Annotated in this window: 49 protein-coding genes and 3 tRNA genes (1 of these 52 only partly in view); 34 read left to right on the top strand and 18 right to left on the bottom strand. The window is 65.2% G+C overall.

What is annotated here, in order from left to right; translation table 11 throughout:
- Window positions 1-343, top strand: the final stretch of a protein-coding gene (gene proB, locus ACYVD0_RS01330; protein WP_460425182.1) for a glutamate 5-kinase. 776 nt of this gene lie to the left of the window's left edge; 343 of the gene's 1,119 nt are visible here — the last part of the coding sequence; its start codon lies beyond the left edge, outside the window; the stop codon is at window positions 341-343.
- A gap of 9 nt (window positions 344-352) precedes the next feature.
- Window positions 353-808 (top strand): CreA family protein, encoded by a 456-nt coding sequence (locus ACYVD0_RS01325; RefSeq protein ID WP_460425109.1) that lies wholly within the window; start codon window positions 353-355, stop codon window positions 806-808.
- Between the two features lie 98 nt (window positions 809-906).
- On the opposite strand, the gene rpsT is transcribed toward ACYVD0_RS01325, so the two are convergent.
- Window positions 907-1,185 carry a 30S ribosomal protein S20 gene (rpsT, locus tag ACYVD0_RS01320; RefSeq protein ID WP_460425108.1) on the bottom strand — a complete coding sequence of 93 codons (279 nt, stop codon included), beginning with the start codon at window positions 1,183-1,185 and terminating at the stop codon, window positions 907-909.
- 234 nt (window positions 1,186-1,419) lie between these two features.
- Here rpsT and murJ point away from each other — a divergent pair, with 234 nt between their 5' ends.
- From murJ to ACYVD0_RS01260, 12 genes are all read left to right on the top strand, one after another.
- Window positions 1,420-2,958, top strand: coding sequence for a murein biosynthesis integral membrane protein MurJ (gene murJ, locus ACYVD0_RS01315; protein ID WP_460425107.1), 1,539 nt, complete (start codon window positions 1,420-1,422; stop codon window positions 2,956-2,958).
- A gap of 123 nt (window positions 2,959-3,081) precedes the next feature.
- A complete protein-coding gene (ribF, locus tag ACYVD0_RS01310) occupies window positions 3,082-4,032 on the top strand; it encodes a bifunctional riboflavin kinase/FAD synthetase (protein WP_460425106.1) in 951 nt (316 codons plus the stop codon).
- Between the two features lie 2 nt (window positions 4,033-4,034).
- Complete coding sequence (gene ileS, locus ACYVD0_RS01305) at window positions 4,035-6,866, top strand: isoleucine--tRNA ligase (protein WP_460425105.1); 2,832 nt, start codon at window positions 4,035-4,037, stop codon at window positions 6,864-6,866.
- A 66-nt stretch (window positions 6,867-6,932) separates the two neighbouring features.
- The gene (gene lspA / locus ACYVD0_RS01300; protein ID WP_460425104.1) at window positions 6,933-7,436 is read left to right on the top strand and encodes a signal peptidase II; all 504 of its coding nucleotides are present in this window, start codon (window positions 6,933-6,935) and stop codon (window positions 7,434-7,436) included.
- Entirely contained in the window at window positions 7,429-7,866 is a 438-nt protein-coding gene (locus ACYVD0_RS01295; protein WP_460425103.1) for an FKBP-type peptidyl-prolyl cis-trans isomerase, read from the top strand. The genes lspA and ACYVD0_RS01295 overlap by 8 nt, the downstream gene beginning before the upstream one ends.
- Window positions 7,867-7,931: 65 nt before the next feature.
- A complete protein-coding gene (gene ispH, locus ACYVD0_RS01290) occupies window positions 7,932-8,879 on the top strand; it encodes a 4-hydroxy-3-methylbut-2-enyl diphosphate reductase (protein ID WP_460425102.1) in 948 nt (315 codons plus the stop codon).
- A 319-nt stretch (window positions 8,880-9,198) separates the two neighbouring features.
- Complete coding sequence (locus ACYVD0_RS01285; protein ID WP_460425101.1) at window positions 9,199-9,615, top strand: type IV pilin protein; 417 nt, start codon at window positions 9,199-9,201, stop codon at window positions 9,613-9,615.
- Between the two features lie 10 nt (window positions 9,616-9,625).
- Complete coding sequence (locus ACYVD0_RS01280; RefSeq protein ID WP_460425100.1) at window positions 9,626-10,096, top strand: GspH/FimT family pseudopilin; 471 nt, start codon at window positions 9,626-9,628, stop codon at window positions 10,094-10,096.
- A complete protein-coding gene (gene pilV / locus ACYVD0_RS01275; RefSeq protein ID WP_460425099.1) occupies window positions 10,096-10,653 on the top strand; it encodes a type IV pilus modification PilV family protein in 558 nt (185 codons plus the stop codon). The genes ACYVD0_RS01280 and pilV overlap by 1 nt, the downstream gene beginning before the upstream one ends.
- On the top strand, window positions 10,650-11,750 hold the full coding sequence (locus tag ACYVD0_RS01270) for a PilW family protein (RefSeq protein WP_460425098.1): 1,101 nt from the start codon (window positions 10,650-10,652) through the stop codon (window positions 11,748-11,750). Before pilV ends, ACYVD0_RS01270 begins: the two co-directional genes overlap by 4 nt.
- Complete coding sequence (locus ACYVD0_RS01265; RefSeq protein ID WP_460425097.1) at window positions 11,747-12,307, top strand: hypothetical protein; 561 nt, start codon at window positions 11,747-11,749, stop codon at window positions 12,305-12,307. Before ACYVD0_RS01270 ends, ACYVD0_RS01265 begins: the two co-directional genes overlap by 4 nt.
- Window positions 12,308-12,345: 38 nt before the next feature.
- Window positions 12,346-16,089, top strand: coding sequence for a pilus assembly protein (locus tag ACYVD0_RS01260; protein ID WP_460425096.1), 3,744 nt, complete (start codon window positions 12,346-12,348; stop codon window positions 16,087-16,089).
- Between the two features lie 57 nt (window positions 16,090-16,146).
- Here the strand turns inward: ACYVD0_RS01260 and ACYVD0_RS01255 are convergent, their stop codons facing one another.
- Window positions 16,147-16,710, bottom strand: coding sequence for a GspH/FimT family pseudopilin (locus ACYVD0_RS01255; protein WP_460425095.1), 564 nt, complete (start codon window positions 16,708-16,710; stop codon window positions 16,147-16,149).
- 189 nt (window positions 16,711-16,899) lie between these two features.
- On the opposite strand from ACYVD0_RS01255, the gene thiO reads away from it, so the two are divergent.
- The gene (gene thiO / locus ACYVD0_RS01250) at window positions 16,900-17,997 is read left to right on the top strand and encodes an NAD(P)/FAD-dependent oxidoreductase (RefSeq protein WP_460425094.1); all 1,098 of its coding nucleotides are present in this window, start codon (window positions 16,900-16,902) and stop codon (window positions 17,995-17,997) included.
- Between the two features lie 129 nt (window positions 17,998-18,126).
- Here thiO and ACYVD0_RS01245 read toward each other — a convergent pair whose 3' ends face one another.
- From ACYVD0_RS01245 to ACYVD0_RS01235, 3 genes are all read right to left on the bottom strand, one after another.
- Window positions 18,127-19,467 carry a sigma-54-dependent transcriptional regulator gene (locus ACYVD0_RS01245; RefSeq protein WP_460425093.1) on the bottom strand — a complete coding sequence of 447 codons (1,341 nt, stop codon included), beginning with the start codon at window positions 19,465-19,467 and terminating at the stop codon, window positions 18,127-18,129.
- 64 nt (window positions 19,468-19,531) lie between these two features.
- Complete coding sequence (locus ACYVD0_RS01240; RefSeq protein ID WP_460425092.1) at window positions 19,532-21,115, bottom strand: sensor histidine kinase; 1,584 nt, start codon at window positions 21,113-21,115, stop codon at window positions 19,532-19,534.
- Window positions 21,105-21,347, bottom strand: a complete 243-nt coding sequence (locus ACYVD0_RS01235; RefSeq protein ID WP_460425091.1) for a PP0621 family protein — start codon at window positions 21,345-21,347, stop codon at window positions 21,105-21,107. The genes ACYVD0_RS01240 and ACYVD0_RS01235 overlap by 11 nt, the downstream gene beginning before the upstream one ends.
- A gap of 230 nt (window positions 21,348-21,577) precedes the next feature.
- Between ACYVD0_RS01235 and ACYVD0_RS01230 the strand changes: the two genes are divergently transcribed.
- Window positions 21,578-23,212 carry a glutamine-dependent NAD(+) synthetase gene (locus ACYVD0_RS01230; RefSeq protein ID WP_460425090.1) on the top strand — a complete coding sequence of 545 codons (1,635 nt, stop codon included), beginning with the start codon at window positions 21,578-21,580 and terminating at the stop codon, window positions 23,210-23,212.
- Between the two features lie 130 nt (window positions 23,213-23,342).
- On the opposite strand, the gene ACYVD0_RS01225 is transcribed toward ACYVD0_RS01230, so the two are convergent.
- Window positions 23,343-24,356 (bottom strand): outer membrane protein assembly factor BamD, encoded by a 1,014-nt coding sequence (locus tag ACYVD0_RS01225; RefSeq protein WP_460425089.1) that lies wholly within the window; start codon window positions 24,354-24,356, stop codon window positions 23,343-23,345.
- 146 nt (window positions 24,357-24,502) lie between these two features.
- Between ACYVD0_RS01225 and rluD the strand changes: the two genes are divergently transcribed.
- From rluD to ACYVD0_RS01195, 6 genes are all read left to right on the top strand, one after another.
- The gene (gene rluD / locus ACYVD0_RS01220; protein WP_460425181.1) at window positions 24,503-25,477 is read left to right on the top strand and encodes a 23S rRNA pseudouridine(1911/1915/1917) synthase RluD; all 975 of its coding nucleotides are present in this window, start codon (window positions 24,503-24,505) and stop codon (window positions 25,475-25,477) included.
- Window positions 25,474-26,202 carry a purine nucleoside phosphorylase YfiH/LACC1 family protein gene (gene pgeF / locus ACYVD0_RS01215; protein ID WP_460425088.1) on the top strand — a complete coding sequence of 243 codons (729 nt, stop codon included), beginning with the start codon at window positions 25,474-25,476 and terminating at the stop codon, window positions 26,200-26,202. The genes rluD and pgeF overlap by 4 nt, the downstream gene beginning before the upstream one ends.
- A gap of 193 nt (window positions 26,203-26,395) precedes the next feature.
- The gene (gene clpB, locus ACYVD0_RS01210; protein WP_460425087.1) at window positions 26,396-28,960 is read left to right on the top strand and encodes an ATP-dependent Clp protease ATP-binding subunit; all 2,565 of its coding nucleotides are present in this window, start codon (window positions 26,396-26,398) and stop codon (window positions 28,958-28,960) included.
- 164 nt (window positions 28,961-29,124) lie between these two features.
- Window positions 29,125-29,200, top strand: a tRNA-Asn gene (locus ACYVD0_RS01205).
- 9 nt (window positions 29,201-29,209) lie between these two features.
- Window positions 29,210-29,286 (top strand) — tRNA-Pro (locus ACYVD0_RS01200).
- 13 nt (window positions 29,287-29,299) lie between these two features.
- A tRNA-Lys gene (locus ACYVD0_RS01195) sits at window positions 29,300-29,375 on the top strand.
- A gap of 221 nt (window positions 29,376-29,596) precedes the next feature.
- Here the strand turns inward: ACYVD0_RS01195 and ACYVD0_RS01190 are convergent.
- Window positions 29,597-30,895: an NAD(P)/FAD-dependent oxidoreductase gene (locus ACYVD0_RS01190; RefSeq protein ID WP_460425086.1), complete on the bottom strand. Its 1,299-nt coding sequence runs from the start codon at window positions 30,893-30,895 to the stop codon at window positions 29,597-29,599.
- Between the two features lie 64 nt (window positions 30,896-30,959).
- Window positions 30,960-31,133, bottom strand: a complete 174-nt coding sequence (locus tag ACYVD0_RS01185; protein WP_460425085.1) for a DUF3094 domain-containing protein — start codon at window positions 31,131-31,133, stop codon at window positions 30,960-30,962.
- 329 nt (window positions 31,134-31,462) lie between these two features.
- Between ACYVD0_RS01185 and ACYVD0_RS01180 the strand changes: the two genes are divergently transcribed.
- The 3 genes from ACYVD0_RS01180 to ACYVD0_RS01170 are packed head-to-tail and all read left to right on the top strand — an operon-like array spanning window position 31,463 to window position 33,035.
- Window positions 31,463-31,888 carry a GNAT family N-acetyltransferase gene (locus tag ACYVD0_RS01180; RefSeq protein WP_460425084.1) on the top strand — a complete coding sequence of 142 codons (426 nt, stop codon included), beginning with the start codon at window positions 31,463-31,465 and terminating at the stop codon, window positions 31,886-31,888.
- Complete coding sequence (locus ACYVD0_RS01175; protein WP_460425083.1) at window positions 31,885-32,352, top strand: FAD/FMN-containing dehydrogenase; 468 nt, start codon at window positions 31,885-31,887, stop codon at window positions 32,350-32,352. The genes ACYVD0_RS01180 and ACYVD0_RS01175 overlap by 4 nt, the downstream gene beginning before the upstream one ends.
- Window positions 32,349-33,035: an energy-coupling factor ABC transporter permease gene (locus ACYVD0_RS01170; protein ID WP_460425082.1), complete on the top strand. Its 687-nt coding sequence runs from the start codon at window positions 32,349-32,351 to the stop codon at window positions 33,033-33,035. Before ACYVD0_RS01175 ends, ACYVD0_RS01170 begins: the two co-directional genes overlap by 4 nt.
- A gap of 27 nt (window positions 33,036-33,062) precedes the next feature.
- On the opposite strand, the gene yacG is transcribed toward ACYVD0_RS01170, so the two are convergent.
- The 5 genes from yacG to pilB all read right to left on the bottom strand — a co-directional run bounded on the left by yacG (window position 33,063) and on the right by pilB (window position 37,830).
- Entirely contained in the window at window positions 33,063-33,263 is a 201-nt protein-coding gene (gene yacG, locus ACYVD0_RS01165) for a DNA gyrase inhibitor YacG (RefSeq protein ID WP_460425081.1), read from the bottom strand.
- Window positions 33,260-33,868 (bottom strand): dephospho-CoA kinase, encoded by a 609-nt coding sequence (gene coaE, locus ACYVD0_RS01160; RefSeq protein WP_460425080.1) that lies wholly within the window; start codon window positions 33,866-33,868, stop codon window positions 33,260-33,262. The genes yacG and coaE overlap by 4 nt, the downstream gene beginning before the upstream one ends.
- A 156-nt stretch (window positions 33,869-34,024) precedes the next feature.
- A complete protein-coding gene (locus tag ACYVD0_RS01155) occupies window positions 34,025-34,894 on the bottom strand; it encodes a prepilin peptidase (RefSeq protein WP_460425079.1) in 870 nt (289 codons plus the stop codon).
- A 2-nt stretch (window positions 34,895-34,896) separates the two neighbouring features.
- Window positions 34,897-36,114, bottom strand: a complete 1,218-nt coding sequence (locus ACYVD0_RS01150) for a type II secretion system F family protein (protein WP_460425078.1) — start codon at window positions 36,112-36,114, stop codon at window positions 34,897-34,899.
- A gap of 15 nt (window positions 36,115-36,129) precedes the next feature.
- Complete coding sequence (gene pilB / locus ACYVD0_RS01145) at window positions 36,130-37,830, bottom strand: type IV-A pilus assembly ATPase PilB (RefSeq protein ID WP_460425077.1); 1,701 nt, start codon at window positions 37,828-37,830, stop codon at window positions 36,130-36,132.
- A 572-nt stretch (window positions 37,831-38,402) separates the two neighbouring features.
- On the opposite strand from pilB, the gene ACYVD0_RS01140 reads away from it, so the two are divergent.
- Together ACYVD0_RS01140 and ACYVD0_RS01135 are read left to right on the top strand one after the other, a co-directional pair.
- Window positions 38,403-38,936 (top strand): pilin, encoded by a 534-nt coding sequence (locus tag ACYVD0_RS01140; protein ID WP_460425076.1) that lies wholly within the window; start codon window positions 38,403-38,405, stop codon window positions 38,934-38,936.
- A gap of 246 nt (window positions 38,937-39,182) precedes the next feature.
- On the top strand, window positions 39,183-39,725 hold the full coding sequence (locus ACYVD0_RS01135; RefSeq protein WP_460425075.1) for an REP-associated tyrosine transposase: 543 nt from the start codon (window positions 39,183-39,185) through the stop codon (window positions 39,723-39,725).
- Between the two features lie 133 nt (window positions 39,726-39,858).
- On the opposite strand, the gene nadC is transcribed toward ACYVD0_RS01135, so the two are convergent.
- Window positions 39,859-40,707, bottom strand: a complete 849-nt coding sequence (gene nadC / locus ACYVD0_RS01130; RefSeq protein ID WP_460425074.1) for a nicotinate-nucleotide diphosphorylase — start codon at window positions 40,705-40,707, stop codon at window positions 39,859-39,861.
- Window positions 40,708-40,860: 153 nt separating this feature from the next.
- On the opposite strand from nadC, the gene ampD reads away from it, so the two are divergent.
- A complete protein-coding gene (gene ampD / locus ACYVD0_RS01125) occupies window positions 40,861-41,424 on the top strand; it encodes an N-acetylmuramoyl-L-alanine amidase (RefSeq protein ID WP_460425073.1) in 564 nt (187 codons plus the stop codon).
- Entirely contained in the window at window positions 41,421-42,263 is an 843-nt protein-coding gene (gene ampE / locus ACYVD0_RS01120; RefSeq protein ID WP_460425072.1) for a regulatory signaling modulator protein AmpE, read from the top strand. Before ampD ends, ampE begins: the two co-directional genes overlap by 4 nt.
- Window positions 42,264-42,271: 8 nt before the next feature.
- Here ampE and ACYVD0_RS01115 read toward each other — a convergent pair whose 3' ends face one another.
- Both ACYVD0_RS01115 and ACYVD0_RS01110 read right to left on the bottom strand, forming a co-directional pair.
- Window positions 42,272-43,054, bottom strand: coding sequence for a TatD family hydrolase (locus tag ACYVD0_RS01115; RefSeq protein ID WP_460425071.1), 783 nt, complete (start codon window positions 43,052-43,054; stop codon window positions 42,272-42,274).
- A 158-nt stretch (window positions 43,055-43,212) separates the two neighbouring features.
- The gene (locus ACYVD0_RS01110) at window positions 43,213-44,589 is read right to left on the bottom strand and encodes a UDP-glucose dehydrogenase family protein (RefSeq protein ID WP_460425070.1); all 1,377 of its coding nucleotides are present in this window, start codon (window positions 44,587-44,589) and stop codon (window positions 43,213-43,215) included.
- A gap of 190 nt (window positions 44,590-44,779) precedes the next feature.
- Between ACYVD0_RS01110 and ACYVD0_RS01105 the strand changes: the two genes are divergently transcribed.
- Entirely contained in the window at window positions 44,780-46,339 is a 1,560-nt protein-coding gene (locus ACYVD0_RS01105; protein ID WP_460425069.1) for an alkaline phosphatase D family protein, read from the top strand.
- 21 nt (window positions 46,340-46,360) lie between these two features.
- On the opposite strand, the gene cra is transcribed toward ACYVD0_RS01105, so the two are convergent.
- Window positions 46,361-47,353, bottom strand: coding sequence for a catabolite repressor/activator (gene cra, locus ACYVD0_RS01100; RefSeq protein ID WP_460425068.1), 993 nt, complete (start codon window positions 47,351-47,353; stop codon window positions 46,361-46,363).
- 179 nt (window positions 47,354-47,532) lie between these two features.
- Here cra and ptsP point away from each other — a divergent pair, with 179 nt between their 5' ends.
- From ptsP to ACYVD0_RS01085, 3 genes are read left to right on the top strand one after another with little or no spacing between them, the layout of a single operon-like run.
- Window positions 47,533-50,409, top strand: coding sequence for a fused PTS fructose transporter subunit IIA/HPr protein/phosphoenolpyruvate--protein phosphotransferase (ptsP, locus tag ACYVD0_RS01095; protein WP_460425067.1), 2,877 nt, complete (start codon window positions 47,533-47,535; stop codon window positions 50,407-50,409).
- Window positions 50,409-51,335 (top strand): 1-phosphofructokinase family hexose kinase, encoded by a 927-nt coding sequence (gene pfkB / locus ACYVD0_RS01090; protein ID WP_460425066.1) that lies wholly within the window; start codon window positions 50,409-50,411, stop codon window positions 51,333-51,335. Before ptsP ends, pfkB begins: the two co-directional genes overlap by 1 nt.
- A 32-nt stretch (window positions 51,336-51,367) precedes the next feature.
- On the top strand, window positions 51,368-53,116 hold the full coding sequence (locus tag ACYVD0_RS01085) for a fructose-specific PTS transporter subunit EIIC (RefSeq protein ID WP_460425065.1): 1,749 nt from the start codon (window positions 51,368-51,370) through the stop codon (window positions 53,114-53,116).
- 122 nt (window positions 53,117-53,238) lie between these two features.
- On the opposite strand, the gene ACYVD0_RS01080 is transcribed toward ACYVD0_RS01085, so the two are convergent.
- Window positions 53,239-54,822, bottom strand: a complete 1,584-nt coding sequence (locus ACYVD0_RS01080) for a peptide chain release factor 3 (RefSeq protein ID WP_460425064.1) — start codon at window positions 54,820-54,822, stop codon at window positions 53,239-53,241.
- Between the two features lie 530 nt (window positions 54,823-55,352).
- On the opposite strand from ACYVD0_RS01080, the gene ACYVD0_RS01075 reads away from it, so the two are divergent.
- Complete coding sequence (locus ACYVD0_RS01075; RefSeq protein WP_460425063.1) at window positions 55,353-56,516, top strand: type III PLP-dependent enzyme; 1,164 nt, start codon at window positions 55,353-55,355, stop codon at window positions 56,514-56,516.
- The last annotated feature ends 373 nt before the right edge of the window (window positions 56,517-56,889 follow it).

Below are 56,889 nucleotides of genomic sequence, written 5' to 3'. Positions count from 1 at the left end.
GACGCCCGAGCAGGGCATGCTGGCGGCACGCAAGCAGTGGCTGGCAGGGCACCTGCAGATGCGCGGCACCCTGGTGCTGGATGCCGGGGCGGTAGAGGCGCTGACCTACTATCACCGCAGTTTGCTACCGGTGGGGGTGAGGTCCGTGATGGGTAATTTTCGCCGCGGCGAGATGGTTGTCTGCGTCGATCGAGAGGGGCGCGAGGTTGCCCGCGGATTGATCAACTACAGCTCTGCCGAGGCGCAGAAGATCATCGGTCGTGCTTCCGAGCGGATTGAGCAGTTACTCGGCTACGTCGACGAGCCGGAGCTGGTGCATCGCGACAACCTGATTCTGGTCTAAGGAGGCAGCATGCGCAGAATTTCATTGTTGCTGGCGGCGGCGCTGTTGCCATCTTTGGTCCTGGCCGAGGAGATCGGCGAGGTGTCCACTGTCTTCAAATGGTTCGGGCCGAATGACCGGATCGTCGTCGAGGCTTTCGATGATCCCAGGGTCGAGGGGGTGACCTGTTACCTGTCGCGACCCAGGACCGGTGGCGTCAAGGGCGGGCTGGGGCTGGCCGAGGACCGTGCCGAGGCTTCCATTGCCTGTCGCCAGGTCGGCAGGATCCGTTTCCGCGAGGAGCTCAAGGATGGCGAGGTGGTCTTCAGGGAGCGCACCTCGCTGGTGTTCAAGAGTATGCAAGTGGTGCGCTTCTTCGACGAGAAGCGCAATACCTTGGTATATCTGGTCTACAGTGACCGGGTGATCGAGGGCAGCCCGCAGAATGCGGTAACGGCGATTCCGATCTTGCCGTGGGGCGAGTGAGGGTTGTTGAAGCGTGAGAGGTGAGGGGTAGGCTCTTGTCTCGAAAGTGCAGACAACAAAAAACCGGCCATTGGCCGGTTTTTTGTGGGGCGCGTCGATCAGGCAGCAGCGGCTTCGCCAAGGGCCTTGATGTGGGCGTTCAGGCGACTCTTGTGACGAGCGGCCTTGTTCTTGTGGATGATGCCCTTGTCGGCCATGCGGTCGATTACCGGGACGGCAGCGCTGTAGGCTGCCTGAGCCTTGTCCAGGTCCTTGGCGTCGATAGCCTTGACCACGTTCTTGATGTAGGTACGAACCATCGAGCGCAGGCTGGCGTTATGGCTACGACGCTTCTCAGCCTGTTTGGCGCGTTTTTTGGCAGAAGGTGAGTTGGCCACCGTCAAGCTCCTCGAAACTGGGGGGATACGAACAAATAAGGCCGCGGATCATGCCGAGGTATGTGGGGATTGTCAAGGGAGTCGGTCGGCGCGCCTCGCATTGCGATGGCCGCCGGCGGTCTCTACACTCGCGGCTTCGCTCGGCGCCAGACGTCGACGCCACTTAATGGTAGCGACGGGCGCGCGACTGCCGAGCCCATCCTCTTCCAGTCAGGTTCCGAGCCCCGGTTTTCCATGAATTTACTCAAATCGCTGGCGGCGGTCAGCTCCATTACCATGCTGTCCCGTGTGCTGGGTTTCGTGCGGGACGCCTTGGTGGCGCGCATTTTCGGCGCGGGTCTGGCCACCGATGCCTTTTTCGTCGCCTTCAAGCTGCCCAACCTGCTGCGGCGCATCTTCGCCGAAGGAGCCTTCTCCCAAGCCTTCGTGCCGATTCTCGCCGAATACAAGACCCAGCAGGGCGAGGCGGCGACGCGCACCTTCATCGCCTACGTCTCCGGTCTGCTGACCCTGGTGCTGGCGCTGGTGACCCTGCTCGGCATCTTGGCTGCGCCCTGGATCATCTGGATCTCTGCGCCAGGGTTCGCCGAGTCGGCGGAAAAGTTCGAACTCACCACCGTGCTGCTGCGGATCACCTTTCCTTATATATTGCTGATCTCGCTGTCGTCACTGGCTGGAGCGATCCTCAACACCTGGAACCGCTTCAGTGTGCCGGCCTTCGTGCCGACCCTGCTGAACCTCAGCATGATCTCCTTCGCGCTGTTCCTCACGCCCTATTTCGATCCGCCGGTGCTGGCGCTGGGCTGGGCGGTGCTGGTCGGCGGCTTGCTGCAACTGCTCTATCAGCTGCCGCACCTGAAGAAGATCGGCATGCTCGTGCTGCCGCGGCTGAACCTGAGGGATACTGGCGTATGGCGGGTGCTCAGGCAGATGCTTCCGGCCATTCTCGGCGTTTCGGTGGGGCAGATCTCGCTGATCATCAACACCATCTTCGCCTCCTTTCTAGCCGCCGGCTCGGTGTCCTGGATGTACTACGCCGATCGCCTGATGGAGCTGCCGTCCGGCGTGCTCGGCGTGGCACTGGGGACCATCCTGTTGCCGGCTCTGTCAAAGACCTACGCCAGCCAGGACCACCAGGAATATTCGCGGCTGCTCGACTGGGGGTTGCGTCTGTGCTTTCTGCTGGTGCTGCCCTGTGCGCTGGCCCTGGCGATCCTCGCCGAGCCGCTGACCGTGTCGCTGTTCCAGTACGGCAAGTTCACCGCCCATGACGCCCTGATGACCCAGCGTGCGCTGATCGCCTACGCGGTTGGCCTGCTCGGGATCATCCTGGTGAAGGTGCTGGCGCCGGGCTTCTACGCGCAGCAGAACATCCGCACGCCGGTGCGCATCGCCGTCTTCACCCTGGTGACGACCCAGATGATGAATCTGGCCTTCATCATCCCGCTCAAGCATGCCGGCCTGGCTCTGGCGATCAGCCTGGGAGCCTGCCTGAACGCTGGCCTGCTCTACTGGAAGTTGCGCCAGCAGCGGCGGTTCGAGCCGCAGGCGGGCTGGAGGATGTTCCTCGTCAAGCTGGTGGTCGCGGTGCTGGCGATGGTGGCGGTGCTGCTCGGGCTGCTGGCACTGATGCCGGCTTGGGAGCAGGGCGGGATGGCGGAGCGCTTCCTGCGCCTGGGCATGCTGGTGCTGGCGGGTGTCGTGGCCTATTTCGGCATGCTAATGCTGCTCGGCTTCCGGCTGCGGGATTTTTCCCGCAGGCTGATCGCGTAGCTCGGAACGCGCCGCACAGGTTGTTGTGCGGTCGGCGTTTCCGTCGGTCGAAGCGCCTTGCCGACCTGTTGCCCGGCGCCGGCTGTGCGTATAATCGGCCACTTTGCAAGCAAGATGTTTCCTATGCAGCTGGTTCGAGGCCTCCATAATCTGCGGCCCCAGCATCGGGGTTGTGTCGCCACCATTGGGAATTTCGACGGTGTCCACCGTGGCCACCAGGCGATCCTCGCTCGCCTGCGCGAGTGTTCAGCCGCTTTAGGCCTGCCCAGCTGCGTGGTGATCTTCGAGCCGCAGCCGCGGGAGTTCTTCGCCCCGCAGCGTGCCCCGGCGCGCCTGACTCGCCTGCGGGAAAAGCTCGAACTGCTTGCCGCACAGGGCGTCGACCGGGTGCTCTGTCTGGCCTTCAATCGCCGGCTGTGCGGATTGGGCGCCCAAGCGTTCGTGCAGAACGTACTGGTCGACGGCCTGGGGGTTCGTCATCTGGAGGTCGGCGACGACTTCCGCTTCGGCTGCGACCGTGCCGGCGACTTCGAGTTTCTGTGCCAGGCCGGTGCGGCCGAAGGCTTCAGCGTCGAGGCGGCGGTCACCGTCGAGGTGGATGGTCTGCGTGTCAGCAGCACGCGGTTGCGCGCAGCCCTGAGTCATGGCGATCTGCCTTTGGTCGAGCGCCTGCTCGGCCGGCCGTTCAGCCTTTGCGGGCGGGTCCTGCACGGCCAGAAGCTGGGCCGCCAGCTCGGCACGCCGACCGCAAACGTGCAGCTCAAGCGCCGCCGGGCACCGCTCACTGGCGTGTACCTGGTGAGTACCGAGCTGGATGGGCGGCTCTGGGCGGGGGTGGCCAACATCGGCGCCCGCCCCTCGGTGGCAGGCGATGGCCGTGCTCATCTGGAAATGCATCTTCTGGATTTTGCCGGCGACCTGTACGGTCGGCACCTCCGTGTCACCTTTCATCACAAGCTGCGCGACGAGGAACGTTTCTCTTCCCTGGAAGCGCTGAAAACGGCGATCGACGCGGATATCGCCGCCGCCCGTGCCTACTGGCAGGGTAAACCGCTTACTCACGAGCCCGAATGACGATGACCGACTACAAAGCGACCCTCAATCTGCCGGAAACGGCATTTCCGATGAAGGCCGGCCTGCCGCAGCGCGAGCCGGAGATGCTGCAGCGCTGGGACAGCATCGGCCTGTACCGCAAGCTGCGGCAGATCGGCGAGGGACGTCCGAAGTTCATCCTGCATGACGGCCCGCCCTACGCCAATGGCAACATCCACATCGGCCATGCCGTCAACAAGATCATCAAGGACATGATCGTCCGCTCACGCACCCTGGCTGGCTTCGACGCCCCTTACGTGCCGGGCTGGGACTGCCACGGCCTGCCCATCGAGCACAAGGTCGAGACCACCTTCGGCAAGAACCAGCCGGCGGACCTGACCCGCGAGCGCTGCCGCGCCTATGCTGCCGAGCAGGTCGAGGGGCAGAAGGCCGACTTCATCCGCCTCGGTGTGCTCGGCGACTGGGACAACCCCTACAAGACCATGGATTTTGGCAACGAGGCCGGGGAAATCCGCGCCTTGGCGAAGATGGTCGAGGGTGGCTTCGTGTTCAAGGGCCTGAAGCCGGTGAACTGGTGCTTCGACTGCGGCTCGGCGCTGGCCGAGGCGGAGGTCGAGTATCAGGACAAGAAATCCGACGCCATCGACGTGCTCTTCCCCGTCGAGGATGCCGAGAAGCTGGCCGCCGCCTTCGGTCTGGCGCGCCTGGACAAGCCGGCCGGTATCGTGATCTGGACCACCACCCCCTGGACCATTCCGGCCAACCAGGCGCTCAATGTCCACCCGGAGCTCACCTATGCGCTGGTCGATAGCGGCGACAGGTTGCTGGTGCTGGCCGAGGAACTGATCGAGGGATGCCTCACTCGCTACGGCCTGCAGGGCCAGGTACTGGCCACCGCTAAGGGTGAGGCGCTGGAGCTGATCCGCTTCCGCCATCCCTTCTACGCGCGCTTCTCGCCCATCTATCTGGCCGACTATGTCGCTCTGGACGCTGGCACCGGCATCGTCCACTCGGCCCCGGCCTACGGCGAGGACGACTTCTACAGCTGCAAACGCTATGGCATGCACAACGACGACATCCTCAACCCGGTGCAGAGCAACGGGGTGTATGCCGAGTCGCTGCCGTTCTTCGGTGGCCAATTCATCTGGAAGGCCAATCCGAACATCGTCGCCAAGCTCGCCGAAGTCGGCTGCCTGCTCAAGCACGAAAGCATCGGCCACAGCTACATGCATTGCTGGCGGCACAAGACCCCGCTGATCTACCGTGCCACTGCGCAGTGGTTCGTCGGCATGGACAGCAAGGCCAAGGACGGTACCACCCTGCGCGAGCGCGCCCTGGCCGCCATCGAGCAGACCCAGTTCGTCCCCGCCTGGGGCCAGGCGCGCCTGCACGGGATGATCGCCGGCCGTCCGGACTGGTGCATCTCGCGCCAGCGCAACTGGGGCGTGCCGATTCCCTTCTTCCTGCACAGGGAAAGCGGCGAGCTGCACCCGCGCACCGTCGAGCTGATGGAGGAGGTGGCCAGGCGCGTCGAACAGGAAGGCATCGAGGCCTGGTTCAAGCTCGATCCGACCGAGTTGCTCGGCGCCGAGGCCGCCCAGTACGACAAGATCGCCGACACCCTGGACGTCTGGTTCGACTCCGGTACCACCCACTGGCACGTGATGCGCGGCTCGCATCCCATGGGCCATGACCAGGGCCCGCGCGCCGATCTCTACCTGGAAGGCTCCGACCAGCACCGCGGCTGGTTCCACTCGTCGCTCTTGACCGGCGCGGCCATCGACGGCCACGCGCCGTACCGGGGCCTTTTGACCCACGGCTTCACTGTGGACGAGAATGGCCGCAAGATGTCCAAGTCTCTCGGCAACGTCATCGCCCCGCAGGAAATTACCGGCAGCATGGGCGCCGACATCCTCCGCCTGTGGGTCTCGGCTACCGACTACTCCGGCGAAATGGCGGTGTCCAAGCAGATCCTCCAGCGCAGTGCCGACGCCTACCGGCGCATCCGCAACACCGCGCGCTTCCTGCTTTCCAACCTCAACGGCTTCGATCCGGCGAAGGACCTGCTGGCCGCCGGGGACATGCTGGCGCTGGACCGCTGGGCGGTGGATCGTGCCCTGTTGCTGCAGCGCGAGATCGAAGAGGCCTTCGACAGCTACCGCTTCTGGGTCGTCTACCAGAAGGTGCACAACTTCTGCGTGCAGGAGCTGGGCGGCTTCTACCTCGACATCATCAAGGATCGCCAGTACACCTGCGCTGCCGACAGTGTGGCGCGGCGCTCCTGCCAGAGCGCCATGTACCATATCGGCGAGGCGCTGGTGCGCTGGATCGCGCCGATCCTGGCATTCACCGCCGAGGAGATCTGGCAGTACCTGCCGGGCGAGCGCAACGAGTCGGTGATGCTCAACACCTGGTACCAGGGGCTGAGCGAGCTGCCGGAAGGCTTCGCGCTGGACCGCGCCTTCTGGGAGCAGGTCATGGCGGTCAAGGCTGCGGTGAACAAGGAGCTGGAGAACCAGCGCGCGGGCAAGGCCATCGGCGGCAACCTGCAGGCCGAAGTCACCCTGTTCGCCGAGCCGGCCCTGGCCGAGCGTCTGGCGCTGCTGGGCGACGAGCTGCGCTTCGTGCTGATCACCTCCGCCGCCCAGGTCCAGCCCCTCGAGGCTGCCCCGGCGGACGCGGTGAAAACCGAGGTCACCGGTCTTCGGCTCAAGGTGGTCAAGTCCGCCCACGCCAAATGTGCCCGCTGCTGGCACCATCGGGAGGACGTCGGCGTCGATTCGGCCCACCCGGAAATCTGTGGACGTTGCGTGGATAACATGCAGGGCGAAGGCGAGGTCCGTCAGCATGCGTGATGCACGCTGCCATACCCCCTCTCCCTGTGGGGGAGAGGGCCGGGGTGAAGGGGCAGGTGTCCGCCCATGACCTCCCGTTTCGGCAAGCTGCCCTGGCTCTGGCTGAGCCTGCTGGTGTTCGTCCTCGACCAGGCCAGCAAGCTCTATTTCGAGGGTGCCCTGCAGCTCTACCAGCAGATCGAGATCGTTCCCGGGCTGTTCAGCTGGACCCTGGCCTACAACACCGGCGCTGCCTTCAGCTTCCTCGCCGGCGAATCCGGCTGGCAGCGCTGGCTGTTCGCCCTGATCGCACTGGCGGTCAGCGGCGTGCTGGTGGTCTGGCTCAAGCGTCTCCAGTCCGCCGAGACCTGGCTGGCCGTCGCCCTGGCCCTGGTGCTGGGCGGGGCCGTGGGCAACCTGTTCGATCGTGTGGCCTATGGTCATGTGATCGACTTCATCCTGGTGCATTGGCAGGATCGCTGGTTCTTCCCGGCATTCAACCTGGCCGACAGTGCCATTACCGTGGGCGCCATCATGCTGGCGCTGGATATGTTCATCAGCAAGAAGTCCGGAGAAACCGCCCATGACTGAATTGCGCATCGGTCCCGATCGGGAAGTCACCCTGCATTTCGCCATCAAGCTCGACTCGGGCGACCTGGTCGACAGCACCTTCGACAAGCGCCCGGCCACCTTCCGGAGTGGTGATGGCAATCTGCTTCCAGGCTTCGAGCTGGCCCTTTACGGCCTCAAGGCCGGCGACAAGCGCGCCCTGCCAATCGCTCCTGAGCAGGGCTTCGGCCGGCCCAATCCACAGAACGTGCAAGTCATGCCGCGTAGCCAGTTCGAGGGCATGGAGCTCTCCGAAGGCCTGCTGGTGATCTTCAACGACGCGGCCAGCAGCGAGATGCCCGGCATCGTCAAGTCCTTCGACGACAAGCAGGTCACCGTCGACTTCAATCATCCGCTGGCCGGCCGCGCACTGACCTTCGAGGTGGAAATCCTCGAGGTCAAGCCGGTCTGAGCGACGGAGACCCGGCGGGCAAGGCCCGCCATGGCCGCTACCCGCTATCTCCCGCCGAGGCTCCCATGCACATCAAACTCACCAATCCCCGTGGCTTCTGCGCCGGCGTCGACCGCGCCATCGAGATCGTCAACCGCGCCCTGGAGGTCTTCGGCCCGCCGATCTACGTGCGCCACGAGGTAGTGCACAACAAATTCGTGGTGGAGGATCTGCATGCCCGCGGGGCGATCTTCGTCGAGGAGCTGGACCAGGTGCCGGACAACGTCATCGTCATCTTCAGTGCCCATGGGGTGTCCCAGGCGGTGCGTCAGGAGGCCGAGCGGCGCGGGCTCAAGGTATTCGATGCCACCTGTCCACTGGTGACCAAGGTGCACATGGAGGTCGCTCGATACAGCCGCGTCGGCCGCGAGTGCATCCTCATCGGCCACCAGGGACATCCGGAAGTGGTCGGCACCATGGGTCAGTACGACACAGCCAGCGGTGGCGCCATCTATCTGGTGGAGGACGAGGAGGACGTCGCTCGCCTGCAGGTGCGCAATCCAGAATCCCTGGCCTTCGTCACCCAGACCACCCTGTCGATGGACGACGCCGCCCGGGTGATCGATGCCCTGCGCATCCGTTTCCCGAGCATCGGCGGCCCACGCAAGGACGATATCTGCTATGCCACCCAGAACCGCCAGGACGCGGTCAAGCAGCTGGCCAGCGAGTGCCAGCTGGTGCTGGTGGTCGGCAGCCCCAACAGCTCCAACTCCAACCGCCTGCGCGAGCTGGCCGAGCGGATGGGCGCCCCGGCCTACCTGGTCGACGGCGCCGAGGATCTTCGCCGCGAATGGTTCGAAGGCATTCAGCGCATCGGCATCACCGCCGGCGCCTCGGCCCCGGAAGTGCTCGTGCGCGGCGTGATCGACCGCCTGCGGCACTGGGGCGTCTCCGGCGTCGAGGAACTGGCCGGACGGGAGGAAAACGTCACCTTCTCGATGCCGAAGGAGCTGCGGGTCGTGCAGGTGGACTGATCCGCTCGGGTCGATATCCCGCAGCGGAGCCTGAAAAGGACTCTCTTCTCAATTTCCCAAGTTGGCGACTGCCCTGCAGCGCCACGTCAGAATTGCGCACTTATCCTGAGAACGGGCTTCGCAAGGGCGCTATCTTCACCCCATTCATGCTCCGCGGCACCGTGAGATAAGCGGGGCTTGAGCTTTTTCATGCCCGGGCTCTTGGCGAGTTCCCGCACGTCAGTTTCAAGCGCGGCGGGGTTTTCACGGTGCAGCTGCTGGATGTACGCACGGACTGTGCTTTGGATGAGGATGTTTGATGGTCTTTGGGCGAAACCACTTGGCTTTGGCACGCTATGCAGCGGGTTTCACGCTGATCGAGTTGATGATCACGGTGGTGATCGTCGCCATCCTCATGGCCGTCGCGCTGCCAAGTTATCGACAATATGCAGTCAGGTCGAATCGCGCGGCGGTCGAGGCTTTCATGTTCGAAGTTGCCAACAGACAGGAGCGCTATCTCCTGGATAAACGCAGTTATGCCGGCAGCCTTGCTGCTCTGGGGATGTCTGCAGGGCCGGAGATTTCGCCGAATTACACGGTTGCGGTCAGCAGTTCATCAAGCGCAGGCCTGACCTACACGATCACTGCCACGCCCATTGGCTCGCAGCAGGCCAACGATACCGAGTGTGGAGTGCTCACCCTCGATCAACTGGGTGCGAAAACTGCTGCAGGCGGCGGCGCCCGCTGCTGGAGGTAGGGTGAAGGGCATGAAGTTCAGCGGGATGGCTTTACGGAAAAGGCCGATTGGCGGCTTCACCCTGGTCGAGTTGCTGATCGTCGTCGTGATCCTCGGGATCCTGGCAGCGCTGGCGGCTCCTTCCTTCAACCAATATCAGACCGCCCAGGCCGTGCGAAGCGCCGCGTCAGAGCTGGTTTTTGCCATGAACTTCGCCCGCAGCGAAGCGGTAAAGCGCAATACGGATGTGACGATCTCCGCCAACAGCACATGGGACGGGGGGTGGGTCGTCAAGGCCGGAACCCTGACGCTGAGGGAGTTCGCCTCTCACTCCGGCGTGGAGATCGACTCGGGGGTGACTGCGATTACCTATAAAAGCACAGGGCGAGCGACTGCAGCGGCAACTTTCGATGTTGTCCCCCTTGCTGCGGGAGTGATTGCGCAATGTGTAAGAGTCTCGGGAAGCGGCAAGCCCAACAACCGTACAGGGGCATGTAGCTGATGAGCCGACAATTGCGCAGTACGGGTTTCACACTGATCGAAATCCTGGTGGCGCTGGTTATCTTCATGGTCAGTTCACTCGGGATTGCCGGCCTGGTGACGCGCACAGTGCAGCAGGAGAGCGAGTCCTATCAGCGGGTGCAGGCCCTCATATTGCTGCAGGACATGCAGGAAAAGCTCAGTGCGAACCGCCAGGCGGCCGGTTGCTATGCCAGCACCACCACTCTGGGCACCGGCTTCGACAGCAGCGGTATCAGCTGCAGTACGGGGTCCACTGCCCAGCAGGCCATCGCCGTTGCCGATCTGCAGCGCTGGGACAGCATTCTCAAGGGCGCGGCGGAAAAGGACGGCACAACTAACGTGGGAGCCCTGATCGGTGCACGAGGCTGCATCCGCCTGATTGATGCCGATGAGAGAACCTACCGCATCGCCATCGCCTGGCAGGGCCTGGGGGGCACCGTCGTGCCGGGGAACGACTGCGGCCAGGGCAGTTATGGATCGGAAACGCTGCGTCGAACCGTCAGTGCGCTGGTGCGCTTGGGGAATCTTTCTTCATGAAACCGTCTATCTTGCCAATACCTTCCCGTTTCGCTCGGTACTTCGAAAATTCCGCACTGAAAGGCCCTTTCGGCCAGGCTGGTCTCGGCCTGGTCGAGATCATGGTCGCCCTGGCGATTGGCACCTTCATGCTCGGTGGCGTGCTGACCCTGGTGATCTGGGTGAGCCAGGCCCGGACGGAGCTCAACAAGACATCCGAGCAGATCGAGAACGGTCGCTACGCCATCCAGCTGCTGAGCGACGAGTTGCGCCTCGCAGGCTTTTACGGCGCTTCTCAGGTCGTTGCATCTACCTTTAGCGCGCCTTCTCCCTGCACGACGACTGTGGGAGGGCTGGGCTTTTCCTATGACACCTCGACCTCGAGCGCAGGGCTTCCTGTTGCGGTACAGGGATACTCCTCTCTGCCCCATGCACATGCCTCCTGTCTCGACAGCGCGCGGAGCGGCAGCGAAGCCCTGCTGATTCGCCGTGTCGAAACGGCCAGCGTCACGGCCGCCTCGGCAGGTGTGCCCTACGTGCAGTTGTCGCAGTGCCAGACAGATGCCCAGCCGATGGTTTTCGGTGTTGCAGATGCTCCCGGATTCGTGCTGAAGGGCAAGGACTGTTCGGCGACTGCTGAACTGTGGCCCTACAGCTTTCGTAGCTACTACCTGAGCGGCTGTGACATCTGTAGTCCCGATGACGGAATCCCCACCTTGAAAGTGGCCGAGCTGAAGGAAGTGGGGGGAGCGCTGAGCATCGTCAAGCAATCGGTGGTGGAAGGCATCGAGGACATCCATTTCGAATATGGAATGGATCTGGATGCCGACGGGGCGCCCGACTGTTATGTCCCGGACCCTACGGCCGATACGGCGCCCGCTGCCGCAAACTGCCCGACGGCAGGCTGGTCGGCTGCGGATGCGACGAACTGGTCGAACGTGGTCAGTGTGAGGATCAACCTGCTGGCCAGGAGTACCCAGACGAGCCCCGGCTGGACGGATACGCGTACCTACCATCTCGGGCGCGAGACTCCGGCCGGACCGTTCAACGACAACTACCGGCGTCAGGTATACAGCGCCGTGGTGACCTTGCCGAATGTCTCGGGGATACGTGAGTGACCAGACATCTGCAGGGACCGTTCGATCGGCAGCGGGGGGCAGTGTTAGTTGTGGTTCTTGTCATGCTGGGCATTCTGACCCTCATTGTCGCGGCCATGGTCAATAGCTCGAACATCAATTTCCGTATCGCCGGCAACCAGCAATATCGCGCCGAGGCCCAGCTGACCGCGCAGAATGCGATCGAGGAATACATCAGCAACGAGGCCAACTTCACGATCCCGCTGCCGACGGCCTCGATCACCATTCCCTCGGATCTGGACGGCGACGGCATGGATGAGTTTTCCGCTGTCGTGGAGCCGCCGCTCTGTCTGCGCTCCATTCCTATCAAGCTGACCGAGCTGAATGTGAAGGACGCGGACGACGCTTCCTGTTACGGCAGTGGTGCGGTACAGGAAAGCGGGCTGTTGAGCGATGGGGTGGCCACCGGCAATTCCTGGTGCTCGAAGATGATGTGGGATGTGCGCTCCACTGTCGACGACAGCGAACTGACGAATGCCCGGGTCGAGGTACATCAGGGCGTCTATCTCAGGACGTTGCTCGGCACACCGTGCCCATGAGCCTTTCTTTCAAAGTAGTAGCGGCAGGGAGAGTGGTCGTGAAGAGGTTTTCAATCTGGCGTGCTGCGGCGGTTCTGCCGATGCTGCTGTGCAGCCACACTGCTTTCGCGCAGGACATCGATATCTACACTGGCATCAACCCGGCGGGCGGCAACGTGCCGACAGTCCTGCTGGTCTGGGACAATGCGGCCAACAACAGTGCCAGCGCCGAGGAGATCTGCAGTCAGTACGCTGACGGCAGCGGTGCGCCAAGCTTGGGGACCGCGACGGCTGCGGGCATGGAACAGTGCGCGATGGTCAATGCCTTGCATGCTCTGCGCAGCGATCCGAACCTGCTGGGCATGATCAGGATTGGCCTGATGGTCTTCAACAAGAACGACTTCAAGAGCGGCAATGGGCAGTGCGGTTATCTGGTGCATGCTCCCCAGCTGGTGGACAAGGAAGGTCTCGACACGCTGATCGCAAAGATCAAGGCGTTCAAGGACACCGGCTCAGACACTATCAAGACCAATAGCGTGGCAGTAGGCGCGACCATGGCCGAAGCCTGGGCCGCGCTGAATGGCAGAAGCACTTCCTGTTCTGGCAGGGATTATTCCGATCTTGCCGAAGTAGCGACGCAATGCCGCGATGCGGTGCTGATCTATATCGGCAACGCCTTCACCAACAGCAACCCGGGCGATGGCGGAGATGCCGATGTCTTTCTCAAGAAGGAGCTGAGCGAGGTTTTCGGCTATGCCTCCGGCTCCAACGAATATTCCCTGTTCAGCAAGCCGATTGCGGTGCCCCTGCTGAATACTTCGGGCAATACCAACAACAAGTACTGGGCTGACGAATGGGCCCGCTTCATGAAGCGGGTCTCGGTGATCGACAGTACCGCCGCCGACAGGAACGTCACGACCTACACCATTTCGGTGAGCGACCTGGCCAACCAGGCCCAGGCCCAGAGCACGATCAACTACTACGCCGAGATGGCCAAGCAAGGCGGGGGCAAGAGTTTCCTGGTCGACGTCAAGGACACCGATGGTCTCTCCAATGCCTTGTTCGCCGTATTCAACGACGTGCAGGCCAAGAACAGTGTCTTCGCTTCCGCCACGTTGCCGGTGACGGCGAACACCCAGGGCACCTATCTCAACCAGGTGTTCGTAGCCATGTTCCGTCCGGACGGTAATGCCAGTCCGCGCTGGTACGGGAACCTGAAGCAGTATCAGCTGGGCCTGGACTCCGGCAATAACATCGTCCTGACCGACTCCACGGAAAACCCCGATGCCGGGGCCGTCACCTCGAAGACCAACCCGACGACGGGTGCCATTTCGCCCGAGGCGGTCAGCTTCTGGACGACCAACACGCCCGGCGTGACAGGCTGGCCAACCACCGGTTTCTGGATCAACAGCCCCTCCGGAGAAGGCCTGCAATTCGATTCGCCGGATGGCGACCTGGTCGAGAAGGGCGGTGCCGCGCAGATGGCGCGTGCCGACAACCTGACAGCTACCTACGCCGATAGCAGCAACGACAACGGGCGCAACCTGCTGACCTGCAACAGCATAGATGGATGCGGCTCGGGATTGACCGAGTTTTCCACGGATAACTCCACACTGATGACGAATGCTCTCGCCCTGTTCGGCGCGGGGGCGGGTACTTCCTATCCGGGCAGTCTCACGGCGGGGGTCGATTTCACGACGACCCAGGAAGTGACATGCAATACGGATAAGAGCAAGAGCTGCACGTTCAGCGTTCCCTACTCGAATGACGTTACCTTGACCTCTGGAGATACTGTCGCGAACAGTTTAATGGAGGTTTTGCACGCCCGATGCAATTTACCTACGGGCTGCGCCGTGGACAGCGTCCTGGGGAATACTTTCACCTTCACCCTCAGCAACTTGCAGACTAGCTCGACCTATTCGATTCCGAGCGGAACGCTATTTCATAAAGCCGATCGCAGCGTGACCGTCAATACGGGTGCCACGGCTCATGGCCTGAGCGTCGGCGATTCGGTCATGCTCAAAAGTTGTACCGGTATTTCCGATAGCGCCATCGTATATGGTTTGTCCGGTCTCCCGACTAGCGGTAGCAGAACCATGATCGTCACTGGGGCGACGGCCAATACCTTCACCTTCAAATGGGACAGCCCGGCGATAACCCTATCGGGAGCCAATGTCAGCTGTACCATCGAGCCCGCGTTGAGCGCGAGCAACCTGATCAACTGGGTGCGGGGCTGGGATGTCGCCGGCAACGAGGACATGGCCGGGCCCGGAGGGGCTGTCACCGTGCGTCCGTCCTTGCACGGGGATGTGCTGCACTCCAGGCCGGCGGTCATCAACTATGGCGGCGATACGGGCGTGGTGGTGTTCTATGGCGCCAACGACGGCATCTTTCGGGCGGTGAACGGCAACCAGAAGTCGTCCATCGACGGCGTCCGGGCAGGAGGCGAGCTCTGGGGTTTCATCGCGCCCGAGTTCCACGGCAAGTTCAAGCGACTGTTCCAGAACATGCCGCTGATCGATATCGCCGGGGTCATGGATGTGAACAAGCAGCCCAAGGACTACTTCTTCGACGGCTCGACCACCGTCCTGCGCGACACGCGCACGAACACGACGGCGTCCACCAAAGACAAGACCTATATCTATCTGACCGCACGGCGGGGGGGGCGCCTGATCTACGCCCTCGATGTGACCGATCCGAAGACGCCGAAATACCTCTGGAAAAAGACCAGTGCGGACATCAAGGAGCTGGGACAGACCTGGTCGCAGCCAAAGGTGGCGGTGCTGAGCAGCCGTACCGATCCGGTGCTGATCATGGGCGCCGGCTATGCGCCGGAGCAGGATGCCGATCCGGTAGTGAAAGCCGACTCCATGGGACGTGGCGTGCTGATCCTGGATGCCGTGACCGGCAAGGTAGTCTGGGCAGCTCTCGCCAGCTGCACGGGCGTCAATCTGGCGAGCGACGGGGTTTGCGTCTCGACCGACGCGCCGACCGATGCCGTGGCTGCCGACGTCAGCCTGGTCGACCGCAACTCGGACGGCTACGTCGACCGGGTCTACGCCGCGGATGTGGGGGGCAATATCTGGCGTGTCGATCTCGACCCGCATGGCTTCGGTTTGGCATCCACGCCCAGTGACTGGAAAATCACCAAGCTGGCGGCGCTGGGTGGCACGGGAAACGATGCGCGAAAATTCCTCTTCGCTCCGGACGTGATTACCACCAATGAATTCGACGCCGTCATGGCGGTATCCGGTGATCGTGAGCATCCGCTCTACACCACTGATACGACTGCGGGAGTGGCCTACAACGTGCAAAACCGGATCTACATGATCAAGGACAAGCAGATCGGTTCAGTCATGACCACCGGTTTTACTGCCCTGACCCATGACAACCTGGTCGCCAACCCCGACCAGACCCAGTCCTTCGATGCCACGGCCGATACTGTCCAGGGTTATTACATCAACCTTCCCAATGCCGGAGAAAAAGGCGTCAATGCGCCGGTCACCGTGGCCGGCAAAACCTATTTCGGGACCAACTATCCCGATGTGCCCAAGGCGAACTCCTGTACTGCCGACCTCGGCATCGCCCTGGCTTATACGCTCGACTTCAATACTGGCAAGCTGGACTTCACCAAGTTCGTCGGGGGTGGCCTGCCGCCTTCGCCGGTGACAGGGCTGGTCAACATCGGGGAGGAGACGGTGCCCTTCATCATCGGTGGCTCGGGACCCACGACCTTCGACCCGTCCATTCCGGAAATCGAGTTGAGCAACAACCGCAAGCGCGCCTACTGGTACGCCAAATAGGCCTCGATACGGCGGCACTCCCTGTGCCGTCCGCACGGGTGGGCCCTTTTCCGCCGATCAGGCCGGACAGCTCTGCGGCTTGCCGTCCGCTCCCTCGACCACGCCGTCGCCATTGCTGTCCCGGGCACTGCGTACCCTGCCCATGCTGCTGACGATCAGCCTGGCGGCATATCTGTTGTCGGCCGAGGGGCAGAGTGCAATGCTGCCGTAGCTGCTCGCCGTGCCGTTCGGACGAAAGCGGATACTGTAGAGGCTGGATGCATTTACCTGATATCGGGTACCCGGCGGTACCGGCTCCTGGCGGACGAGCTCTCCGGGATCGGCCTGGCCATTCAGGTTGTGGTCAATGAAGACGATGAAGAAGCTGGCGCTGGTCTTGGCGCAGCTGTGGCCATCCTGGCTGCCGCATAGGGAAGTGGTTTTCTTCATGGTGACGGCAATGCTTCTGGCATGGCTCAGCAGGGACCTGACCTGCTGTGCCGCGCTGTTCTTCTGACTGTTCAGGGTCAGGTGGGTAAAGGCAGGAACAGCCAGGCTCAGCAATATGCCGAGGATGGCCGTCGAGGTGAGGGCTTCGCCCAAAGTGAAGCCCTGTACGTGCCGTCGCTGGATGATTCGCATTGTTTCCTTCCCTGGATTTCGGCTTCATGCCGGCCGTGCAGCATACAAAGTGGCATACCGGTGGTATGCCGAGCAGGCGGCACTTTTTGCCCATGGCGGCAGGCGCATGGCCGGATAAGCCCTGGCATGCAGCTCCCTGCAGGCGTATAACGAGCCGATTTAAGGCCCGTTTTCTTTGGGGAGAAGATGATGCGAGTCCTGGTGGTTGGTGGTGGTGCCATCGGTATGTTGTCGGCTCATCGGTTGGCGGAGGCCGGACTGGAGGTCCATCTGCTGGACCAGAGCCCGCTCGGCCGGGAGTCCTCCTGGGCCGGTGGCGGCATCGTGTCGCCGCTCTATCCCTGGCGCTACAGCCCGGCGGTAACAGCGCTGGCGCACTGGTCGCAGGACTTCTATCCGGCCCTGGGCGAGCGTCTGCGGCAGGAGACCGGCATCGATCCCGAGGTGCATGTCACCGGCCTCTACTGGCTGGATCTGGAGGACGAGGCCGAGGCGCTGGCCTGGGCGGCGCAGGAGGGACGGCCACTGGAAGCCGTGGATATCGAATCCGTCCACCAGGCGGTGCCGGCATTGGGACCGGGCTTTTCGCGGGCCCTGTTCATGTCGGATGTGGCCAACGTGCGCAATCCGCGGCTGCTCGCGTCACTGCATGAGGCGCTGCTGCGCATGCCCAATGTGACCATTCAGGAAAATACTGCGGTGACCGGCTTCGTCCGCGAGGGCGAGCGGGTGGTCGGGGTGCGCACGGCCTCCGGCGAGCTGCGTGCCGACCGTGTGGTGGTCGCGGCCGGCGCCTGGAGCGGCGAGTTGCTGGCCACCCTGGGGCTGGAGCTGCCGGTCAAGCCGATGAAGGGCCAGATGATCCTCTACAAGTGCGCCGAGGATTTCCTGCCGCGGATGGTGATGGCCGACGGACGCTACGCGATTCCGCGGCGGGACGGGCACATTCTGGTGGGCAGCACCCTGGAGGACGTCGGCTTCGACAAGACGCCCACCGGGGCGGCCTTGGAAAGCCTCAAGGCGTCCGCCGAGGCGCTGCTGCCGGCGCTGGCCAGCGCCGAGATGGTCAAGCAGTGGGCGGGACTGCGGCCGGGTTCTCCCGAGGGCATTCCCTATATCGGCCCGGTGCCAGGCTTCGAGGGGCTGTGGCTGAACTGCGGGCATTTCCGCAACGGGCTGGTGCTGGCGCCGGCGTCCTGCCAACTGCTCGCCGACCTGTTGCTGGAGCGCGAGCCGATCGTCGATCCGGCGCCCTATGCGCCGGCCGGGCGGATCGGCCAGCGCTGAGTCCGGCCTTGGCAGTATGGCGGGTTGCACCCGCCCTACGGGGTATCCCCATGGCGGCGATGCGTCCGGCGGGTTGCAACCCGCCGGACGTGGCAAGGGCCTTCGAGGTGTGCCCGATGGCGCCCAGCCTCAGTCGATGCCCAGCTTCTTCAGGCGGTAGCGCATGGAGCGGAAGGTCAGGCCCAGGCGCTGGGCGGCGGCGGTGCGGTTCCAGCGGGCTTCCTCGAGGGCCTGCATGATCAGCCGGCGCTCGAGCTCCTCCAGGTAGTCCTCGAGGTTGTCGATGCCTGCCAGCGACGCCTCGCCGCTTACGCCTGGGCTCGGGGTGTCGCAGAGGCGCAGGTCGCGGGCCTGGATCAGGTCGTCCTCGCAGAGGGTATAGGCCCGTTCCAGCATGTTCTCCAACTCGCGCACGTTGCCTGGGAAGCGGTAGCTCCCGAGTTTTTCCCGGGCTTCCTCGCTGAGTCGAGCGGGCGGCAGGCCGGCTTCTTCCGCCAGGCGCGCCAGCATGATCGCCACCAGCGCCGGAATGTCCTCGCGGCGCTCGCGTAGCGGCGGAGCACGCAGCTCGATGACGTTCAGGCGGTAGTAGAGGTCCTGGCGGAAACGGCCGGCAGCGACCTCGACAGCCAGGTCCTTGTGGGTCGCGCTGAGGATGCGCACGTCCACCATCACCTCCTGCTGGCCGCCGACCGCACGCACGGCCTTTTCCTGGATGGCACGCAGCAGCTTGACCTGCATCGGCAGCGGCAGGTCGGCCACTTCGTCGAGGAACAGGGTGCCGCCGCTGGCGGCCTGGAACAGCCCCAGTTTGTCCTCGATGGCGCCAGTGAAGCTGCCTTTGCGATGGCCGAAGAACTCGCTTTCCATCAGCTCCGAGGGAATCGCGCCGCAGTTCACCGGAACAAAGGGCTGCCCGGCGCGCGGGCCCTGCTCGTGGATCAGGCAAGCCACCACTTCCTTGCCGCTGCCGGACTCGCCACTGATGTAGACCGGCGCCTGGCTGCGCGCCAGCTTGGCGATCTGCTTGCGCAGGGTACGCATCGGCGGCGAATCGCCGATCAGCCGGCTGTCCACCGGCTCCTCCTCGCCGGCTGGCGCATGCAGGCGCAGGGCGGTGGCGACCAGTTCGCGCAGGCGGGCGAGGTCGACCGGCTTGGTCAGGAAATCGAAGGCGCCGGCCTTGAGGGCATTGACCGCGGTGTCCAGGCTGCCGTAGGCGGTGATCATGGCGACCGGGACCTGCGCATGGCGCTGCTGGATGTACTGCACCAGCTCCAGGCCGCTGCCGTCTGGCAGGCACATGTCGGTCAGACACAGGTCGAAGCGCTCGCGCCCCAGCCAATCGCGCGCTTCCTGGAGATTGCGTGCGCTGCGGGTGTCGAGTTTCATCCGGCCCAGAGTGATTTCCAGCAGTTCGCGGATATCGGGCTCGTCGTCGACGATCAGGGCTTTCTGTCGGGCGCTCATGCTCGGACTCGGTTGCAGGTAGTAAGGATTCGCAGGGGGGAGGGGGGGAACATCCGTGGCATGTCTAGCTCAGTTTGCGCGGGTGGGCGAAGGTGATGCGGAAGCAGCCGCCTTCACCTGCGCGGTAGTCGAGACGGGCCTGGTTGCTCTCGCACAGCTCGCGGGAAATGTACAGGCCCAGTCCGGTGCCCTTGCTTTCAGTGGTGAAGAAGGGTTCGAAGATATGCTCGATCTGCTCGGCGGGCACGCCGGGGCCATCGTCGCGCACCTCGAGTACCGGCAGGTCGCTTTCCGAGGCGCGGAACAGCCTGAGCCAGACCTGCCCCTGCGGATGGCATTGGGCGCTGTAGCGCAGGCCGTTCTGCACCAGGTTGTTGAGGATCTGGATGAGCTGGTTCGAGTCCATGCGGGTCTTCAGGGAGCCGTCCTGGATCTCCAGATGCAGGATCTGGCTCGGCGCCGCCGAGGCGCGGTATTCGCCGGCGAAGCGGTGCAGCCAATATTTCAGGTCGAGCAGCTGCGGCTGTGCCTGGCGCCGGCGCGACAGCTGCAGCACGTTCTCGATCACCAGGTTCATGCGCCGCGACTGGTCCTGGATGATCTGCGCCAGACGCCGGTCGGAGCCGTCGAGTCCGTCGGACTCCTGCAGTAGCTGCGCGGCGTGGCTGATGGCACCGAGCGGATTGCGGATCTCGTGGGCGATGCCGGCGGTCAGACGGCCGAGCGAGGCCAGCTTGAGCTGCTGGGCCTGTTGGGCGATCTGTGAGATGTCTTCGAGGAAGACCAGGATGCTCTGCCGTCCGCTCCGCTTGAGAGGGACGAAGTTCGGCTGCACCAGCGGGCCGTGGGGCAGGGTGTGCAGATCCTGCGGGCGCAGGGTCGGGTTCTGCTGCCACTGCCGCAGGCGTTCGACCAGCTCCGGACAGTGGGGGGCGAGCGGCTGTCCGACCAGTGTGGGGTTGCCCAGCAGGGTGAAGGCGCTCTGGTTGGCCAGCAGCACCTCCTGCTGCTGGTCGAGCACCAGGATGCCGGTCCGCATGCGCTCCAGGATCTGCGCGTTCAAGGCCTGCAGATCGGCGACTTCGGCGGCGCGTCGTTCGGCCAGGGATTCGCTGCGCTGCAGGCGGCGGGTCAGGCTCTGGACGAGCAGCGCGGCGGCGAAGCACAGCGAGCCGAGTGCTCCCGCATGCACGTACTGGGTGGCTGCGGAGGGGCGGTTGAGGCCCAGGTAGAGGGTCATGTAGACCAGGCCGCTGGCCGCGACGGCCGCGATCGATAGGCCGATCCGTCCACGCAGGAGGATGTTGGCGACGGCCACAGAAACGATGATCAGATTGCCGATGCCGCTGGACGGACCGCCGGCGGTGTAGAGCAGGCCAGAGAGCAGGATCACGTCGACCAGCGCCAGGCTGAAGATCTGCAGCGGCTTGGGGTGGTGCACCAGGACGGCGACCAGGATGTTAAGGATCAGGTAGAACCAGCTGCCGTGGTGGAACAGCTCCGGGTGGGCGACCTGCAGCAGCCGCTCGTCCAGATTGCTGGAGATCAGCAGCACCAGCAGTAGGCCGATGACCAGCCGGTACAGGTGGTACAGGCGCAGGACGTTGCCGCCCTGGGTGCCGCCCAGCGGTAGGGGGTCAGCGCTCACCGTGTCGCGGGCCCTGGGTCAGATGCGCCTGGCTGCAGTACCAGAGGCGGCCGTCGGCCAAAGCCTCTTCGCGCGGCAGGTGCACGCCGCAATGGGCGCAGCGCACCATGGGCTTGGGCGCTTCGGGGTCGGGCTTGGCGACTGGGCGCGGGGCGGGGCGCGTCAGCCGGCGCCAGAGCCAGATGACGGCGATGATGACGAGAATCCAGAACAGCAGACGAAACAGGCCCATGGAGTGCTCTACTCGAAAGAAGGCCGGCATTTTAGCAAGCCGGGGTTTCCTGGGGCCATGCCGTTGCCAGCTTCCGTGCGCCGGTCGGCATGGCTCGTGCGGGGTTTTCCGGTTTGCCCGCCAGGGGGCTTCGCGCGTTGTTTCCGCAGGTGTCGATGCGGGAGAATGGATTTTTTCGGAGCGCGCCCGTGTGTATGCCGGGCACGTCACATTCATCGGTGGAGACGGCCATGAGCCAAACCCTGCGGGTCGTGATGGCCCAACTGAATCTGCGCGTCGGCGATGTGCACGGCAATGTCGAGCGCATCGTCGAGGCGGCCTGCAGCGCCCGCGACGACTGGGACGCGGATGTCATCGTGTTTCCCGAGCTGGCGCTGTGCGGCTACCCGCCGGAGGACCTGCTGCTGCGCTCGAGCATGCAGTTGCGTATCGAGCAAGGCTTGCAGCGACTCAAGGATGAGGTGCGGGGCATCTATCTAGTGCTCGGCTACCCCTGGCTGGAGGACGGGAAACGTTTCAACGCCGCCGCGGTGATCGCCGATGGCGAGCTGCTGGCGCGCTACTGCAAGCAGCATCTGCCGAACTACCGGGTGTTCGACGAGCGCCGCTACTTCGAGCCGGGCAGCGAGGCCTGCCTGCTGGACATCAAGGGCGTGCCGGTGGCCCTGTCGATCTGCGAGGACATCTGGTTTCCCGGCCCCATGCGCCAGGCGAAAGAGGCTGGCGCGCGGCTGATGCTCAGCCTAAATGCCTCGCCCTTCCACCTGGACAAGCAGCGCGAGCGCGAGGAAGTCCTTACCGCCCGGGCAACCGAGGGTGGCATGCCGGTGGTCTACGTCAACCAGGTCGGCGGCCAGGACGAGCTGGTCTTCGACGGCGGCTCCTGCGTGGTCGCGGCGGACGGTCAGGTCGTCCAGCGTGCGCCGGCCCTCGCCGAGGGGCTCTATCCGGTCGATCTGAACATCGGCGATAACGGGGCGGTACTGCCGTGTGCCGCCAGCTGTGCGCCGCTGCCCGAGCTGGAGGCGAGCGTCTACCAGGCGCTGGTGCTGGGGGTGCGCGACTATGTGCGCAAGAACGGCTTCAAGGGGGTGATTCTGGGGCTGTCCGGCGGTATCGATTCGGCGCTGACCCTGGCCGTGGCGGTGGATGCGCTCGGTGCGGAGCGGGTCGAGGCAGTGATGATGCCCTACCACTACACAGCGCAGATGAGCCTCGAGGACGCCGAGGCGGAAGCCCGCGCTCTGGGCGTGACCTACCGGGTGCTGCCGATCGCGCCGATGGTCGAGGCCTTCATGGACACCCTGGCGCCGGTGTTCGAGGGGCTCGGCCGGGACATCACCGAGGAGAACCTGCAGGCGCGCTGCCGTGGCACCCTGCTGATGGCCATCTCCAACAAGAAGGGCTATCTGGTGCTGACCACCGGCAACAAGAGCGAGATGGCGGTGGGCTATGCGACCCTCTACGGTGACATGGCCGGCGGTTTCGACGTGCTCAAGGACGTGCCCAAGACCCTGGTGTTCCGCCTCTGCGACTATCGCAACAGCCTGGAGGCGGTGATCCCCCAGCGGGTCATCGACCGTCCGCCGTCGGCCGAATTGGCTCCCGGCCAGAAGGACGAGGACTCGTTGCCGCCCTATCCGGTGCTCGACGAGATCCTCAAGCTGTACGTCGAGTACGACCTCTCGGCCAGCGCGATCATCGCCGAGGGTTTCGACGAGGATACCGTCAAGCGGGTGCTGCGCCTGGTTGACCTCAACGAGTACAAGCGGCGTCAGGCGGCCGTCGGGGTGCGGGTGACCCAGCGCGGCTTCGGCCGGGACCGGCGCTATCCGATCACCTCCGGCTGGCGGCTGGGGGATTGATGGAGGGGAAGGGTAGCGGGGCTTTTGTCCCCATCCGGCGGTTTCCGCGGATGCTGTCACCGGACTACCCCAAGTAGACACACAAAAAGAAAGGGAGCCCTCGGGGCCCCCTTCTTGTTTATGCCTTGGCTCAGTCGAGCAGGCGGAGGGGGTTCCACCAGGCGCGCTTGGGCTTGCGATCGGCGGCCTCGACGTCTTCCGGAGTCTCCTCTCCCTGTTTCAGGTCGACGCGGATATCCTGCCTGGCCTCTTCGTACATGCGGCGAATGTCCTGATTGGCGCGGGTCTCGCCTGGGGGCAGCGGGGGCTTGCTTTCGATCAGGCCCAAGGTGGCCTTGCCCAGCCAAGAGCGGTTGTCGTCCTCTTCCTCCAGCGGCACGAACTGGCCGTTCTGCAGGCTCGGATGATCCGGGTAGTTCAGCTTCAGGGTTTCCAGGCTGGTGGCGGCCAGTTCGTCCAGGGTGAGACGCTGGTAGGCCTCGACCATCACCGCCAGGCCGTCGCCCACCGCGGGCGTTTCCTGGAGGTTCTCCACCACGTAGCGGCCGCGGTTGGCGGCGGCGACATAGGCTTCGCGTTTCAGGTAGTAGTGGGCGACGTGAATCTCGTAGGCGGCCAGCAGGTTGCGCAGGTAGACCATGCGCGCCTTGGCGTCCGGCGCATAGCGGCTGTTCGGGAAGCGGCTGGTGAGCTGGGCGAACTCGTTGAAGGAGTCGCGTGCCGCGCCCGGGTCGCGCTTGGTCATGTCCAGCGGCAGGAAACGCGACAGCAGGCCTCGATCCCGGTCGAAGGAGGCCAGGCCCTTGAGGTAGTAGGCGTAGTCGACGTTGGGGTGCTGCGGATGCAGGCGGATGAAGCGCTCGGCGGCCGAGCGCGAGGCTTCCGTCTCCTGGGTCTTGTAGTAGGCGTAGATCAGTTCGAGCTGCGCCTGCTCGGCGTAGCGGCCGAACGGATAGCGGGATTCCAGGGCCTTCAGCTTGTTGGTCGCGGCGCTGTAGTTCTCGTTGTTGAGATCATTCTGGGCCTGCTGGTACAGCTCGGTCTCGCTCAGGTTCTCGTCGACGACATCCTCCTTCTCCTTTTTCGATCCGCAGGCAGCGACGAGAACGAGCGTGGCGATCAACAGCAGGTGTTTCAGGTGCATGAAGGCTGTGCGTCCCTGTGACGGCGGCTGTCGGGGGCCGGGCCGTCCTGTTATGATGGGCGCCCCGCGTGAGCCGGGGCAGATGGGCCGTATTTAACCACAAGCGCATGGCCGAAACCAAAGGCCGTGCCCCGCCGTTGCCGAGCATGTCAATACACAACGATCAGGCCATCCGACTTCGCGCCGAAGTCCCCTTCGAGCTGGGCGGCCAGCGCCTTGACCAGGTCGCCGCACAACTTTTCGCCGAGCATTCGCGCTCGCGCCTGGCCGCCTGGATCAAGGACGGGCGCCTGACCGTGGACGGCGCCGTGCTGCGCCCCCGTGACATCGTGCATGGCGGCGCCCTGCTCGAGCTGGATGCCGAACAGCAGGCGCAGGGTGAATGGGTCGCGCAGGCCATCGAGCTGGACATCGTCCACGAGGACGAACAGATCCTGGTGCTGAACAAGCCGGCCGGGCTGGTCGTGCATCCGGCCGCCGGACATGCCGACGGCACCCTGCTCAATGCGCTGCTGCATCATGTGCCGGGGCTGGTCAAGGTGCCGCGCGCCGGCATCGTCCATCGCCTGGACAAGGACACCACCGGCCTGATGGTGGTGGCCAAGACCCTGCAGGCGCAGACCCGGCTGGTCGAGCAACTGCAGGCGCGCAGTGTCAGCCGCATCTACGAGGCCATCGTGGTCGGCGTGATTACCGCCGGCAGTACCGTCGATGCGCCCATCGGCCGTCACGGCCAGCAGCGTCAGCGCATGGCGGTGGTCGAGGGGGGCAAGCCAGCGGTCAGCCACTATCGCGTGCTCGAGCGCTTCCGCACGCATACCCATACCCGCATCAAGCTGGAGACCGGGCGCACCCACCAGATCCGCGTACACATGGCGCACATCGGCTACCCGCTGGTAGGCGATCCGGTCTATGGCGGGCGTTTTCGTATTCCGCCGGCGGCCAGCCCGACCCTGGTGCAGGCACTCAAGGAGTTCCCGCGCCAGGCGCTGCACGCGCGCTTTCTCGAACTGGATCATCCGCTCAGCGGCGAGCGCCTGAAATGGGAGGCGTCACTGCCGGACGATTTGGTCTGGCTGCTGACGCTGCTGCGCCAGGACAGCCAGGCGTTCGTCGGATGAGTGCCTGGCTGACACCGGACTGGCCGGCGTCCTCGCGGGTGCGGGCCAGCGTGACGACCCGCGAGGGCGGCGTCAGCGCCGCGCCCTTCGAAGGTTTCAACCTCGGCGAGCATGTCGGGGACGAGCCTGCGGCCGTTGCGGAGAATCGCCGGCGTCTGCAAGCCGACCTCGGTTGCGCGCCGGCCTGGCTGCGTCAGGTGCATGGCATGGCAGTGGCGCCGGCCGATCCGGCGCTGATGCCCGAGGCCGATGCCAGTTGGACGGACCGGGCTGGCATCGCCTGCGCGATCCTCACCGCCGACTGCCTGCCGGTGCTGTTCTGCGACCGCACCGGCAGCCGTGTAGCGGCAGCCCATGCCGGCTGGCGCGGGCTGGCCGGTGGCGTGCTGGAAGCAACCCTGGACGCCTTGGCCGTGGCACCGCAGGAGGTGCTGGTCTGGCTCGGCCCGGCCATCGGTCCAGCGGCCTTCGAGATCGGCCCCGAGGTGCGCGAGGCCTTCCTCGAGCAGCATTCGCAGGCGGCGACGGCTTTCGTGCCAAGCCGCAACCCGGGTCGCTTCATGGCCGACCTCTACCGGCTTGCGCGCATCCGCCTGGCCGCTCGCGGCGTCGAGGCCGTATATGGCGGCGGCTTCTGCACTTTCCATGATGCGCGCTTCTACTCCTATCGCCGCGCTCCGCACACTGGTCGCTTTGCCAGTCTGGTCTGGCTGACCGCCTCTTGATGGCCAGTTCTCATGGCGGGAGTAGGCACATTGCGCCCATCCTCTGCGTCCATCGGCCCGGCTGCTGACGCGGATCAATTCCGCGGCCTTGAATCTCCGCTAATCATCCTTATCTATGCTTCATCTCGGCAGGCCCTCCGGGCTGCAGGCGCCTCCAGCGCGCCGGCCTGCTCCTTATAGGAAGGATGACCTCATGCGAATCGACCGATTGACCAGCAAATTGCAACTTGCCCTGTCCGATGCCCAGTCCGTGGCGGTCGGCTTCGACCATGCCGCCATCGAGCCGCTGCACCTGATGCAGGCGCTGCTCGATCAGCAGGGTGGCTCGATCAAGTCGCTCCTGATGCAAGTCGGCTTCGACATCAACGGCCTGCGCCAGGCGCTGAGTCAGTCGCTGGACCAGTTGCCCAAGCTGCAGAACCCTACCGGCGATATGAATCTGTCCCAGGATCTGGCGCGCCTACTCAATCAGGCCGACCGCCTGGCCCAGCAGAAGGGCGACCAGTTCATCTCCAGCGAGTTGGTGCTGCTCGCCGCACTGGACGGCAGCACCCGCCTGGGCAAGTTGTTGCTCGACCAGGGTGTGTCGAAAAAGGCTATCGAAAACGCCGTCAACAACCTGCGCGGCGGCCAGACGGTGAACGACCCGAACGCCGAGGAGTCCCGCCAGGCCCTGGACAAGTACTGCATCGACATGACCGAACGTGCCGAGGACGGCAAGCTCGACCCGGTGATCGGTCGTGACGATGAGATCCGCCGCACCATTCAGGTGCTGCAGCGCCGGACCAAGAACAACCCGGTGCTGATTGGCGAGCCTGGTGTCGGCAAGACCGCCATCGTCGAGGGCCTGGCCCAGCGGATCATCAATGGCGAAGTGCCGGACGGCCTCAGGGACAAGCGCCTGCTAGCCCTGGACATGGGGGCGCTGATCGCTGGCGCCAAGTTTCGCGGCGAGTTCGAGGAGCGCCTGAAGGCGGTGCTCAACGAGCTGGGCAAACAGGAGGGGCGGGTCATCCTGTTCATCGACGAGTTGCACACCATGGTCGGCGCCGGCAAGGCCGAGGGCGCCATGGATGCCGGCAATATGCTGAAACCCGCCCTGGCGCGCGGTGAACTGCACTGCGTCGGCGCCACCACCCTCGACGAGTACCGCCAGTACATCGAGAAGGACGCCGCGCTGGAGCGGCGCTTCCAGAAGGTACTGGTGGACGAGCCGAACGAGGAGGACACCATCGCCATCCTGCGTGGCCTGAAGGAGCGCTACGAGGTGCACCACGGAGTGACCATCACCGACGGCGCCATCATCGCCGCAGCCAAGCTGTCGCACCGCTACATCACCGACCGCCAGCTGCCGGACAAGGCCATCGACCTGATCGACGAGGCGGCCAGCCGCATCCGCATGGAGATCGACTCCAAGCCCGAGGCGCTGGACCGCCTCGAGCGCCGTCTGATCCAACTGAAGATCGAGCGCGAGGCGCTGAAGAAGGAGACTGACGAGGCAACCAAGAAGCGTCTGGCCAAGCTGGAAGAGGACATCGCCAAGCTCGAGCACGAGTACGCCGACCTTGAGGAGATCTGGAAATCGGAGAAGGCCGAGGTGCAGGGTTCGGCGCAGATCCAGCAGCAACTGGAGCAGGCCAAGCTGGACCTGGAGGCGGCGCGGCGCAAGGGTGATCTGAACCGCATGGCCGAGCTGCAGTACGGGCTGATTCCCGAGCTGGAGCGCAAGCTGGCTGCCGCCGACAGCGGCGAGCCGCGGGAGAACCAGCTGCTGCGCAACCGCGTCACCGACGAGGAGATCGCCGAGGTGGTGTCCAAGTGGACCGGTATCCCGGTGGCCAAGATGCTCGAGGGCGAGCGCGAGAAGCTGCTGAGGATGGAGGAGCTGCTGCACCAGCGGGTGATCGGCCAGCACGAAGCAGTAGTCGCCGTGGCCAATGCGGTGCGGCGTTCCCGCGCCGGGCTCGCCGACCCGAACCGGCCGAGCGGCTCCTTCCTCTTCCTCGGCCCGACCGGGGTGGGCAAGACCGAGCTGTGCAAGGCGCTGGCCGAGTTCCTCTTCGATACCGAGGAGGCGCTGGTGCGCATCGACATGTCCGAGTTCATGGAGAAGCACTCGGTGGCCCGGCTGATCGGCGCCCCTCCGGGGTACGTCGGTTACGAGGAGGGCGGCTACCTGACCGAGGCGGTGCGCCGCAAACCCTACTCGGTGGTGCTGATGGACGAAGTGGAGAAGGCCCATGCCGACGTGTTCAACATCCTTCTGCAGGTGCTGGAGGACGGTCGTCTGACCGACAGCCACGGGCGCACCGTGGACTTCAAAAACACCGTGGTGGTGATGACCTCCAATCTCGGTTCAGTGCAGATCCAGGAGCTGGCCGGCGATCGCGAGGCTCAGCGGGCGGCGGTGATGGATGCGGTGAGCCATCACTTCCGGCCGGAATTCATCAACCGCATCGACGAGGTAGTGGTGTTCGACCCACTGGCCCGCGAACAGATCGCCGGTATCGCCGAGATTCAGTTGAAGCGCCTGCACCGACGTCTGGCTGAGCGCGAGCTGAGCCTGGAACTCTCCGACGAGGCGCTGGGCAAGCTGATCGCTGTCGGCTACGACCCGGTCTATGGGGCCCGGCCGCTCAAGCGGGCGATCCAGCGCTGGATCGAGAACCCGCTGGCGCAGCAGATTCTCGCCGGTCAGTTCGCTCCCGGCACGAAGATCTCCGCCCGGGTGAAAGGCAACGAGATCATCTTCGGCTGAATTCCCGTCCCTCGATTCTCTCCCCAGTCGAGAGAGGGCGAAAATAAGTGTTTGCTATAAAAAGCATTTTCAAGGGTTGACAGGGCCGCCTGGAGCCGTAAAATGCGCGCCACTGCAACGGAGATGGTATTCCTGATTCGCTGCAAGTCAGAAGTGATGAAAGTTCCGCGATAGCTCAGTCGGTAGAGCAAATGACTGTTAATCATTGGGTCCCTGGTTCGAGTCCAGGTCGCGGAGCCAGCTTTCAGACGGGGTATAGCGCAGTCCGGTAGCGCGCCTGCTTTGGGAGCAGGATGTCGGGAGTTCGAATCTCTCTACCCCGACCATCTCTTCATGTGTGGGTCGTTAGCTCAGTCGGTAGAGCAGTTGGCTTTTAACCAATTGGTCGTAGGTTCGAATCCTACACGACCCACCATCTCTACATTCCATGCTTACGCATGTTCACAAAGCCTTTCTTTCTCCACTATTTATTATTCGCTGAACGCCTGAGGGTTTCCTTCCGGTGCGTTTTCGTTCGTCCTGGCTTTGGGTTGTACGGCTCGCCGAAATAGTCGATGACAGGGGGGCCTGTCGTCTGCCGTGACGGTATGGTGGGGGGAGCCCTGCGAGCGGGCTGGCGCTCGCAGGGAGGAGGGGTCAGTGGAGTTTGAGGCGGGGTTCGGTGCTGCTGCGGAAGCGGTCGCCCAGCATCATCATCAGGGTGCGGAAGGTGCCGTACAGCGCCATCTGGTGCATCCGGTACAGCGAGATGTAGAACTTGCGGGCCAGCCAGCCTTCCAGGGTCACGTCGCCGGTCAGGTTGCCCATCAGGTTGCCGATCGCCGAGAAGCTCGAGAGGGAGATCAGCGAACCATGGTCGCTGTAGCGGTACTCGAGCAGGGGTTTGTCTTCCTGGAGCTTGCGATAGAGCGACTTGGCCAGCAGTGAAGCCTGTTGGTGGGCAGCCTGGGCGCGCGGCGGCACGGTGCGGTCGGTGCCCGGCTGCGGGCAGGCGGCACAGTCGCCGAAGGCGAAGATGTCATCGTCGAGGGTGGTCTGCAGAGTCGGGCGCACCATCAGCTGGTTGATGCGGTTGGTTTCCAGGCCATCCAGATCCTTGAGGAAGGCGGGCGCGCGAACGCCTGCCGCCCAGACCATGAGGTCGGCAGGAATGAACTGGTCGTCCTTGGTGCGCAGTCCTTCGGCGGTGACTTCACTGACGGCGGTGCTGGTGAGCACGCGAGCGCCGAGGCTCTCCAGGGTGGCGTGCGCCGAGCGGCTGATGCGTTCGGGGAGGGCGGCCAGCACGCGCGGGCTGGACTCGATCAGTGTGATGCTCAGGTTTTCCGGGGGAATGCGCTCCAGGCCGTAGGCGACCAGCTGTTCGGAGGCGTGGCGCAGTTCGGCGGCCAGTTCGACCCCTGTGGCGCCGGCGCCGACGATGGCGACATTGACCTGGTGGCCGCTGGCATCACTGGCATGGGCGCGCAGATAATGGCTGAGCAGCAGGCGGCGGAAGCGTTCGGCCTGATCGCGGCTCTCCAGGAAGATGCAATGCTCGGCGGCGCCCGGGGTGCCGAAATCGTTGGTGGTGCTGCCGACGGAAAGGATCAGGGTGTCGTAGCTCAGTTCACGCTCAGGCAGAGGGGCGCGGTCGTCCAGAGCCGGCAGGGCCGCCAGGCGGATGCGCTTGTTGGTCCGGTCAAGCCCGCACATGCGGCCGTACTGGAATTCGAAGTTGTTCCACTTGGCCTGGGCCACGTAGTTCAGTTCGTCGCCGGTCGAGTTCAGCGAGCCGGCAGCAACTTCGTGCAGCAGCGGTTTCCACAGGTGGGTCATGTTGGCGTCGACCAGGGTGATCTTTGCCTGAAAGTTCCTGCCCATGCTTTTGCCGAGGCGGGTGGCGAGTTCCAGGCCGCCGGCGCCGCCGCCGACGATTACGATGCGATGAGTCATGTTTAGAGTCTCATAAGGCCAGAAAAAACCGGGGCAGGGGTCGCGGGGGCGAGCGCGAGGCAGCTCATAGCACCAGGCGACCCAGAATACGGCTCAGCAGGCCCAGACCGACGATCACGGTCAGCACGATCAATGCGAGGCGCCATGGGTGGAACGGCTGGCGCTCCACCTGATGCTGCGGGGCACTCAGGTACTCATCGACACGTTGCTGATCATCGGGGCTCAGACGGCTCGGCATGCAAGGCTCGGTATTCTGCAAAATTCTTCCGCACAGCATCCGGGATGGCCGGAATGCTCGCTGGATTGTTGACGTGAATCATAACTCCTTGTGCCGCTCGGCTGGCAAGATGTCTTTTGGTTAAAATTTTCTAATATAGCGAAAGTCCGCTCAATGGCAGATGGCAATAGCGAAGGATGCCTCTAAGCCAGCCTCTCCAAGGGTCGCCTCTGAGGCTCCCGTTCGCCGGGGCGGGTTCCCCCGGCCGGCCTCATGTTCGCTCCCTGACAGTCCCGCCGCTCTGGCGCTCGCCCGGTATAGACTTCACGGGCGGTTCCTCGGAGTTTCCCATGCCCATTCGCCCCATCACTCCTGCCGATCATCCGGCCTTGCTGACGCTGTGGCGGCGCACCCGGGGTTTGCAGCTTCGTGCCGAAGATGACTTCGAGCCCTTTTGTACTTATCTCGCGCGCAATCCCGGGCTGAGCCTGCTGGTCGAACTCGACGGGCGGATCGTCGCTTCGCTGCTGGTCGGCCACGACGGGCGGCGCGGCTATCTGCAGCATCTGGCGGTGGACGAGTCCTGCCGCGCTCGCGGCTTCGCCCGGGCATTGCTGGACGAAGCACTGGCCAGGCTGGCGGGGCAGGGGATCGACAAGTCCCATGTCTTCGTCCTCCGGGATGCGCCGCAGGCTCTGTCCTTCTGGGCGGTGCAGGCCGACTGGGAGATGCGCAGCGATATTCAGGTCTATTCCACACGGAGAAGCTGCGAGTGAGATTCTTCGCCGGTATCGTGCTTTGCCTGGCGCCGCTCTGGGCCCTGGCGCTGGAGGTGGGCGAGCGGCTCGCCCCGTGGACCCTGCTGGACCAGCATGAGCAGGCCTACAGCCTGAGCGGGGAGACCCGCATTCTGCTGGTCGCGCGCAGCATGGATGGCGCCCGGCTGGTCAAGGCAGCGCTCAAGGCGCGGCCACAGGGGTACCTGGAGGCGCGCCAGGTGGTGTTCGTCGCCGACATCAGTCGCATGCCTTCGCTGATCGCTAGCCTGTTCGCCGTTCCGGCAATGCGCGATTACTCCTATCGCGTGCTGCTCGACCGCGACGCTCGGATCGTTTCCCGTTATCCGGGCGATCCAGACAAGGTGTTGTGGCTCGGCCTGGAGCAGGGGCGGTTGCGCGCCCGGCGCGAGTTCGACGACGCCAGTGCCTTGAGCGCAGCCATCGAGCGGACAGCGCCGTGATTGCCGCCGATCTGCTGGCGCCCGGTACCCAGCTGATCGGCGGGGGCCTCTATTTCGGGCTCATGCTCCATGCTGTCTGGCGTGCGCCCTGGCTGGAGCTGTTCAGCGACAGCCGGCGCCAGCATCTGCTGTTCGGGACTGTCCTGGCGCTGTTCCTGCTCTGGCTGGTGCGGCGCGATTTTGTTTCCGGGCTGTCCTTCCACTTCATCGGCATGACTGCGGTGACCCTGTTGCTCGACTGGCCGCTGGCAATGCTCGCCGGATTGACTACGCAGCTCGGGCTGTTGGCACTGGGGCGACAGGATCTGGCGGCGCTGGGCATCAACGGTCTGCTGCTGGTGGCACTTCCCGTGTCGATCACCGAAGGCTGCTCCCTGCTGGTCGAGCGCGCGCAGCCGGGCAACCTGTTCGTCTACATCTTCTGCTCGGGCTTCTTTCCGGCTGCTCTGAGTGCCCTGGCCTGCCTGCTGGCCGGATTCGGCGTGCTGTGGATGGATGGCCGGTACGAAATGCCGCCGTGGCTGCTGGATTACCTCGGCTACTTGTGGCTGGTGATGTTCCCCGAGGCGTTCATCAATGGCGCGGTGGTCAGCGGGCTGGTGGTGTACTATCCGGAGTGGCTGGAAACCTTCAACCGCAGCCGCTACCTGCAGGCGCCCTGGAAGGACGATGAGCCGCACTGACCCGCCCTACGGATCGCCCGGGGCAAGTCAGTGCCCGCGTGGCGGAAGATCGCCGGAAAACAGCTCGTCTTCGAGGCTGTCGCCGGGAATCGCGTGCTCTTCGGCCGCCCAGGCGCCCAGGTCGATCAGCTTGCAGCGTTCGCTGCAGAACGGTCGGTGCGGGCTTTGCGGGCCCCACTCGACCGGCGCCCGGCAGGTGGGACAGGTCACCGTCAGGGGTTGCTTCATGGCTGGCCTCCGCGCAGGGTCAGGTAGAACTGGTGCAGGCGTTCGACCTCGCTGTGCAGCCAGCACAGGTCGCGGTCGTTCATCAGCACATCGTCGGCATGGCGCAGGCGCTCCTCACGGCTGGCCTGAGCCTTGATGATCGCCTCGACCTGCTCCCGGTCAACCTGGTCGCGCTGCATGGCGCGCTCGAGCTGCAGGGGTTCGGGCACATCGACGACCAGGATGCGCTGGGCCATCTTGTGTTGATCGGTTTCCACCAACAGTGGTGAAACCAAGATGGCATAGGGCGAGGTAGCGCGCTCGAGATTGCTGTGGATTTCCTGGCGGATCAGCGGGTGTAGCAGCCTCTCCAGCCAGCGACGCTCCTCGACGCTCCGGAACACTCGGGCACGCAGCGCCGCGCGGTCCAGGCGTCCATCGGGTAGGAGGACTTCCTCGCCGAAGTGCTCGGCGATCTTCGCCAGCACCGGGCGGCCGGGCTCGACCACCCAGCGCGCCGCATCGTCGGCGTCCACCAGGTGCACGCCGAGCGTTCTGAAATGCTGGGCGGCGGCGCTCTTGCCGCTGCCGATACCGCCTGTCAGGCCGAGAATCCAGGGTTTCATGATGTCGAATGCAGACTTGATGCCGAAGTGCTGTGTAGATACCGGTTTGCCTGCGGATATGCAATGGCTTGCGGGCAATAGGGCTCCTTGCGTAGGGCGGGTGCAACCCGCCGCCGATGGCAAGGGGCCGATCCGCAACGGCGGGCTGTGCCCGCCCTACAAACCGGCGAACTGCAGGTAGCTGCCGGTGATCCGTTCGCCCCAGAGCAGGGCGATCCAGCCGGCGAGGGCAAGGAAAGGGCCGAAGGGGATAGGCGTGCCACTTTCGGCCTTGCGCAGGCGCAGGATGACGACCCCCAGCACGGCACCGACCAGCGAGGAGAGCAGAATGGTCAGTGGCAGGATCTGCCAGCCGCCCCAGGCACCGAGCATCGCCAGCAGCTTGAAGTCGCCGTAGCCCATGCCTTCCTTGCCGGTGAGGAGCTTGAACAGCCAGTACACCGACCACAGGCTGAGATAACCGGCCACCGCGCCCCAGAGGGCATCCTCCAGGGAAACGAACAGCCCGAAGTTGTTGAGGATCAGTCCCAGCCAGAGCAGCGGCAGCACCAGCGAGTCCGGCAGCAGCTGGTGGTCGTAGTCGATCAGGCTCATGGCCAAAAGGCCCCAGCCGAGCAGCAGCATGGCGCCGGCCTGCCAGCCGAAGCCATAATGCCAGGCGACATGGGCCGAGAGCAGCCCGCAGGCCATTTCCACCAGTGGATAGCGCGCACTGATCGGCGCCTTGCAGGCCGAGCAGCGGCCGCGCAGAGCCAGCCAGCCGAGCAGCGGGATGTTCTCCCAAGGCTTGATCTCGTGGCCGCAGTGCGGGCAGTGGGAGTGGGGCAATAGCAGGTTGAAGGTCTCACCCGGCCCCTCACCGGGCAGCTCCAGCACTTCCCGTGCCTGTGCCTGCCAGTCACGCAGCATCATCTTCGGCAGGCGATGAATCACCACGTTGAGAAAGCTGCCGACCACCAGGCCCAGCAGCACCGCACAGAAAGCGAAGGCTGGCGCATGGCCGGCCAGAAGTTCGTAAAAGGACATGTTCAGACCACGGCACCCAACTGGAAGATCGGCAGGTACATGGCGATGATCAGTCCGCCGACCAGCACGCCGAGCACCGACATGATCATTGGCTCCATCAGGCTGGTCAGGCTGTCCACCATGTTGTCCACTTCTGCTTCATAAAAGCTCGCCACCTTGTCGAGCATCTCGTCCAGCGCGCCGGACTCCTCGCCGATGGCGGTCATCTGGATCGCCATGGTCGGGAAAGCGCCGGTGGTACGCATGGAGAAGTTCAGCTGCATGCCGGTGGTGACATCGGCCTTGACCTTGTCGGTAGCGGTGCGGAACACCACGTTGCCGGTGGCGCCGGACACCGAATCCAGCGCATCGACCAGCGGCACACCGGCGGCAAAAGTAGTGGATAAAGTGCGGGCGAAGCGGGCCACCGCCGACTTGTAGAGGATCTCGCCGACGATCGGCAGCTTGAGCAGGGAGCGATCCGTCCAGTTGCGAAACTTCTCCGAGCGCCGGTGCGCCTGCTTGAGGCTGAAGGCCACTATGAACATCCCCAGCAGCGCGTAGTACCAGGATTCCTGCAAGGTCTCCGACAGGCTGATGACCATCCGGGTGAAGGCCGGCAGCTCGGCACCGAAGTTGGCGAACACCGACTGGAACTGCGGCACCACCTTGATCAGCAGAATTGCCGAAACGACGATCGCCACCACCACCACCGCGATAGGGTAGGTCATCGCCTTCTTGATCTTGGCCTTCAGCGCCTCGGTCTTTTCCTTGTAGGTGGCGACCCGGTCCAACAGATTTTCCAGGGCGCCGGACTGCTCGCCGGAGTCCACCAGGTTGCAGTAGAGGTCGTCGAAGTACAGCGGCTTCTTGCGCAGGGCAGTGGCGAAGCTGTTGCCGGCCGACACCTCCTGCTTCACCTCGCTCACCAGCTTGCGCATGTTCGGATTGTCGAAACCCTCGCAGATAATGTCGAAGGCCTGCAGCAGCGGCACGCCGGCCTTCATCATGGTGGCCATCTGCCGGGTGAACAGGGCGATGTCCAGCGGCTTGATCTTCTTGCCGGCGCCGAACAGCGAGGCGGCCTTCTTGCGCACCTTGCTCGGGTTGATGCCCTGCTTGCGCAACTGCGCCTTGACCAGCGCCGGATTCTGTCCGCTCAGTTCACCCTTGACCTTGGTCCCGCGCCGGTCGGTGCCTTCCCAGGTGAACAGGCTGGTTTTCAACGCTTTTTCCGCCATGTTTGGTCCTTGGTCTTAGTCCTTGGTGACACGATTGGCTTCTTCCAGGCTGGTGACGCCCTGCATGGCTTTCAGCAGAGCCGATGTGCGCAGGTCATTGAAGCCGTCGGCGCGCATCTGCCGCGCAATCTCGATGGAGTTTCCGTCCTCCATGATAATGCGCTGTAGGGCGGGGGTGATTTTAACCACTTCATAAATGCCGACCCTGCCCTTGTAGCCGCCGTTGCAGTTCTCGCAGCCGGTCGGGGCGTAGAGCTTGAAGGTGCCGATGCGTTCTTCCGGGAAGCCTTCCGTGAGCAGTGCCTCGCGGGGAATGTCTACCGCCTTCTTGCAGGCGCACAGCTTGCGCGCCAGCCGCTGGGCGATGATCAGGTTCACCGAGGTGGCAATGTTGAAGGAGGGCACCCCCATGTTGCGCAGGCGGGTCAGGGTTTCCGCGGCGCTGTTGGTGTGCAGGGTGGACATCACCATGTGTCCGGTCTGTGCGGCCTTGATGGCGATCTCGGCGGTTTCCAGGTCGCGGATCTCGCCGACCATGATGATGTCCGGGTCCTGGCGCAGGAAGGCGCGCAGCGCCTGGGAGAAGTCCATGCCCTGGCGCGGATTGACGTTGACCTGGTTGATGCCCTCCAGGTTGATCTCCACCGGATCCTCCGCGGTGGAGATGTTCACCTCCGGCGTATTGAGGATGTTCAGGCCGGTGTACAGGGATACCGTCTTGCCCGAGCCGGTCGGGCCGGTCACCAGGATCATCCCCTGCGGCTGGCTCAGCGCCGCCAGGTAGAGCGCCTTCTGCTCGGCCTCGTAGCCCAGGGCGTCGATGCCCATCTGTGCGCTGGACGGATCGAGAATCCGCATCACCGTCTTCTCGCCCCACAGGGTGGGCAGGGTGTTGACCCGGAAGTCGATGGCCTTGGTCTTCGACAGCTTCATCTTGATCCGGCCGTCCTGCGGCTTGCGCCGCTCGGAGATGTCCAGCCCGGCCATCACCTTCAGCCGCGCGGCGATCTTCGGCGCCAGTTGGACCGGCGGTCTGGTCACCTCATGGAGGATGCCGTCGGTGCGAAAGCGCACCCGGTAGCTCTTCTCGTAGGGCTCGAAGTGCAGGTCGGAGGAGCCGCCGCGGATCGCGTCCAGCAGCATCTTGTTGACGAAGCGCACCACCGGCGCGTCCTCGGCTCCGCCGCTCGGGTCGGCCTCATCCTCCTTCTGGCCGCTCGCCTCGACGTCGAGTCCATCCAAGTCTGCATCGGCGAGGTCGTCCAGACCGGTGCCGGCGCCCTCGAAATACTTCTCGATGGCCTCGCCCAGCCGATCGTCCTCGACCAGGATGGCCTCGGTGTTCAGGCCGGTGCCGAAGCGGATTTCGCGGATCGCCTCGTGGTTGGTCGGATCGGAAATCGCCACGTACAGCCGGTTGCCGCGCCGCCACAGGGGCAGGACGCGGTGCTGGCGGATCAGCTTCTCACTGACCAGGTCCTTCGGCTGACCCTCCCTGTCCAGCGTCTTGAGATCGAGCAGGGCGATGCCGAACTGCTCAGCGGCCAGCTCTGCCAGCGGTCGGCTCTTTGCCAGCTTGTTCTGCACCAGCCAGGTGATCAGAGATGTCTGGTTGCGCTGCGCCTGCAGTTGCGCCTGCTGGGCGGTCTTTTCGTCGATCAGACCGGTCAGCACCATCTGCCGCGCCAGGCCGGGGAGGGAAACGTCGTTGCTCATCGAATGGACAGCTCTCTGCGCAATATAAGGGTAACGGGCTGCTGACCGGTCGCTGCCAGGGTGCTCCACCAGCTTCCCCCCTCTCCCCGCCGGGGAGAGGGCCGGGGTGAGGAGATTTTTTAAGAGGGAAGCAGAAAAAATTTCTCGACCAATGCAGGCAATCCGCCACTCCCCCGCAATGGCCCCGCCTTATAACCCAGTTACCAATATCTGCCAAACTCACAAAAAACAGGTGACAAAAAGTGTCAGGAACTGGCGGGTTTGAGGTTGTGTTTTTGCGGTGAATTGTCAGGCGGAATATTGGATGTACTCGAAAGTTCGGACACTTTGTCGCACGGATATATCGGTTTTTGTGATGCATTGCCCATCTGGGGAAGTTGCGGATGAGTTGTTCCTACATGTCGTCGATGTCGTGTAACCCTAGCAATAGCAGGGTTTGCAGCGGTTGTTGCAGGGGAGTGGAGGCATTGAAAACAGAACTTCTCCAAATTGAATCGAGAAAAGCTGGCATATCGCCTGCAATGACTCCGGCAGGCTAGAAACAAAGCCTGAATACTTCAAGGAGAAGTTTGATGAAAGCTCAAATGCAAAAAGGTTTTACCCTGATCGAATTGATGATCGTCGTAGCGATCATCGGTATTCTGGCTGCCGTCGCCCTGCCGGCCTATCAGGACTACACCATTCGCGCCCGTGTGACCGAAGGCGTGGGTCTGGCTGCCAGCGCCAAGCAAATGATCGGTGAAAGCAATACTCTCACCGAGCTGACCGCTACTGCTGACACCTGGAATGCCCAGGCCGGCGGCAATGGTGCGATCAGTAAGTACGTGGCCTCTGTATTGATTGATAATGCCACTGGTGAAGTGACCGTGACCTTCAACGAGGCCAACGTCGGTAATATCCCGGCTGCTTCTACTCTGGTTTACACGCCCTACGTGCAAACTGGTACCGGCCCGGTTCAACTGGCTGCCAACTTCGGTACCGGCAATACTGGTTCCGTTGACTGGGGCTGCGCCTCCGAAAACAACGCTGTTTCGACCGCTCGTAGCCTGGAGGCCCTGAATGTCGGTACCCTGCCGGCCCAGTTCGCTCCGAGCGAGTGCCGCTAAGCGGAGCCGTGGGGCGGGGTGAAGCCCGCGCTGCTCCGGCACCCATTGCTGCGATTGAGCCTTGTAGGGCGGGTGCAACCCGCGCGGTTGCCGGCAACTCCATCGGCAATGGCGGGTTTCACCCGCCCTACCGAACGCCCCGTCTCTGTACGGGGCGTTTGCGTTCCGGCAACGTCATTGGCATGACGGTGGGTTTCGCGCCGGGCAATCCGACGCCTGCATTGTGTGCACCACAAGGATGTTGTCATGTCGCGTTATCGCCGCGCTCGTGTTCCCGGCGGAACCTACTTTTTCACGGAGGTCACCGAGCGTCGCCAGCCGATCCTGATCCATACGGATGTTCGCCTGGCCTTGCGCGAGGTCATCGTTCTCGTGCGGGAAACGCTGCCGTTTCGTATCGATGGCTGGGTGCTGCTGCCGGATCATCTGCACGCCATCTGGACCCTGCCCGAGGGTGATGCCGATTTCTCCACCCGCTGGCGGCTGATCAAGCGGCATGTCACCCGCACCTGCGGGTCTGCCCATGGCCGTTCCGACTATCTGACCGGGCGGCGTACCGCGAAGCAATGCGGCACGCTCTGGCAGCACCGCTTCTGGGAACACCTGATTCGCGACGAGCACGACTTTCGCCGGCATCTCGACTACCTGCACGGCAATCCGCTGAAGCACGGCCTGGTCGAGCGGGTCGTGGACTGGCCATGGTCCAGCTTTCACCGGTGGGCGAGGCAAGGCGTCTATCCTGCCGATTGGGCCGGTGTCGGGAACGATGGTTCAGTTGTGGAGGGGTAGGGCGGGTGCAACCCGCCGTTTCGGGGTGGGCCTTCTTGGGCATTTTCGGCGGGTTTCACCCGCCCTACGGAGCGCTGGCAGGCAGTTGATCGCCAGCAAGCCGGCTCCTGTGAAGTGGGGAAGGCGTTCTCCCTTACAGCTGCAACCGCATCGATAGATCCACCGCCTTGATGTCCTTGGTCAGGGTGCCGAGGGAGATATAGTCGACGCCGGTTTCGGCGATGCGGCGCAGGTTGTCGCCGTTGATGCCGCCGGAGGCTTCCAGTTTGGCGCGGCCGGCGGTGAGGCGCACGGCGGTGTACATGTCCTCGAGGCTGAGCTCGTCGAGCATGACGATGTCGGCGCCGGCGGCCAGGGCCTGGTCGAGTTCCTGCAGGTCTTCGACTTCGACCTCCACTGGTTTGCCGGGGGCGATCCGCCGGGCCGCAGCGACCGCCTCGGTGATGCCGCCACAAGCGGCGATGTGGTTTTCCTTGATCAGGAAGGCGTCGAACAGGCCGATGCGGTGGTTGTGGCAGCCGCCGCAGGTGACTGCGTATTTCTGCGCCAGGCGCAGGCCGGGGAGGGTCTTGCGGGTGTCCAGCAGGCGCACAGAGGTGCCTTCGACCAGATCGGCATAGTGGCGGCAGCGGCTGGCCACCGCGGAAAGGGTCTGGAGGAAGTTCAGGGCGCTGCGTTCGCCACTGAGCAGGGCGCGGGCCGGGCCTTCCAGGCTGAACAACAGCTTGTCGGCGTCGACCCGCTCGCCGTCGGCAACCTCCCAGTGCACGGCGACGCGCGGGTCGAGCTGGCGGAACACCTCGTCGACCCAGGCGCTGCCGGCGATCACCGTCGCCTCGCGGGTGATGACGCGGGCGCGGGCCAGACGTCCTTCGGGGATCAGCTGCGCGGTGAGATCGCCGCTGCCGATGTCCTCGGCCAGGGCGCGGCGGACGTTCGCCACGATTTCGGCGCTCAGGTCGGCAAGAATGAGGTCTGGCATGGGGGACTCCGGCAGGTTGGATGCGTCGGATTATAGGGCGCGCGCTGCCTCCCGTGCAGTGCGGATCCAGCCCGCTGGCATGCCTGCAACGGGGCATCGCTTGGCCCAGCGGCCCGGCTGCTCTAGAGTGTCGGCTGTTTTCAGGAGAGATGCATGCAGCTCGATCCCGCCACCGGCTGGTGCCAAGGCATTCGCCATTGCCCGTCGCCGAATTTCAATGCCCGCCCTCAGGGCGAGATTTCCCTGCTGGTGATCCACAACATCAGCCTGCCGCCGGGCTGCTTCGGCACCGGTAAGGTGCAGCAGTTCTTCGGCAACTGCCTGCCGGCGGACGAGCATCCCTATTTCGCTTCCATTGCCTCGCTGCAGGTTTCAGCGCACTTCTTCATCGAGCGCGATGGCGCGATCACCCAGTTCGTCTCCTGCCTGGACCGCGCCTGGCACGCCGGGCAGTCGTGCTTCGGGGGGCGAGAGAACTGCAACGACTTTTCCCTGGGCATCGAGCTGGAGGGCACCGACGAGCTGCCCTACAGCGACTCCCAATACACCAGCCTGACGACTCTCACCCGGCTGTTGCAGCAGGCTTATCCGGCACTCGACGTCCGGCACATCTGCGGCCATGTCGATATCGCTCCCCAGCGCAAGACCGACCCGGGGCCAGCATTCGACTGGGCGCGCTATCGCAATGCACTATCCGACTCGAGAGGTATGCAATGACGTTTCTGGTGCTTCTGCTGGTGCTGCTGGTGGAGCGGTTCTCCCGCTGGCGTCTGCGCTTCCAGCAGGACATTTTCTGGCTGCGGCTCCTGGATCGGGTCGAGGTTGACCCGGACCTGGCGGGATCGCCCCGCCGGGCGCTGTTCCGCCTGGTAGCCTTGCCGGTGCTTGCGGTGGGGCTGCTGCTGGCGCTGCTGTCGGCTCCGCTCTACGGCTGGCTGGCGTTGCCGCTGCATATCCTGGTGCTGATCTACAGCCTGGGGCGCGGCGATGTGCTGACCGAGTTGCGGCCGTTCCGCGATGCCTGGCGGCGCGGCGACAGCGAAGCCGCCTGTCTGGCGGCTGAGCGTGACCTGGCGGTGGAGGCGGAGGAGAGCCTGTCGCTGTTGCGGCGGGTACAGGGCTACCTGCTGTGGCAGGCCTACCAGAGCTTCTTCGCGGTGATCTTCTGGTACGCCCTGCTCGGGCCCGTGGCAGCGCTGGTCTATCGTCTGCTGGCGCTGACCGGCGAGCACACGACCCTTCCGGCCCTGCGCGAGCAGTCGGTGCGGCTGCGCCATATCTTCGACTGGCTGCCGGCGCGCGCTCTGGCCCTGAGCTTCGCTCTGGTCGGCAATTTCGCCGCGGTGCTCCGCGTGCTGCTGCACGATCTATGGAATCGCGAGGTGCCCGCGGCGAAGCTGGTGATCGAGGCCGGGCGTGCCGCCAACGAGGGTCAGGAGGTAGAAGTGCTGGCCGGCGAGGCAGGGGTGGTTACCTTGGACGAACTGTGGCAGCTCCTCGTGCGCGCCGGGATGCTCTGGTACGTGGTATTGGCGCTGGCGATCCTGTTCCTCTGAACTCGGCTTCAATCGGCCCAGCCGAACAGTTCGCAGGCGTTGCGCGTGCTGGCTTCGGCCAGGGCTTCCGGCTCGACGCCCATGAGCGCGGCAATGGCGGCGCAGATTTCCGGCAGATGCTCGGGGCTGTTGCGCACACCGGGATGCATTGCAGGTGCCATGTCCGGGGCATCGGTTTCCAGTACCACGGCCTCCAGCGGCAGCTCGGCGACGACTTTGCGCAGGCGGTTGGCCTGGGGCCAGGTCGGCGCGCCGCCGAGACCTAGGCGGAAGCCGAGTTTCAGGTACTCCCGCGCCTCCTCCCGGCTGCCGCTGAAGGCATGGACGATGCCGGCGCGGGACAGGCGCATGCGCTTCAGGGCCGCGATGGTGGGCGTATGGGCGCGCCGCACGTGCAGCAACACCGGCAACTCCAGCTCCGCCGCCAGCCGCAGCTGGGCTTCGAACAGCGCCTGCTGGCGTTGGCGGTCCAGCCCGCCGAGGTAGTAGTCGAGACCGAACTCGCCGACTGCGCAGAGCCTGTCGTGGCCGTGCAGACGGCGCAACCAGGCGCCGAGATCGTCCAGATCGGCTGCGCGGTGTCGCTCCAGAAACACGGGGTGCAGGCCGAGGGCGGCATACAGGCCGGGTTCGGTGCAGGCCAGATCCCAGATGCGCTGCCAGTTCTGCCGATACACACCAAGCAGGACCTGGCGCCCAACGCCCAGCGCCCGGCAGCGGGCCAGCACCGCGGCGCGGTCGGCGTCGAAGTCGGGAAAGTCGAGGTGGTTGTGGGTGTCGATCAGCCGCATGGGCAGTGGACTCCATCGGGAAGCGGCGGAGGGCGCGCATGCAGGACGCGTTTCACCCTGCCTCCCTTCCGGGGCTGGCGTCGTGGGAGCGGCCAAGGCCGCTTCCACGGTTCGCTATCTGGAGCAGCGCCTGTCCGAAGGATATCCGGGTTTGCCGTTCAGGCCGAGCGCTGTAGGTTTTCCACCTGCGGATTGCCCTGGGGCGGCAGGCATTCGCCGCGGCCGATGGCGAAGTAGCGGAAGCCGTGGCGGGCCAGGCGCTCCGGATCGAACAAATTGCGCCCGTCGAAGATTACCGGGGCGGCCAGCTTGCGGGCGATCAGCGGGAAGTCGGGGGCCTTGAACTGCTGCCATTCGGTGCAGATCAGCAGGGCGTCGGCACCACCCAGGGCGGCCTCCGGGGTGCCCATCAGCTGCAGCCTTTCGTCGTCGCCGTAGAGCCGCTGGGCCTCGTGCATGGCCTCCGGGTCGTAGGCGCGCACCCGCGCGCCGGCGGCCCACAGCGCCTCCAGCAGATCGCGGCTGGGGGCCTCGCGCATGTCGTCGGTGTTCGGCTTGAAGGCCAGTCCCCAGAGGGCGAAGGTCCGCCCGCGCAGGTCATCGCCGAAGTAGCGGCGCACCAGCTCGAACAGCTTGCCCTTCTGCCGCGCGTTCACCGCCTCGACCGCCTGCAGCAGGTCGCTGGCGCAGCCCGCCTCGCCGGCGCTGTGGATCAGCGCCCGCAGGTCCTTGGGAAAGCACGAGCCGCCGTAGCCGCAGCCGGGGTAGATGAAGTGGTAGCCGATGCGCGGGTCGGCGCCGATACCCTGGCGCACCGCCTCGATGTCGGCGCCCAGGTGCTCGGCCAGCTCGGCCATCTGATTGATGAAGCTGATCTTGGTGGCCAGCATGCAGTTGGCGGCGTACTTGGTCAGCTCGGCGCTGCGCAGGTCCATGAACAGCATGCGGTCGTGGTTGCGGTTGAAAGGCTCGTAGAGCTCGCGCATGGTTTCGCGGGCGCTGGCCGAGGTGCTGCCGACGACGATGCGATCCGGGCGTCGGCAGTCGGCCAGGGCCGAGCCTTCCTTGAGGAATTCCGGGTTGGAGACGATCTCGAAGTCCAGCTGGCGGCCGGCCGCCTGCAGTGCCTGAGCGATGCGCGCCTGCAGGCGGTCGCCGGTGCCGACCGGCACGGTGGATTTCTCGACGATTACCAGCGGCTCTCGGCGGTGGCGGGCGATGGCGTCGCTGACCGCCAGTACCCCCGCGAGGTTGGCCGAGCCGTCCGCCACCGAGTCGGTACCGACGGCGATGAATAGCACCCGGCCATGTTCGACGGCCGCCCGCTCGTCAGTGGTGAAGCGCAGCCGCCCAGCCTCCAGGTTCTCCCGCACCAGTTCGGTCAGGCCCGGCTCGTAGAGGCGCACCTGGCCACGCTGCAACTGGGCGATCTTGACCGCGTCGATATCCATGCAGAGCACGTCGTGGCCGACCTCAGCCATGACCGCGGCCTGTACCAGGCCCACGTAACCGATGCCGAAAACGCTGATTTTCAAGACGGATACCCCCGAGTGCGCAAACGATAAGGCGATGCTGGAGGAGGGATGTGTCAGGGACTTTACGGTTGTGTGGCAGATAGGCGGGCCAGTATGGATGATGGCTTGGCGCCGTCGGTGCACCGTCATGCTTCCGTCAACGGGATGGCTTAAACCCGTACTTCCTTTGGGTCCATAGGGGAAGACGCACATGAGCGATACCGATATCCGTCGCCGCCGCCTGCTGCAAGGCATGGGCGCCGGTCTGCTGCTGCCGGGGATGGGGGCTGCTCCGGCGCTGATCGCCGCGCCCGGCGCGCGGCCACAACTCACCGACGGCGTGCAGTCCGGCGATCTGCAGGGCGACCGCGCGGTGATCTGGAGCCGCTGCGACCGGGCTGCGCGGATGATCGTCGAGTGGGACACCCGCAGCGTATTCAGCGCGCCGCGGCGGCTGGTGGGGGAGGCGACCGACGCCAGCCAGGACTTCACCGCGCGCATCGACCTGAGCGGGCTGCCGGCGGACCAGTCGATCTTCTACCGGGTGCGCTTCGAGGACGCCCGCGACGGCACCCTCAGCGAGCCCTGGTTCGGTCACCTGCGCAGCGCTCCGGCGCAGGCGCGGGACCTTCGCTTCGTCTGGGGCGGCGACACCGCCGGGCAGGGCTTCGGCATCAACCCGGAGATCGGCGGCATGCGCATCTACGAGGCCATGCGCCGGCGCCAGCCGGACTTCTTCCTGCACAGCGGTGACTGCATCTATGCCGACGGGCCGATCAGCGCGCAGATCCAGACCGCCGACGGCCAGCTGTGGAACAACCTGGTCACCGAGGCCAAGAGCAAGGTAGCCGAGAGCCTTGACGAGTTCCGCGGCAACTACCGCTACAACCTGCTCGACGACAACCTGCGCCGCTTCAATGCGGATGTGCCGCAGATCTGGCAGTGGGACGACCACGAGGTGACCAACAACTGGTCGCCGGGCAAGGAGCTGGACGACCGCTATCGGGTCCGCGACATCGGCCTGCTCGCCGCCCGCGGCCGCCAGGCCTTCCTCGAGTATTCGCCGATGCGCCTGTTGCGCCCCGACGGGGCCGGACGCATCTACCGCAAGCTCGGCTACGGCCCGCAGCTGGACGTGTTCGTGCTGGACATGCGCAGCTATCGCGACGCCAACAGCGACAACCTGCAGCCGCGGCAGGGACCGGGAGCCGCCTTCCTCGGCCATCCCCAGCTGAACTGGCTGAAGCGCGAACTGCGTGCCTCGCGGGCGCTGTGGAAGGTGATCGCCGCGGACATGCCGATCGGCCTGCTCATCCCCGACGGCCAGGATGCGCAGGGCCAAAGGCGCTGGGAGGCGATCGCCAACGGCAACGACGGCCAGGCCCTCGGCCGCGAGCTGGAGATCGCTGAATTGCTGGCCTTCATCCGCCAGCAGGAGATCCGCAACACTGTCTGGCTGACTGCCGACGTGCACTACTGCGCGGCCCACCACTACAGCCCCGAGCGGGCGGTCTTCCAGGATTTCGAGCCGTTCTGGGAGTTCGTCGCCGGTCCGCTCAACGCCGGCAGCTTCGGCCCCAATCCGCTGGACGGCACCTTCGGTCCCCAAGTGGTGTTCCAGAAGGCGCCGCCGGTGGCCAACAGCTCGCCGCTGGCCGGCTACCAGTTCTTCGGCGAAGTGGAGATCGAGGCGCAGAGCGGTCTGCTGCGGGTCAGCCTGCGGGATATCGACGGCGTAGCGGTATACAGCCAGGAGCTGCAGCCGGCGTAGGCCGGTCTCGCCGGGCCGCTCCTATGGCTGCTCGCGGCGGACCTTGAGGGTGCGCGGGATGGCCTCGATCCCGGGCAGGTAGTCACCCTCGATGGCGCGCAGGGTCCAGTCGAGCACCCGTTCGGCGATGCGGTCGTGCTGCTGGGAGATGGTATTGACCCGCAGCGGCACGAAGTCCAGCAGCTGGGCATCGCCGAAGGTGGCCAGGCGCAGTCCGGCGAACGCCTCCGCCGGGTAGTCGCGCAGGGCCTCGAAGACGCCCTCCAGCAGCACGTAGGAGGTGGTCACCAGAGCGTCCGGCCGGTCCGCACCGCGCAGCAGGGCGTGCATCTGCTGGCAGCCGCAGGCCCGGCTGAACTGCTCGGCATGATGGACACTGATGATCCCGTCGAATCCCTCCAGGGCCTGGTGAAAGCCGCGCTCGCGCGCTTGGCTGATCGGCAGGGCGCTGTAGGCGTCGATCAGCGCGATATGCCGCGGCGGCGGGCTGAGCAGGCTGGCGGTGAGCTGGGCGCCGGCCAACTGGTCGTCGCTGACCACCGAGCGGATGTGCGCGGGGTCGAGGGCGCGGTCGACGGCGATCACCGGCAGCCCAGCCTCGACCAGGTTGTGGTAGAGCGGATCGTCCTGCTGCAGGCAGCTGGCGACGATCAGCGCGTCGCAGCGCCGCGAGCGGAACAGTTCGAGCAACTGGCGCTCGCTGGACGGGTCGTCGTCGGAGCTGGCGATCAGCAGCTGGTAGCCGGCGGCGCGAGCGCCCTGTTCGAGCAGCTTGGCTAGGCGCGCGTAGCTGGGGTTCTCCAGATCCGGGAGGATGAAGCCCAGGCAGCGACTCTGCCCGCGGCGCAGACCGGCGGCCTGCTGGTCGGGGAGATAGCCGTAGCGCTCGACCACTGCCAGCACGCGCTCCACGGTGGCCGGACTGATGCGCCGCTGGGCGGCCTGGCCGTTGATTACATAGCTGGCGGTGGTGACGGACACTTGGGCCAGGCGGGCGATATCGCTGAGTTTCAAGGTTAGGTCCTGGGTGGCATAACAGCAGGGCTTCAAGGATCGCCCATTATCGGGTAACGTGCCAGCCCATGATGAAACGATTCAGCGGGCAGCCCGGTAGACTATTCTTCTAAAGATAATCGGCGTTGTCTGCGCTCGATGGTGGCTCTTGCCAGAACCAGAACAATTAGGAGATTTCCATGCTCGAGTTGAATGCCGCGCAGATCCGCATGGGCCGCAGCGCGCCGGACAAGCAGGCGGCACTGGCGCTTTTGGCCGAGGGCCTGATCGACGACGGCCTGGTGGAGCCCGGCTACCTTGCCGGCATGCAGGCCCGCGAGGCCCAGGGCTCGACCTACCTCGGCCAGGGCATCGCGATTCCCCACGGCACGCCGGAAACCCGCGACCAGGTGCGGCGCACCGGCGTGCGCCTGATCCAGTTCCCCGAGGGCGTGGACTGGGGCAATGGCCAGCGGGTCTACCTGGCCATCGCCATCGCCGCCCGCTCCGACGAGCACCTGCATCTGCTGCAACTGCTGACCCGGGCCCTCGGCGAGGGCGATCTCAGTCAGGCGCTGCGCGAGGCCGAGGAGGCCGAGAACATCGTCGCGCTGCTGCAGGGTGCACCGCGGGAGCTGGCCCTGGATAGCCAACTGATCGGCTTGGGCGTGGTAGCCGAGGATTTCGACGAGTTGGCCTGGCACGGCGCGCGTCTCTTGAAGCGGGCCGGCTGCGTGGCCTCCGGCTTCGCCGGCAGCCTGGTACAGAGCCAGCCGTTGCCGCTGGGCGATGGGCTCTGGTGGCTGCACAGCGAGCAGGCGGTGGAGCAGCCCGGGCTGGCCTTCGTCACACCGGCGCAGCCGGTCAGCCTGCATGGCCAGCCGCTGGCCGGGCTGTTCTGCCTGGCCAGCCTGGGCGAGGCGCACCGCCAGTTGCTCGAGCGGCTCTGCGACCTGCTGGTCGAGGGGCGTGGCGCGACCTTCAGCCAAGCCACCTGTAGCCGCAGCGTGCTGGAAGCCCTGGGCGCCGAGCTGCCGGACGACTGGCCGAGCCGGCGCGTCACCCTGGCCAACGCCCATGGCCTGCACGCACGTCCGGCCAAGGCGCTGGTCGAGGTCGCCCAGGCCTTCGAGGGCGAGATCCGCATCCGCCTGGCCGGCGAAACCGGACGCGGGGTGTCGGCCAAGAGCCTGAGCAAGCTGTTGGCGCTGGGCGCGCGGCGCGGCCAGGAGCTGGAATTCAGCGCCGAACCCGCGATCGCCGCCGATGCTCTGGCGGCGATCGAGGCCGCCGTACTGGCCGGCCTCGGCGAGAGCATCGAGCCGCTGGCGGTGCATGGCGGGGCATCGCCCTCCGAGGTGACGGCCAGTGCCAGTGTCATCGCCCGGCCGCAGGCGCCGGTGGCGGGGGCGCGCCTGCAGGCGGTCGCCGCCGCGCCGGGTATCGCCATCGGTCCGGCGCTGGTGCGCACGCCGCTGGAGCTCGATTATCCGCAGCGCGGCCAAGGCATGCTGATCGAGCTGCAGCGCCTGGACAGCGCCCTGGCGCAGGTCACGGCGGATATCCAGCGACTGATCGACGGCAGCGAGGAGGCCAACATCCGCGAGATCTTCATCACCCATCAGGCAATGCTGCGCGATCCGGCGCTGCGCGAGGACGTCAATGCGCGTCTGGCCGACGGGCTCAGCGCCGAGGCGGCCTGGAGCGTCGAAACCGAAGCGGCAGCGCAGCAGCAGGAGGCCCTGCACGATGCACTGCTCGCCGAGCGCGCCGCCGACCTGCGCGACATCGGCCGGCGGGTGCTGGCGCACCTGTGCGGTGTCGAGGCGCCGAGCGAGCCGGACGAGCCCTACATCCTGGTAATGGACGAGGTGGCCCCCTCCGACGTGGCCAGCCTCAACCGCCAGCGGGTGGCCGGCATCCTCACGGCCCGCGGCGGCGCCACCGCGCACAGCGCGATCATCGCCCGCACCCTGGGGATTCCTGCCATCGTCGGCGCCGGCGAGGCGGTGCTGGCCCTGGCCCAGCGCACCCTGTTGCTGCTCGACGGTGACCACGGCCTTCTGCGCGTTGCTCCGGATGCGCAGACATTGGAACAGGCGCAGCGCGAGCGCGAGGCCAACCGGCTGCGCCGGGAGCGCGCCCATGCCGGGCGCCTGCAGCCGGCAGTGACCTGCGACGGCCATGCGGTGGAAGTGGCGGCGAACATCGGCGCCAGCGCCGAGAGTGCCGAGGCCGTCGAGCTGGGCGCCGAGGGCGTCGGCCTGCTGCGCACCGAGCTGGTGTTCATGGACCATGCCCAGGCGCCGGATCAGGCTGCCCAGGAAGCCGAGTACCGCCGCGTGCTAGACGGGCTCGCCGGCCGCCCGCTGGTGGTGCGCACCCTGGATGTCGGCGGCGACAAGCCCTTGCCCTACTGGCCTATGCCGGCGGAGGAGAACCCCTTCCTCGGCGTGCGCGGCATTCGCCTGAGCCTGCAGCGCCCGGACATCCTGGAAACCCAGCTGCGCGCCTTGCTGGCCTCGGCCGAGGGGCGGCCGCTGCGGATCATGTTCCCGATGGTCGGCTGCGTCGAGGAGTGGCGCATCGCCCGCGACATGACCCTGCGTCTGTGCGAGGAGACCCCGGTCGCCGACCTGCAGCTCGGCATCATGGTCGAGGTGCCCTCGGCGGCGCTGCTGGCGCCGGTGCTGGCCCGCGAGGTGGATTTCTTCAGCATCGGCACCAACGACCTGACCCAGTACGCCCTGGCCATCGACCGCGGCCATCCGACCCTGTCGGCCCAGGCCGACGGGCTGCATCCCTCGGTGTTGCGGCTGATCGGCATGACCGTCGAGGCGGCCCATGCCGAGGGCAAGTGGGTCGGCGTGTGCGGCGAACTGGCCAGCGACATGCTCGCCGTGCCCCTGCTGGTGGGCCTCGGGGTGGATGAGCTGAGCGTCTCGGCGCGGGCCATCGCCCTGGTCAAGGCGCGGGTGCGCGAGCTGGACTTCACCCACAGCCGCGCCCTGGCACAACAGGCCCTGGCGCTGGAGAGCGCCGGCGCGGTGCGCGCCCTGGTCGGGGAGATGCAGTGATGGCGCGTGTCCTGACCCTGACCCTGAATCCGGCGCTGGATCTGACCCTGCGCCTCGATACCCTGCAGCCGGGGGCGGTCAATCGCGGCCAGGCGCTGATCACCCATGCCGCCGGCAAGGGGCTGAACGTCGCCCAGGTGCTCGCCGACCTGGGCCACCGGGTGACCGTCGGCGGCTTTCTCGGCACGGCCAATGCGGCGTCCTTCGAGGCGCTGTTCGACCGCCGCGGCTTCGTCGACGCCTTCGTCCGGGTACCCGGCGAAACCCGCAGCAACATCAAGCTGACCGAGCGCAGCGGACGGATCACCGATATCAACGGGCCGGGACCGCAGGTCGAGGCCGAGCACCGCGACGAGCTGCTCGAGGCGCTGGAGCCGATCGTTGCCGGGCACGACGCCGTGGTGGTCGCCGGCAGCCTGCCGCAGGGCGTCGAGCCGGAGTGGTTCGCCGTGCTGCTGCGCCGGCTCGGGGCCTGCGGCGTGCCACTGGTTTTGGACAGCAGCGGGGCGGCCCTGCGCGCCGGCCTGGCTGTGGCGCCCTGGCTGGTCAAGCCGAACGAGGAGGAACTGGCCGAGGCCCTGGGCGTTCCCTTGACCGAGCTGCTGACCGCGGCGCTGCGCCTGCGCGCCCAGGGCGTCGAGCACGTGCTGCTGTCGCGCGGCGCCGCTGGTGTCAGCTGGTTCGGCCCGGGCATCGCGCTTGAGGCGCGGCCGCCCCGGGTCGAAGTAGTCAGCACGGTGGGCGCCGGCGATTCGCTGCTCGCCGCGACCTTGCACGGCCTGCTCGAAGACTGGCCGGCCGAGCGCACTCTGCGTCTGGCCACCGCCATCGCCGCCCAGGCGGTCACCCAACTGGGCTTCGGCATCCACGACCGGGAACAGCTGGCACGCCTGGAGGCGGGCGTGACGGTCACGTCGCTGGCTTGATACGACACAACAAGAAAAGAGGTTTCTTTTTCATGAATCTGCTGATCGTCACTGCCTGCCCGAACGGCATGGTCACCAGCGTGCTCTGCGCACGCCTGCTGGAGGCGGCCGCCCAGCGTCTGGGCTGGGCCACCTGCGTCGAGGTGCATGATCCCAAGGCGATTGGCTCGCCGCTTTCAGACGAGGACATCGCCGCCGCCGAACTGGTGGTCGTGGTCAAGACCGGCGAGCTGGCGCTCGAGCGCTTCGTCGGCAAGCGCCTGGTGCAGTCCACCCCGGCCGAGGCGCTGCAAGACCCGCAACACTTCCTCGAAGAGGCCGCCAAGCGCGCCGAGGTGCTCCAGGCCGGGGCGGCCGCGCCGGTTGCCGCGGCCTCGGCCCAGCCGCGGTTGGTGGCGGTGACCGCCTGCCCGACCGGGGTGGCCCACACCTTCATGGCCGCCGAGGCCCTGCAGCAGGCGGCGGGGCAGCTCGGCTACGCCCTGCAGGTGGAAACCCGCGGCTCGGTGGGCGCGCGCAACCTGCTCGACGAGGCGGCCATTGCCGCCGCCGACGTAGTGCTGCTGGCCACAGACATCGAGGTGGACACCAGCCGCTTCGCCGGCAAGAAGGTCTACCGCTGCGGCACCGGCGTGGCCCTCAAGCAGCCGCACCAGACCTTGAGGCGCGCCCTGAGCGAAGCGGTGCCGCAAGCCGGCGAAAGCCGCGCCGCGTCCGCCGCGTCCGGCAAGCCCGCCGCGAAGAGCGGCCCCTACAAGCATCTGCTGACCGGGGTCTCCTACATGCTGCCGATGGTGGTGGCCGGCGGCCTGCTGATCGCCCTGTCGTTCGTCTTTGGCATCGAGGCGTTCAAGGAGGAGGGCAGCCTGGCCGCGGCGCTGATGCAGATCGGTGGCGACGCCGCGTTCAAGCTGATGGTGCCGGTGCTGGCCGGCTACATCGCCTATTCCATCGCCGACCGCCCGGGCCTGGCGCCGGGGATGATCGGCGGTCTCCTGGCCGCCAACCTGGGCGCGGGATTCATCGGCGGCATCGTCGCCGGCTTCCTGGCCGGCTATTGCTCCAGTGCCCTCAGCCGCTGGCTGCGCCTGCCGGCCAGCCTCGAGTCGCTCAAGCCGATCCTGCTCATCCCGCTGCTGGCCAGCCTGTTCACCGGCCTGGTGATGGTCTACGTGGTCGGCCAGCCGGTGGCCGGCATGCTCGCCGGGCTGACCAGCTTCCTCAACGGCATGGGCAGCACCAATGCCGTGCTCCTCGGCCTGCTGCTCGGTGGGATGATGTGCGTGGACCTGGGCGGGCCGGTCAACAAGGCTGCCTATGCCTTCTCGGTGGGGCTCCTGGCTTCGCAGACCTATGCACCGATGGCGGCGACCATGGCGGCGGGCATGGTGCCGCCGCTCGGCATGGCTATCGCCACCCTGCTGGCCCGCTACAAGTTCGCCCAGAGCGAACGCGAGGCCGGCAAGGCTGCCGGCGTGCTGGGGCTGTGCTTCATCTCCGAGGGGGCGATTCCCTTCGCCGCCAAGGATCCGCTGCGGGTGATTCCGGCCAGCATCGCCGGTGGCGCCCTGACCGGCGCGCTGTCGATGTACTTCGGCTGCAAGCTGATGGCGCCCCACGGCGGGCTGTTCGTGCTGCTGATTCCCAACGCGATCAACCATGCGCTGACGTACCTGCTGGCGATCGTCGCCGGCAGCCTGCTGACCGGGGTGCTGTATGCGGTGCTCAAGCGCGGGGAGGCGGTCGAGCTGGTACCGGTGCCGGCGGCGGAGCAGGGGTGAGGGCGATCGCCAGCGGGCTGGCTCCTACGGGCGGAGCATTCCCCGCAGGAGCCAGCTTGCTGGCGATCAGCCCGTAGGGCGGGTTTCACCCGCCCTACGGTTTTACCGGGTAACGTGAGGCCTCAGTGATGCTCGCGGGTGGCGCGGAATTTCACCTCCGGCCAGCGCTCCTCCATCAGGCTCAGGTTGACCCGGGTCGGCGCCAGGTAGGTGAGGTGGCCGCCGCCGTCGATGGCGATGTTCTCGAAGGCTTTGACCTTGAAGTCCTCGAGCCTCTTCTTGTCGTCACACTCGATCCAGCGCGCCGACCAGACGTTGATCGCCTCGTAGGCGCACTCGACCTTGTATTCCTCCTTCAGCCGGCTGGCCACCACGTCGAACTGCAGCACGCCGACCGCGCCGAGGATGATGTCGTTGCTGCGCTCGGGGAAGAACACCTGGGTTGCGCCTTCCTCGGCCAGCTCCTGCAGGCCCTGGCGCAGCTGCTTGGATTTCAGCGGGTCCTTCAGGCGCACGCGGCGGAACAGTTCCGGGGCGAAGTGCGGGATGCCGGTGAAGCCGAGGGTTTCGCCCTCGCTGAAGGTGTCGCCGATCTGGATGGTGCCGTGGTTGTGCAGGCCGATGATGTCGCCGGCCCAGGCTTCCTCCAGCTGCTCGCGCTCGCTGGAGAAGAAGGTCAGGGCATCGGCGATCTTCAGATCCTTCTTGAGCCGCACATGGCGCATCTTCATGCCCTTCTCGTACCGGCCCGAGCAGATGCGCATGAAGGCGATGCGGTCGCGGTGCTTCGGGTCCATGTTCGCCTGGATCTTGAACACGAAGCCGGTGAACTTCTCCTCGGTCGGCTCCACCACCCGCTCGTGGGCGGCGCGCGACAGCGGCTGCGGCGCCCAGTCGACGACGGCATCCAGCACCTGGTCGACGCCGAAGTTGCCGAGCGCCGTGCCGAAGAACACCGGGGTCATCTCGCCCTTGAGGAAGGCCTCGCGGTCGAATTCGTGGCAGGCGCCCTGGACCAGCTCCAACTGCTCGACGAAGTCGTCGTACAGGTCGCTCAGGTGGGCGCGGGCCTCGTCGGAGTCGAGCTTCTCGATCACCTTGGTCTCGATGCGCTCGTGGCCGTGGCCCGGCGTGTAGACGTAGATGCGGTCATCGGAGAGGTGATAGACGCCCTTGAAGTCGCGGTAGGAGCCGATCGGCCAGGTGATCGGCGCAGCCTTGATTCTGAGCACCGCCTCGATCTCGTCGAGCAGCTCGATGGGGTCGCGGATGTCGCGGTCGAGCTTGTTGATGAAGCTGACGATGGGGGTGTCGCGCAGCCGGCAGACGTCCATCAGGGCGATGGTGCGCGGCTCCACGCCCTTGCCGCCGTCGAGCACCATCAGCGCCGAGTCCACCGCGGTCAGGGTGCGGTAGGTGTCTTCCGAGAAGTCCTCGTGGCCGGGGGTGTCGAGCAGGTTGATCATGTGCTCGCGATAGGGGAACTGCATTACCGAGGTGGTGATGGAGATGCCGCGCTGCTTCTCCATCTCCATCCAGTCGGAGGTGGCGTGGCGGTCGGACTTGCGCGACTTCACCGTGCCGGCCACGGCGATCGCCTGGCCCATCAGCAGCAGCTTCTCGGTGATGGTGGTCTTGCCCGCATCGGGGTGGGAGATGATGGCGAAGGTGCGGCGCTTCGCGACTTCGGCGGCCTGGATGGTCATGGGTTCGTGCCTGGGAGAAATGCGGTGGCGGGCGGAAGGGGCCCGGAAAAGCGCGGAATTATACCTGAAACCGGGTGCCGGCCAGCCCGCTCGGACATCGGCAAGGGGCTGGCCGGCAGGGAACATCCCGCGCTCGCGCCGGTCTGTCGAGACAGGTGGCGAGCGCGCCCGTCGCCTGCTGCCGCACACCTCCCCGGTCGCCAGGCTGTTCGACATATTGAATGGTTTCGTTGTCGATACTGGACGTTTGCGGAATGGACCGGCGAGGAGGCGGAAAGCGGGAAAATTTAGGGTTGATCTTGCCTCCCCATGGTCCTAAAGTTCGCGGCCGAACGTCCATGCTGGAAACGATCCATCCGGCTCAAGTACTGACGACGAGACAGCAAGGTCAACCCCTGTATCCGGTTGGCCTTTTTGCTTTCGGCGACATGCCTTGGGAAGTAGGCGAACCAAAGTGGGGAAACTGATCAGGCGTTCGCGAATCAACCCCTTTTCAACCCTGTCCGCGTTTTGCCATTTGGAGTCCGTGCATGTCGATCAAGATCGAAGACTACTATCCGCCTGCCACTTTCCAGCGCATGAAGGCCTTTGCCGACAAGCAGGAAACGCCCTTCGTCGTTATCGATACCGAGACCATCGCCAGCGCCTACGACGAGCTGGGCGAGTGCTTCCCCTTCGCCCGCATCTACTATGCGGTGAAGGCCAACCCGGCGGTGGAGATCATCCGCCTGTTGCGCGACAAGGGCTCGAACTTCGACATCGCCTCGATCTACGAGCTGGACAAGGTGCTGGCCGAAGGCGTCGGCGCCGAGCGCATCAGCTACGGCAACACCATCAAGAAGTCCCGCGACATCCGCTACTTCTACGAGAAGGGCGTGCGTCTGTTTGCCACCGACTCCGAAGCCGACCTGCGCAACATCGCCAAGGCGGCGCCGGGCTCGAAGATCTACGTGCGCATCCTCTCCGAGGGTTCCACCACCGCCGACTGGCCGCTGTCGCGCAAGTTCGGCTGCCAGCCAGACATGGCTCTGGACCTGTTGATCCTCGCCCGCGAACTGGGCCTGGTGCCCTATGGTGTGTCCTTCCACGTTGGCTCGCAGCAGCGCGACATCGACGTCTGGGACGCGGTGATCGCCAAGGTCAAGGTGATCTTCGAGCGCCTCAAGGAAGAGGACGGCATTTCGCTTCAGATGATCAACATGGGCGGCGGCTTCCCGGCCAACTACATCACCAAGACCAACAGCCTGGAGACCTACGCCGAGGAGATCATCCGCTTCCTCAAGGAAGACTTCGGCGACGAGCTGCCGGAGATCATCCTCGAGCCGGGCCGCTCGCTGATCGCCAACGCCGGCATCCTGGTCAGCGAAGTGGTGCTGGTGTCGCGCAAGTCGCGCACTGCCGTGGAGCGCTGGGTGTACACCGACGTGGGCAAGTTCTCCGGCCTGATCGAGACCATGGACGAGGCCATCAAGTACCCGATCTGGACCGAGAAGAAGGGCGAGATGGAGGAAGTGGTGATCGCCGGTCCGACCTGCGACAGTGCCGACATCATGTACGAGAACTACAAGTACGGCCTGCCGCTCAACCTGGCCAGCGGCGACCGCCTGTACTGGCTGTCCACTGGCGCCTACACCACCAGCTACAGTGCCGTGGAATTCAACGGCTTCCCGCCGCTGAAGGCCTTCTACATATAAGATCCGCCTGCCAGCGAAAGAACGCCGCGCCTGTCGCGGCGTTTTTCATTGGTGCGCCAGGCATGGCGCGTTGCGCGCAAGCGCAACCAGCTTGGCTGTGGTGGCCCTGCTGGTGACTTGGAGGTGAAAGTCCTCTACACACCCGGCAAGGGGAAGTGTTAGCCAGAGGCAAGGGTGTCGCGGGCGACTGCGAATCTGAAGGAAGCCCGAGGCAAAATGCTGGCCTGACGAACAGGAAGCGGATAGAGGCGGTACAGCGGGGTAAGGCGGCCAATATCGTCAAAGCCCAATACTTGCACGGAACGCTGTGACGTAGATCCGACAGGCATAAGCAGGAAGGTCGCGCGAATTACCCTGGGAGATCTGTACGCTT

The organism is Azotobacter armeniacus (assembly GCF_054779355.1).
This window is presented reverse-complemented; position numbering and strand designations above follow the sequence as displayed.

Bases quoted from the DNA above. Each gene is read 5' to 3' on its own strand.
- ACYVD0_RS01075 (WP_460425063.1), top strand. From the start codon at position 55,353: ATGTCGATCAAGATCGAAGACTACTATCCGCCTGCCACTTTCCAGCGC.
- pilB (WP_460425077.1), bottom strand. From the start codon at position 37,830: ATGAGCAACGACGTTTCCCTCCCCGGCCTGGCGCGGCAGATGGTGCTG.
- ACYVD0_RS01245 (WP_460425093.1), bottom strand. From the start codon at position 19,467: ATGAGCGCCCGACAGAAAGCCCTGATCGTCGACGACGAGCCCGATATC.
- ileS (WP_460425105.1), top strand. From the start codon at position 4,035: ATGACCGACTACAAAGCGACCCTCAATCTGCCGGAAACGGCATTTCCG.
- ACYVD0_RS01155 (WP_460425079.1), bottom strand. From the start codon at position 34,894: ATGTCCTTTTACGAACTTCTGGCCGGCCATGCGCCAGCCTTCGCTTTC.
- pfkB (WP_460425066.1), top strand. From the start codon at position 50,409: ATGGCGCGTGTCCTGACCCTGACCCTGAATCCGGCGCTGGATCTGACC.
- ACYVD0_RS01230 (WP_460425090.1), top strand. From the start codon at position 21,578: ATGAGCCAAACCCTGCGGGTCGTGATGGCCCAACTGAATCTGCGCGTC.
- ACYVD0_RS01105 (WP_460425069.1), top strand. From the start codon at position 44,780: ATGAGCGATACCGATATCCGTCGCCGCCGCCTGCTGCAAGGCATGGGC.
- ACYVD0_RS01225 (WP_460425089.1), bottom strand. From the start codon at position 24,356: ATGCACCTGAAACACCTGCTGTTGATCGCCACGCTCGTTCTCGTCGCT.
- rluD (WP_460425181.1), top strand. From the start codon at position 24,503: ATGTCAATACACAACGATCAGGCCATCCGACTTCGCGCCGAAGTCCCC.
- ACYVD0_RS01190 (WP_460425086.1), bottom strand. From the start codon at position 30,895: ATGACTCATCGCATCGTAATCGTCGGCGGCGGCGCCGGCGGCCTGGAA.
- nadC (WP_460425074.1), bottom strand. From the start codon at position 40,707: ATGCCAGACCTCATTCTTGCCGACCTGAGCGCCGAAATCGTGGCGAAC.
- ampD (WP_460425073.1), top strand. From the start codon at position 40,861: ATGCAGCTCGATCCCGCCACCGGCTGGTGCCAAGGCATTCGCCATTGC.
- thiO (WP_460425094.1), top strand. From the start codon at position 16,900: ATGCGAGTCCTGGTGGTTGGTGGTGGTGCCATCGGTATGTTGTCGGCT.
- ACYVD0_RS01280 (WP_460425100.1), top strand. From the start codon at position 9,626: ATGAAGTTCAGCGGGATGGCTTTACGGAAAAGGCCGATTGGCGGCTTC.
- ACYVD0_RS01185 (WP_460425085.1), bottom strand. From the start codon at position 31,133: ATGCCGAGCCGTCTGAGCCCCGATGATCAGCAACGTGTCGATGAGTAC.
- ACYVD0_RS01140 (WP_460425076.1), top strand. From the start codon at position 38,403: ATGAAAGCTCAAATGCAAAAAGGTTTTACCCTGATCGAATTGATGATC.
- ACYVD0_RS01135 (WP_460425075.1), top strand. From the start codon at position 39,183: ATGTCGCGTTATCGCCGCGCTCGTGTTCCCGGCGGAACCTACTTTTTC.
- clpB (WP_460425087.1), top strand. From the start codon at position 26,396: ATGCGAATCGACCGATTGACCAGCAAATTGCAACTTGCCCTGTCCGAT.
- ACYVD0_RS01295 (WP_460425103.1), top strand. From the start codon at position 7,429: ATGACTGAATTGCGCATCGGTCCCGATCGGGAAGTCACCCTGCATTTC.
- ampE (WP_460425072.1), top strand. From the start codon at position 41,421: ATGACGTTTCTGGTGCTTCTGCTGGTGCTGCTGGTGGAGCGGTTCTCC.
- pgeF (WP_460425088.1), top strand. From the start codon at position 25,474: ATGAGTGCCTGGCTGACACCGGACTGGCCGGCGTCCTCGCGGGTGCGG.
- ACYVD0_RS01270 (WP_460425098.1), top strand. From the start codon at position 10,650: ATGAAACCGTCTATCTTGCCAATACCTTCCCGTTTCGCTCGGTACTTC.
- ispH (WP_460425102.1), top strand. From the start codon at position 7,932: ATGCACATCAAACTCACCAATCCCCGTGGCTTCTGCGCCGGCGTCGAC.
- ACYVD0_RS01150 (WP_460425078.1), bottom strand. From the start codon at position 36,114: ATGGCGGAAAAAGCGTTGAAAACCAGCCTGTTCACCTGGGAAGGCACC.
- ACYVD0_RS01180 (WP_460425084.1), top strand. From the start codon at position 31,463: ATGCCCATTCGCCCCATCACTCCTGCCGATCATCCGGCCTTGCTGACG.
- ribF (WP_460425106.1), top strand. From the start codon at position 3,082: ATGCAGCTGGTTCGAGGCCTCCATAATCTGCGGCCCCAGCATCGGGGT.
- ACYVD0_RS01080 (WP_460425064.1), bottom strand. From the start codon at position 54,822: ATGACCATCCAGGCCGCCGAAGTCGCGAAGCGCCGCACCTTCGCCATC.
- ACYVD0_RS01255 (WP_460425095.1), bottom strand. From the start codon at position 16,710: ATGCGAATCATCCAGCGACGGCACGTACAGGGCTTCACTTTGGGCGAA.
- coaE (WP_460425080.1), bottom strand. From the start codon at position 33,868: ATGAAACCCTGGATTCTCGGCCTGACAGGCGGTATCGGCAGCGGCAAG.
- ACYVD0_RS01115 (WP_460425071.1), bottom strand. From the start codon at position 43,054: ATGCGGCTGATCGACACCCACAACCACCTCGACTTTCCCGACTTCGAC.
- ACYVD0_RS01325 (WP_460425109.1), top strand. From the start codon at position 353: ATGCGCAGAATTTCATTGTTGCTGGCGGCGGCGCTGTTGCCATCTTTG.
- yacG (WP_460425081.1), bottom strand. From the start codon at position 33,263: ATGAAGCAACCCCTGACGGTGACCTGTCCCACCTGCCGGGCGCCGGTC.
- ACYVD0_RS01085 (WP_460425065.1), top strand. From the start codon at position 51,368: ATGAATCTGCTGATCGTCACTGCCTGCCCGAACGGCATGGTCACCAGC.
- murJ (WP_460425107.1), top strand. From the start codon at position 1,420: ATGAATTTACTCAAATCGCTGGCGGCGGTCAGCTCCATTACCATGCTG.
- pilV (WP_460425099.1), top strand. From the start codon at position 10,096: ATGAGCCGACAATTGCGCAGTACGGGTTTCACACTGATCGAAATCCTG.
- ptsP (WP_460425067.1), top strand. From the start codon at position 47,533: ATGCTCGAGTTGAATGCCGCGCAGATCCGCATGGGCCGCAGCGCGCCG.
- ACYVD0_RS01235 (WP_460425091.1), bottom strand. From the start codon at position 21,347: ATGGGCCTGTTTCGTCTGCTGTTCTGGATTCTCGTCATCATCGCCGTC.
- lspA (WP_460425104.1), top strand. From the start codon at position 6,933: ATGACCTCCCGTTTCGGCAAGCTGCCCTGGCTCTGGCTGAGCCTGCTG.